Annotated in this window: 55 protein-coding genes and 1 tRNA gene (2 of these 56 cut by a window edge); 22 read left to right on the top strand and 34 right to left on the bottom strand. The window is 71.3% G+C overall.

Translation table 11 applies throughout. The features are described from left to right. Positions 1 to 44, bottom strand: partial view of an HNH endonuclease gene (locus NAG42_RS32935; protein WP_250035842.1) — the 5' portion only. Its footprint begins 505 nt before the window's first position; only the first 44 of its 549 coding nucleotides appear in the window; its start codon is at positions 42 to 44; the stop codon falls past the left edge of the window. Between the two features lie 211 nt (positions 45 to 255). On the opposite strand from NAG42_RS32935, the gene NAG42_RS32930 reads away from it, so the two are divergent. The 4 genes from NAG42_RS32930 to NAG42_RS32915 all read left to right on the top strand — a co-directional run bounded on the left by NAG42_RS32930 (position 256) and on the right by NAG42_RS32915 (position 4,695). Then, on the top strand, positions 256 to 1,329 hold the full coding sequence (locus tag NAG42_RS32930) for a mechanosensitive ion channel family protein (RefSeq protein ID WP_438872485.1): 1,074 nt from the start codon (positions 256 to 258) through the stop codon (positions 1,327 to 1,329). A gap of 209 nt (positions 1,330 to 1,538) precedes the next feature. After that, on the top strand, positions 1,539 to 2,906 hold the full coding sequence (locus tag NAG42_RS32925) for an MFS transporter (RefSeq protein WP_250035841.1): 1,368 nt from the start codon (positions 1,539 to 1,541) through the stop codon (positions 2,904 to 2,906). A 41-nt stretch (positions 2,907 to 2,947) separates the two neighbouring features. Next, entirely contained in the window at positions 2,948 to 3,349 is a 402-nt protein-coding gene (locus NAG42_RS32920; protein WP_250035840.1) for a globin, read from the top strand. 89 nt (positions 3,350 to 3,438) lie between these two features. Beyond that, entirely contained in the window at positions 3,439 to 4,695 is a 1,257-nt protein-coding gene (locus NAG42_RS32915) for a PKD domain containing protein (protein WP_250035839.1), read from the top strand. On the opposite strand, the gene NAG42_RS32910 is transcribed toward NAG42_RS32915, so the two are convergent. The 5 genes from NAG42_RS32910 to NAG42_RS32890 form a co-directional block, all read right to left on the bottom strand. Then, positions 4,692 to 5,273: a type III secretion system chaperone family protein gene (locus NAG42_RS32910; RefSeq protein WP_250035838.1), complete on the bottom strand. Its 582-nt coding sequence runs from the start codon at positions 5,271 to 5,273 to the stop codon at positions 4,692 to 4,694. The genes NAG42_RS32915 and NAG42_RS32910 overlap by 4 nt on opposite strands. Before the next feature lie 132 nt (positions 5,274 to 5,405). Further along, complete coding sequence (locus tag NAG42_RS32905) at positions 5,406 to 6,065, bottom strand: DUF8185 domain-containing protein (RefSeq protein ID WP_250035837.1); 660 nt, start codon at positions 6,063 to 6,065, stop codon at positions 5,406 to 5,408. After that, positions 6,062 to 6,466 (bottom strand): acyl-CoA thioesterase, encoded by a 405-nt coding sequence (locus NAG42_RS32900; RefSeq protein ID WP_250035836.1) that lies wholly within the window; start codon positions 6,464 to 6,466, stop codon positions 6,062 to 6,064. Before NAG42_RS32900 ends, NAG42_RS32905 begins: the two co-directional genes overlap by 4 nt. 33 nt (positions 6,467 to 6,499) lie before the next feature. Then, complete coding sequence (ettA, locus tag NAG42_RS32895) at positions 6,500 to 8,176, bottom strand: energy-dependent translational throttle protein EttA (protein ID WP_250035835.1); 1,677 nt, start codon at positions 8,174 to 8,176, stop codon at positions 6,500 to 6,502. 134 nt (positions 8,177 to 8,310) lie between these two features. Further along, positions 8,311 to 8,790, bottom strand: a complete 480-nt coding sequence (locus tag NAG42_RS32890; RefSeq protein WP_250035834.1) for a hypothetical protein — start codon at positions 8,788 to 8,790, stop codon at positions 8,311 to 8,313. 196 nt (positions 8,791 to 8,986) lie between these two features. On the opposite strand from NAG42_RS32890, the gene NAG42_RS32885 reads away from it, so the two are divergent. Then, entirely contained in the window at positions 8,987 to 10,429 is a 1,443-nt protein-coding gene (locus NAG42_RS32885) for an alpha,alpha-trehalose-phosphate synthase (UDP-forming) (RefSeq protein ID WP_250035833.1), read from the top strand. On the opposite strand, the gene NAG42_RS32880 is transcribed toward NAG42_RS32885, so the two are convergent. From NAG42_RS32880 to cobC, 4 genes are read right to left on the bottom strand one after another with little or no spacing between them, the layout of a single operon-like run. After that, positions 10,417 to 10,794 carry a VOC family protein gene (locus NAG42_RS32880; RefSeq protein WP_250035832.1) on the bottom strand — a complete coding sequence of 126 codons (378 nt, stop codon included), beginning with the start codon at positions 10,792 to 10,794 and terminating at the stop codon, positions 10,417 to 10,419. The two genes, NAG42_RS32885 and NAG42_RS32880, sit on opposite strands and share 13 nt — an antisense overlap. 30 nt (positions 10,795 to 10,824) lie before the next feature. Further along, complete coding sequence (cobA, locus tag NAG42_RS32875) at positions 10,825 to 12,012, bottom strand: uroporphyrinogen-III C-methyltransferase (protein ID WP_250035831.1); 1,188 nt, start codon at positions 12,010 to 12,012, stop codon at positions 10,825 to 10,827. After that, entirely contained in the window at positions 12,009 to 13,067 is a 1,059-nt protein-coding gene (gene cobT, locus NAG42_RS32870) for a nicotinate-nucleotide--dimethylbenzimidazole phosphoribosyltransferase (protein WP_308201218.1), read from the bottom strand. The genes cobA and cobT overlap by 4 nt, the downstream gene beginning before the upstream one ends. Then, positions 13,064 to 14,116 (bottom strand): Rv2231c family histidinol phosphate aminotransferase CobC, encoded by a 1,053-nt coding sequence (gene cobC / locus NAG42_RS32865; RefSeq protein ID WP_250035829.1) that lies wholly within the window; start codon positions 14,114 to 14,116, stop codon positions 13,064 to 13,066. The genes cobT and cobC overlap by 4 nt, the downstream gene beginning before the upstream one ends. A 65-nt stretch (positions 14,117 to 14,181) precedes the next feature. Between cobC and NAG42_RS32860 the strand changes: the two genes are divergently transcribed. After that, positions 14,182 to 16,401, top strand: a complete 2,220-nt coding sequence (locus NAG42_RS32860) for a transglycosylase domain-containing protein (RefSeq protein ID WP_250035828.1) — start codon at positions 14,182 to 14,184, stop codon at positions 16,399 to 16,401. Here NAG42_RS32860 and NAG42_RS32855 read toward each other — a convergent pair. Continuing rightward, positions 16,398 to 17,009, bottom strand: coding sequence for a TIGR03086 family metal-binding protein (locus NAG42_RS32855; RefSeq protein WP_250035827.1), 612 nt, complete (start codon positions 17,007 to 17,009; stop codon positions 16,398 to 16,400). The two genes, NAG42_RS32860 and NAG42_RS32855, sit on opposite strands and share 4 nt — an antisense overlap. 177 nt (positions 17,010 to 17,186) lie before the next feature. After that, positions 17,187 to 18,656, bottom strand: coding sequence for a cobyrinic acid a,c-diamide synthase CobB (locus NAG42_RS32850; RefSeq protein ID WP_250035826.1), 1,470 nt, complete (start codon positions 18,654 to 18,656; stop codon positions 17,187 to 17,189). Positions 18,657 to 18,877: 221 nt separating this feature from the next. On the opposite strand from NAG42_RS32850, the gene NAG42_RS32845 reads away from it, so the two are divergent. Then, positions 18,878 to 19,870, top strand: a complete 993-nt coding sequence (locus NAG42_RS32845) for an SURF1 family cytochrome oxidase biogenesis protein (protein WP_250035825.1) — start codon at positions 18,878 to 18,880, stop codon at positions 19,868 to 19,870. A 92-nt stretch (positions 19,871 to 19,962) separates the two neighbouring features. On the opposite strand, the gene NAG42_RS32840 is transcribed toward NAG42_RS32845, so the two are convergent. From NAG42_RS32840 to NAG42_RS32795, 10 genes are all read right to left on the bottom strand, one after another. After that, a complete protein-coding gene (locus NAG42_RS32840) occupies positions 19,963 to 21,537 on the bottom strand; it encodes an ATP-dependent DNA ligase (protein WP_250035824.1) in 1,575 nt (524 codons plus the stop codon). A 39-nt stretch (positions 21,538 to 21,576) separates the two neighbouring features. Next, on the bottom strand, positions 21,577 to 21,873 hold the full coding sequence (locus tag NAG42_RS32835; RefSeq protein WP_438872484.1) for a hypothetical protein: 297 nt from the start codon (positions 21,871 to 21,873) through the stop codon (positions 21,577 to 21,579). 79 nt (positions 21,874 to 21,952) lie between these two features. Then, the gene (locus NAG42_RS32830) at positions 21,953 to 23,431 is read right to left on the bottom strand and encodes an FAD-dependent monooxygenase (RefSeq protein WP_250035823.1); all 1,479 of its coding nucleotides are present in this window, start codon (positions 23,429 to 23,431) and stop codon (positions 21,953 to 21,955) included. A gap of 10 nt (positions 23,432 to 23,441) precedes the next feature. Continuing rightward, positions 23,442 to 24,800 (bottom strand): dipeptidase, encoded by a 1,359-nt coding sequence (locus NAG42_RS32825; RefSeq protein WP_250035822.1) that lies wholly within the window; start codon positions 24,798 to 24,800, stop codon positions 23,442 to 23,444. Between the two features lie 21 nt (positions 24,801 to 24,821). Further along, a complete protein-coding gene (locus NAG42_RS32820; protein WP_250035821.1) occupies positions 24,822 to 25,886 on the bottom strand; it encodes a M48 family metallopeptidase in 1,065 nt (354 codons plus the stop codon). Continuing rightward, a complete protein-coding gene (locus tag NAG42_RS32815; protein WP_250035820.1) occupies positions 25,883 to 26,479 on the bottom strand; it encodes a uridine kinase family protein in 597 nt (198 codons plus the stop codon). Before NAG42_RS32815 ends, NAG42_RS32820 begins: the two co-directional genes overlap by 4 nt. Next, positions 26,472 to 28,043, bottom strand: a complete 1,572-nt coding sequence (locus tag NAG42_RS32810) for a cobyric acid synthase (protein WP_250035819.1) — start codon at positions 28,041 to 28,043, stop codon at positions 26,472 to 26,474. The genes NAG42_RS32815 and NAG42_RS32810 overlap by 8 nt, the downstream gene beginning before the upstream one ends. After that, positions 28,040 to 29,077: a cobalamin biosynthesis protein gene (locus NAG42_RS32805; protein WP_250035818.1), complete on the bottom strand. Its 1,038-nt coding sequence runs from the start codon at positions 29,075 to 29,077 to the stop codon at positions 28,040 to 28,042. The genes NAG42_RS32810 and NAG42_RS32805 overlap by 4 nt, the downstream gene beginning before the upstream one ends. A 39-nt stretch (positions 29,078 to 29,116) precedes the next feature. Further along, a complete protein-coding gene (locus NAG42_RS32800) occupies positions 29,117 to 29,578 on the bottom strand; it encodes a hypothetical protein (RefSeq protein ID WP_250035817.1) in 462 nt (153 codons plus the stop codon). A gap of 178 nt (positions 29,579 to 29,756) precedes the next feature. Next, positions 29,757 to 30,425, bottom strand: a complete 669-nt coding sequence (locus tag NAG42_RS32795) for a single-stranded DNA-binding protein (protein WP_250035816.1) — start codon at positions 30,423 to 30,425, stop codon at positions 29,757 to 29,759. 172 nt (positions 30,426 to 30,597) lie between these two features. Here NAG42_RS32795 and NAG42_RS32790 point away from each other — a divergent pair, with 172 nt between their 5' ends. Both NAG42_RS32790 and NAG42_RS32785 read left to right on the top strand, forming a co-directional pair. Further along, positions 30,598 to 31,596: an alpha/beta hydrolase gene (locus tag NAG42_RS32790; RefSeq protein WP_250035814.1), complete on the top strand. Its 999-nt coding sequence runs from the start codon at positions 30,598 to 30,600 to the stop codon at positions 31,594 to 31,596. Between the two features lie 104 nt (positions 31,597 to 31,700). Next, a tRNA-Arg gene (locus NAG42_RS32785) sits at positions 31,701 to 31,773 on the top strand. A gap of 190 nt (positions 31,774 to 31,963) precedes the next feature. Here NAG42_RS32785 and NAG42_RS32780 read toward each other — a convergent pair. Beyond that, positions 31,964 to 32,410: a protein kinase family protein gene (locus NAG42_RS32780; RefSeq protein WP_250035813.1), complete on the bottom strand. Its 447-nt coding sequence runs from the start codon at positions 32,408 to 32,410 to the stop codon at positions 31,964 to 31,966. A 28-nt stretch (positions 32,411 to 32,438) separates the two neighbouring features. Here NAG42_RS32780 and NAG42_RS32775 point away from each other — a divergent pair, with 28 nt between their 5' ends. The 3 genes from NAG42_RS32775 (at position 32,439) to NAG42_RS32765 (ending at position 33,941) form a co-directional block, all read left to right on the top strand. Beyond that, positions 32,439 to 33,002, top strand: coding sequence for an NUDIX hydrolase (locus tag NAG42_RS32775; protein WP_250035812.1), 564 nt, complete (start codon positions 32,439 to 32,441; stop codon positions 33,000 to 33,002). Between the two features lie 319 nt (positions 33,003 to 33,321). Further along, on the top strand, positions 33,322 to 33,594 hold the full coding sequence (locus tag NAG42_RS32770) for a helix-turn-helix domain-containing protein (RefSeq protein ID WP_284046175.1): 273 nt from the start codon (positions 33,322 to 33,324) through the stop codon (positions 33,592 to 33,594). Between the two features lie 8 nt (positions 33,595 to 33,602). Then, complete coding sequence (locus NAG42_RS32765; protein ID WP_250035810.1) at positions 33,603 to 33,941, top strand: PPC domain-containing DNA-binding protein; 339 nt, start codon at positions 33,603 to 33,605, stop codon at positions 33,939 to 33,941. 212 nt (positions 33,942 to 34,153) lie between these two features. Here the strand turns inward: NAG42_RS32765 and NAG42_RS32760 are convergent, their stop codons facing one another. Next, a complete protein-coding gene (locus NAG42_RS32760; protein WP_250035809.1) occupies positions 34,154 to 34,942 on the bottom strand; it encodes an SDR family NAD(P)-dependent oxidoreductase in 789 nt (262 codons plus the stop codon). A 116-nt stretch (positions 34,943 to 35,058) separates the two neighbouring features. On the opposite strand from NAG42_RS32760, the gene NAG42_RS32755 reads away from it, so the two are divergent. The 5 genes from NAG42_RS32755 (at position 35,059) to ptsP (ending at position 39,972) form a co-directional block, all read left to right on the top strand. Beyond that, positions 35,059 to 35,607: a TetR/AcrR family transcriptional regulator gene (locus NAG42_RS32755; protein ID WP_250035808.1), complete on the top strand. Its 549-nt coding sequence runs from the start codon at positions 35,059 to 35,061 to the stop codon at positions 35,605 to 35,607. A 127-nt stretch (positions 35,608 to 35,734) separates the two neighbouring features. Continuing rightward, positions 35,735 to 35,998: a hypothetical protein gene (locus NAG42_RS32750; protein WP_250035807.1), complete on the top strand. Its 264-nt coding sequence runs from the start codon at positions 35,735 to 35,737 to the stop codon at positions 35,996 to 35,998. A gap of 35 nt (positions 35,999 to 36,033) precedes the next feature. Then, positions 36,034 to 37,035 carry a dihydroxyacetone kinase subunit DhaK gene (gene dhaK, locus NAG42_RS32745; RefSeq protein WP_250035806.1) on the top strand — a complete coding sequence of 334 codons (1,002 nt, stop codon included), beginning with the start codon at positions 36,034 to 36,036 and terminating at the stop codon, positions 37,033 to 37,035. Positions 37,036 to 37,039: 4 nt separating this feature from the next. Then, the gene (dhaL, locus tag NAG42_RS32740) at positions 37,040 to 37,633 is read left to right on the top strand and encodes a dihydroxyacetone kinase subunit DhaL (RefSeq protein ID WP_250035805.1); all 594 of its coding nucleotides are present in this window, start codon (positions 37,040 to 37,042) and stop codon (positions 37,631 to 37,633) included. Continuing rightward, positions 37,633 to 39,972, top strand: coding sequence for a phosphoenolpyruvate--protein phosphotransferase (gene ptsP, locus NAG42_RS32735; protein WP_250035804.1), 2,340 nt, complete (start codon positions 37,633 to 37,635; stop codon positions 39,970 to 39,972). The genes dhaL and ptsP overlap by 1 nt, the downstream gene beginning before the upstream one ends. A gap of 72 nt (positions 39,973 to 40,044) precedes the next feature. On the opposite strand, the gene NAG42_RS32730 is transcribed toward ptsP, so the two are convergent. From NAG42_RS32730 to NAG42_RS32710, 5 genes are read right to left on the bottom strand one after another with little or no spacing between them, the layout of a single operon-like run. After that, complete coding sequence (locus NAG42_RS32730; protein WP_250035803.1) at positions 40,045 to 41,037, bottom strand: branched-chain amino acid ABC transporter permease; 993 nt, start codon at positions 41,035 to 41,037, stop codon at positions 40,045 to 40,047. Next, positions 41,034 to 41,900 (bottom strand): branched-chain amino acid ABC transporter permease, encoded by an 867-nt coding sequence (locus NAG42_RS32725; protein ID WP_250035802.1) that lies wholly within the window; start codon positions 41,898 to 41,900, stop codon positions 41,034 to 41,036. Before NAG42_RS32725 ends, NAG42_RS32730 begins: the two co-directional genes overlap by 4 nt. Next, positions 41,900 to 42,592, bottom strand: coding sequence for an ABC transporter ATP-binding protein (locus NAG42_RS32720; RefSeq protein ID WP_250035801.1), 693 nt, complete (start codon positions 42,590 to 42,592; stop codon positions 41,900 to 41,902). The genes NAG42_RS32725 and NAG42_RS32720 overlap by 1 nt, the downstream gene beginning before the upstream one ends. After that, a complete protein-coding gene (locus NAG42_RS32715; RefSeq protein ID WP_250035800.1) occupies positions 42,589 to 43,335 on the bottom strand; it encodes an ABC transporter ATP-binding protein in 747 nt (248 codons plus the stop codon). The genes NAG42_RS32720 and NAG42_RS32715 overlap by 4 nt, the downstream gene beginning before the upstream one ends. Continuing rightward, on the bottom strand, positions 43,332 to 44,504 hold the full coding sequence (locus NAG42_RS32710; protein WP_250035799.1) for a substrate-binding domain-containing protein: 1,173 nt from the start codon (positions 44,502 to 44,504) through the stop codon (positions 43,332 to 43,334). Before NAG42_RS32710 ends, NAG42_RS32715 begins: the two co-directional genes overlap by 4 nt. A gap of 152 nt (positions 44,505 to 44,656) precedes the next feature. On the opposite strand from NAG42_RS32710, the gene NAG42_RS32705 reads away from it, so the two are divergent. The 5 genes from NAG42_RS32705 (at position 44,657) to NAG42_RS32685 (ending at position 50,865) form a co-directional block, all read left to right on the top strand. Further along, complete coding sequence (locus NAG42_RS32705; RefSeq protein ID WP_250035797.1) at positions 44,657 to 45,424, top strand: 3-hydroxybutyrate dehydrogenase; 768 nt, start codon at positions 44,657 to 44,659, stop codon at positions 45,422 to 45,424. 1 nt (position 45,425) lies between these two features. Further along, complete coding sequence (locus tag NAG42_RS32700; protein WP_250035796.1) at positions 45,426 to 47,339, top strand: helix-turn-helix domain-containing protein; 1,914 nt, start codon at positions 45,426 to 45,428, stop codon at positions 47,337 to 47,339. After that, positions 47,336 to 48,217, top strand: a complete 882-nt coding sequence (locus NAG42_RS32695) for an alpha/beta hydrolase (RefSeq protein WP_250035795.1) — start codon at positions 47,336 to 47,338, stop codon at positions 48,215 to 48,217. The genes NAG42_RS32700 and NAG42_RS32695 overlap by 4 nt, the downstream gene beginning before the upstream one ends. A 91-nt stretch (positions 48,218 to 48,308) precedes the next feature. After that, positions 48,309 to 49,481: an extracellular catalytic domain type 1 short-chain-length polyhydroxyalkanoate depolymerase gene (locus tag NAG42_RS32690; RefSeq protein WP_250035794.1), complete on the top strand. Its 1,173-nt coding sequence runs from the start codon at positions 48,309 to 48,311 to the stop codon at positions 49,479 to 49,481. Positions 49,482 to 49,491: 10 nt separating this feature from the next. Next, positions 49,492 to 50,865 (top strand): MFS transporter, encoded by a 1,374-nt coding sequence (locus tag NAG42_RS32685; protein WP_250035793.1) that lies wholly within the window; start codon positions 49,492 to 49,494, stop codon positions 50,863 to 50,865. A gap of 33 nt (positions 50,866 to 50,898) precedes the next feature. Here NAG42_RS32685 and NAG42_RS32680 read toward each other — a convergent pair whose 3' ends face one another. The 5 genes from NAG42_RS32680 to NAG42_RS32660 form a co-directional block, all read right to left on the bottom strand. Then, positions 50,899 to 51,567 (bottom strand): DUF998 domain-containing protein, encoded by a 669-nt coding sequence (locus tag NAG42_RS32680; protein WP_250035792.1) that lies wholly within the window; start codon positions 51,565 to 51,567, stop codon positions 50,899 to 50,901. Positions 51,568 to 51,586: 19 nt separating this feature from the next. After that, a complete protein-coding gene (locus NAG42_RS32675) occupies positions 51,587 to 53,887 on the bottom strand; it encodes a hypothetical protein (protein WP_250035791.1) in 2,301 nt (766 codons plus the stop codon). Between the two features lie 110 nt (positions 53,888 to 53,997). Beyond that, positions 53,998 to 55,182, bottom strand: coding sequence for an ABC transporter permease (locus NAG42_RS32670; RefSeq protein ID WP_250035790.1), 1,185 nt, complete (start codon positions 55,180 to 55,182; stop codon positions 53,998 to 54,000). After that, positions 55,183 to 55,842, bottom strand: coding sequence for an ABC transporter ATP-binding protein (locus NAG42_RS32665; RefSeq protein ID WP_250035789.1), 660 nt, complete (start codon positions 55,840 to 55,842; stop codon positions 55,183 to 55,185). Continuing rightward, positions 55,839 to 56,708, bottom strand: the 3' portion of a protein-coding gene (locus tag NAG42_RS32660; protein WP_250035788.1) for a peptidoglycan-binding protein. 183 nt of this gene lie beyond the right edge of the window; 870 of the gene's 1,053 nt are visible here — the last part of the coding sequence; its start codon lies beyond the right edge, outside the window; its stop codon occupies positions 55,839 to 55,841. Before NAG42_RS32660 ends, NAG42_RS32665 begins: the two co-directional genes overlap by 4 nt.

Here is a 56,708-nt window from a genome sequence, read left to right as displayed (position 1 = left end):
AGAACCAACGCGGATGAGCCAACTGTAGGTCGTATGTCAGGCATCGCGATCACCCTCCGGTGTCAGCGCTAGTCACCGCTCCTGAAATTGCCGTAGCTGGGTAGGGGCGTCGGCGACGACGCCTCGTGGGCCAATAGTCCCTGATGAATAACCAAATTGCGAGCACAATCCGTGGCTGAACGGTAAACGTCTGAGGTCACCGCGCTGTGTGGTGCCTGGGAGGTGACCCAGCCGCGCCCGGTACGGTGGCTACCCGTGTTGTTCCTAGCCCCCAGTCCCAGTCCGTCCCCGTCGACCGACATCTTCACGACCCCGGACGTGTCGGCGATCTGCAACACCGACGTGGTGTGCAGCCGGGTCTACGAGTGGACGAACAATCAGTGGCTGGCCAACAGCAGCTACGTGATCATCGTGAAGCCGCTGCGGATCCTCGGCATCATCCTGGTCGCGATGATCATCCGGTGGCTGCTGCACCGGGCGATCGACCGGCTGACCCACAGCACCAGCCGCGCCTCGATGCCCGCGCTGCTGCGCCCGCTCAAGGAGCGGGTCGCCACCACCACCGCCGAGGACGGCCAGTTCATCCCGGAGCGGCGGCGCCAGCGGGCCGAGGCGATCGGGTCGGTGCTGCGCAGCTTCGTCAGCGCGGTGGTCTACACCATGGGTGCCCTGCTGGTCTTCGGTGAGCTCGGCTTCAACCTGGGCCCGCTGCTGGCCAGTGCCGGCATCGTCGGCGTGGCGCTCGGCTTCGGCGCCCAGAGCCTGGTCAAGGATCTGATAGCCGGCCTGTTCATGCTGCTCGAGGACCAGTACGGCGTCGGCGACACGGTCGACGTGGGCGAGGCGACCGGTGTGGTCGAGACCGTGGGCCTGCGCATCACCACGATCCGCGACGCGCGCGGCGTGCTGTGGTACATCCGCAACGGCGAGATCGTCCGGGTCGGCAACAAGAGCCAGGGCTGGGCCATGGTGGTGATCGACATCCCGATCGGCTTCGTCAACTCCGAGCAGGCGATCGCGGTGCTGCGCGAGGCGTCCGCCGCCGTGGCCGACGAGCCCGAGCACCAGACCGAGTTCCTGGAGCCGCCGGACGTGGTCGGCGTCGAGCAGCTGACCGTCGACGGGGCGGTGATCCGGACGATCGCCAAGACCACGGCCGACGGTCAGGTGACCGTCCAGCGGGAGCTCCGGCGGGCCCTCACCGAGGCGCTGGAGGCCTCCGGACTGTCCGAACGCATCGCCGCTTCTCGATTGATGCCGCGGGGCGCCGTGCCGCCGCCTTACCTGCAGGGAGGGCGGGACGACGAGCAGCCGGGCGGAGCGACCTGAGCGCGGATCAGCCCGTCCGGGGGAGGTCCGGCCTCGGCCGAACGGCCGACATATCACCCGTACGCACTAGCATCGACTCGGACGATCGGGCAGAATCCGCTTGAGCATCTGCACATGCGGCATCACGTTCGCGTCCGGCGCCAACCCGCGCGGGCGCGCCCGGGTGACCGCCGTGATCCGGCGGAACGCCGACATCGATGGAGGACCTGGTGTCCGGAGACCCGGATTCGCGGACGGCACGCCATGCCGCTGCGACTACGGAGGGTGATCAAAGGATCACTTTCCGTGACCTGTTCGCCATTCGCGAATTCCGGGCGCTCTACTTCTCGCTGATCTTCAACTGGGTCGGTGACTACCTCGCACGGGCCGCCATCACCGTCCTGGTCTACGAGCAGAGCAAGTCCGTGCTGCTTTCGGCGGCCGCCTTCGCGGTCTCCTTCCTGCCCTGGGTGATCGGCGGCACGCTGCTCGCGGCGCTGGCCGAGCGCTATCCGTACCGCCGGGTCCTGATCACCGCGGACGTCTACCGCATGGTGCTCATCTCGCTGCTGCTCATCCCGCACGTGCCGATCCCGGTCATGCTGCTGATCATCTTTTTGGCCAGCCTCGGCACCCCACCCACTCAGGCCGCTCGCTCGGCGCTCCAGCCGCTGGTGGTGGGCCGCGACAAACTGCCCATCGCGGTCGCCACCAACGCGACCAGCGTGCAGGCGGCCCAGGTCTTCGGCTATCTGGCCGGGGCCGCCCTGGCCACCGCCATCAGCCCGCGGGTGGCCCTGTTCATCGACGTGGTCACCTTCGCCGTCTCGGCGATCCTGGTCGTCGCGTTCGTCCGGCCCCGGCCGCCCGCGCACGACCGGGCCGAGCGGCGCCACCTGCTGCGCGAGTCGGGCGAGGGCTTCCGCCTGGTGTTCGGCACGGTCACACTGCGGTCGATCGCGATCATGATGTTCGTCCTGACCATGTTCGCGGTCGTGCCCGAGGGCCTGGCCGCGGCCTGGGCCGCCGAGAGCAGCGCCGACGAGGCCACCCGGGGGCTCAACCAGGGCCTGATCATGGCGGCCGGGCCGATCGGGTTCGTGGTCGGCGGCCTGCTGATCAGCCGGCTCGCCGGGCCCGCGCTGCGCGACCGGCTGGTGCGGCCGCTGGCCGTGCTGTCGGCGCTCGCACTGGTGCCGGCCCTGACCGCCCCGCCGGCCCCGATCGTCGCCATCCTGGTCGCGCTCTCGGGGATCGCCCAGGGCGGCGTCGCGCCCACCCTGAACGGCAAGTTCGTGCTGATCCTGCCGCACGGCTACCGGGCCCGGGCGTACGGCGTGATGCAGACCGGCCTCCAGCTCAGCCAGTTCACCGCGGTGATGGTCACCGGTCTGCTGGCCGACCAATTCTGGCTGCCGATGGTGGTCGGCCTGTGGAGCATCGGGGGCGCGGCCGCGATGGCCCTGCTGGCCTACCGGTGGCCCAGCCCGGGCACCTTCGCCGCTGCCATCGAGGGTCAGCTCACTTCGCCGATGTCGGCGCCGGCCCCGCTGCGGGCTCCCGTGGCGACGACCAGCGTCACACCCGAGCGGCCCTGACCACAGCGGTCGACCCGGCCGCCGGCTGGCAGGATGGACGGGTGAGCGCACCCATCCCCCAAGAAGCCAGCTTCTTCGACGCCGTCGGCGGCGAGCCCACGTTCCGGCGCCTCGTCGACCGCTTCTACCAGGGCGTCGCCGACGATCCGCTGCTCCGGCCGATGTATCCGGAAGAGGACCTCGGCCCCGCCGCCGACCGGCTGGCGCTCTTCCTGATGCAGTACTGGGGCGGTCCGAATACGTATTCGTCGAGCCGGGGGCACCCGCGGCTGCGCATGCGGCACGCACCCTTCGTGGTGGATGTGGCCGCCCGTGACGCCTGGCTCAAGCACATGCGCGACGCGGTCGACTCGCTGGAGCTCCCGCGGCCTCAGCACGACCAGTTGTGGGACTACCTGGAGCGGGCGGCGTATTTCATGGTCAACAAGATGGAAAATCCCTGATCGTTTCCGGCGCGGCTGCCGGGTCGTTGAGTGGGTGACGAACCCGCCGATCACCTGTTAATTCGGGTATAACGACCAGGAGCTCCGCCATGCGCCGCCGCCTGCTCGCCGCCGCCACCGTTGTTGCCGCCGCCGTGGCGTGCGCGCACCCGGCCGCGGCCGACATGGCCCACTCCACCGTGGTGTCCCCCAACCCCGTCGACTTCACGCCGCACGTGCTGGACGGCACCGTCTGGTCGATGGCCGTGGTCGGCGACACCGTCGTCGTCGGCGGCGCCTTCACCAAGGTCGCCGACGCCGGCCGCCGGACCACCTTCGCGCGCAAGAACATCTTCGCGTACGGCCTGCGCGACGGCGCGGTGCGCACCTTCGCCCCGCAGGTCGACGGCGCGGTCTACTCGCTCGCGTCCGGCTCCGACGGCACGGTTTATGCCGGTGGCGCCTTCAAGACGGTCAACGGCACCACCCAGCGTGGGCTTACCAAGCTCACCCTGGGCGGCCAGCGGGTCAGCGCCTTCGGCGCCAGGATCGCGTGGGGGGACGTGCGGGCGCTGCAGGCTCGCGGTTCCCGGCTGTACGCGTCGGGCACGTTCCAGGCGATCAACGGGGTGAACCGGGCCGGCCTGGCCCGGCTGAGCGCGACCACCGGCGCGGTCGACACCGGGTTCGACACCAAGCTGAGCGCGCCCGGCCTGACCCGCACCCGGGTCGAGCACTTCGACATCTCACCCGACGGGCGCAAGCTGGTCGCGGTCGGGGCGCTGCTGCGGGCGAGCGGGTACGACCGCACCCAGATCGCCATGTTCGACGTGGCCGGGCCGTCGGCGCTGCTGACGAGCTGGTACACCGACGCCTACAAGCCGCAGTGCATGAAGGGCTTCGACACCTACCTGCGGCAGGTGAAGTTCTCGCCCGACGGCTCGTACTTCGTGGTCGCCGCGACCGGGCGCGCGTCCTCGCCGGACCGGCTCTGCGACTCGGCGGCCCGCTTCGAGGTGGCCGGTTCCGGCCGGCACAACCCGACCTGGGTGCAGCGGACCGGCGGGGACTCGCTCTACGCGGTGGCGGTGACCGGCTCCGCGGTCTACCTCGGCGGGCACCAGCGTTACTTCGACAACCCGCACGGCACCGACGCCAAGGGACCGGGGCCGGGCGCAGTGTCGCGAGTGGGCATCGGCGCGGTCAGCCCGAGCACCGGGCGCGCGCTGTCGTGGAACCCGACCCGCAAGCGTGGCGTGGGTGTCCGCGTCTTCGTCGCCACGCCGGAGGGTCTGCTGGTCGGCTCGGACACCGACCAGCTGGGGCGCGAATACCACGGGCGGATCGGCATGTTCCCGCTCCGTTAGAGCAACGCGCCCTCGTCGTGCAGCCAGTCGACGAACGAGGTGGCCACGGCGGCGCCGCAGTCGAGCAGCTCGACCAGCAGGGCGTCGTGGGTGCCGGCGGCCAGGGGGATCTGGAGCTCGGCATAGATCGGGAGTTGGTTCCGCTCGGTGGGGTCGCCCACATACGCCTTGCAGAAGCGGCGGGTGTGGTTCCACTCGTTGACCACGCGGTAGGCGCGGTCGGCCCAGTCGGGCGGGACCGTCGAGTGCGGGCGGGCCCGCATGACGAGGATCTCGTCGTCGGGGCCCTCGAGGGTGAACAGCACCGCGTGCCGCTCCCACATCGCCAGGAGGCTCCCGCCGCCGTCGGCCAGGAACCGGATGTCGAGCAGATCGAGCGCCTTGCCGATGCGCGTGAGCGTCACCGGAGCGACGACCTCGGGCTCCTCGGTAGCAGTGGACTCCACCGGAACCGGAAGCCGGCTCGGCTCGCGCTGCGCGGGAACGCCGACACGCACTGTGCCGTGCGCCGCCGCATCGTCGTCGGCCTCCGTCGCGTTACCTGCGGCCGAGCCCGGACGCCATGACCACCACGGCATCGTTGTGCACCTCACTCCCCAGCGAACCCACTTGCCGGACGTAGCGAGTGGATCCGAGGGCCGACGGTACCCGTACCGGTCGCGGAGGTCATCCCCCCAACCGGAGGGCGGGACCGGTTGTACGACCATGCATCACCCTTTCGGGTGACCACCTATAGGCATAACGGTCAATTTCTTGACCGCCTGTAGCCACGCCACTCCATATGGTGCCGAAAGGCCCACCCAGCTGCCTGCCACCCGCACGCGCGTATCCGGGGTGGCGGCCTCGCCCGGACCCAGGAAACCCATCCGGGAAATCGCCTGGACGAGTCGCTGGGAGACCTCCACCGAGCGGCCGCCGGGCGCGGTGACGACGAGGGCCACGTGATCGAGCAGAGCGTCCCGGACGGCCCGCTGGCCCACCGAGCGGCCGGCCAGACCGCCCGCCGAGACCTCGCGCAGGGTGCCGGCCGCGGCGTCGGCCAGCCGGCTCAACTCGGCGCCGGAGACCGACTCGACCGTCTCCCCGGCCGGCGGCGGCAACGGCCACCGCCAGTCGGCGTCGCGCCGGGTCGGCAGCTCGGCCCCACCCCCGGCCAGCACGGCGAGCAACTCACCGGCCGCGACCGTGGCGTCGCCGGGCCCGGGTCCGGCCACCTCTCGGGTGACCAGCACGTCCCACGGCAGCTTGCCCCAGAGGGCGACCCGCCCGCCGGTGGTGCGCAGCCGCACCGGAGCGGCCGGGTCGAGCCGGGTGAGCCGGGCCAGGAAGGCGCCGGCGTCGGGAACCCCGAGCAGCCCGTGCGGGCTCATGACACGAGGTAGGGCCGGAGGAACTCGCGCTCGGCCTCGCTGAGCCGGCGTGGGTGGCCGTTGGCCAGGTTGTACGGCACACAGACCGACTGGGCCCGGCTGGCCAGCACACCGTCGTCGAACAGCTCGTAGGAGACGGTGAACGCCGCCGCGCGCTGCTCGGAGATCCACATCTCGATGCGCACCGGATCTCCATAGTCGACCGGGCGCAGGTAGTCGACCTCGTGGCGGGCGATCACGATGCCCTCCTCGAAGGAGCCGAGCCCATGCTCGCGCGCGCCGACGAAGAACATGGCAACGCGCGCCTCCTCGTAGAGAGTGAGGAAGCGCGCGTTGTTGACGTGCCCGTACGCGTCCATGTCGGACCAGCGCACGGGCACATCGTGGATGAACCGCTTCATCGCGTTTCTTCCGGCTTTCCGCCGCCGGCCGGCTCAGTCACGAGTGAGCTTGCGGTAGGTGACACGGTGCGGACGGGCCGCGTCGGCGCCGAGACGGTCGATCTTGTTCTTCTCGTACGCCTCGAAGTTGCCCTCGAACCAGAACCACTTGTCGGGCTCCTCGTCGGTGCCCTCCCACGCCAGCATGTGGGTGGCCACCCGGTCGAGGAACATCCGGTCGTGGGAGATGACCACGGCGCAGCCCGGGAACTCGAGCAGCGCGTTCTCCAGGCTGCCCAGGGTCTCGACGTCGAGGTCGTTGGTCGGCTCGTCGAGCAGGATCACGTTGCCGCCGATCTTCAGCGTCAGCGCGAGGTTGAGCCGGTTGCGCTCGCCACCGGAGAGCACCTTGACCGGCTTCTGCTGGTCGGGACCCTTGAAGCCGAACGCCGCCACGTACGCCCGGGAGGGCATTTCGACCTTGCCGACCATCAGGTGGTCGAGACCGTCGGAGACGACCTCCCACACCGTCTGGGTGCCCTGCAGACCCTCGCGGCTCTGGTCCACGTACGACAGCTGGACCGTCTCGCCGACCCGGACCGTGCCCTCGTCCGGCTTCTCGAGCCCGACGATGGTCTTGAAGAGCGTGGTCTTGCCGACACCGTTGGGCCCGATGATGCCGACGATCCCGTTACGCGGCAGCGAGAACGACAGGTGGTCGATCAACGTCCGGCCGTCGAAGCCCTTGGTCAGGTCCTTGGTCTCGATGACCGTGCTGCCCAGACGCGGGCCCGGCGGGATCTGGATCTCCTCGAAGTCCAGCTTCCGGGTCTTCTCGGCCTCGGTGGCCATCTCGTCGTACCGGTCGAGACGGGCCTTGCTCTTGGTCTGGCGGGCCTTGGCGTTGGACCGCACCCACTCGAGCTCCTCGGTGAGGCGCCGCTTGAGCTTGGCGTCCTTACGACCCTCGACCGCCAGGCGCTGCGCCTTCTTGTCCAGGTAGGTCGAGTAGTTGCCCTCGTAGGGGTACGTCCGGCCGCGGTCCAGCTCGAGGATCCAGTTGGCCACGTTGTCCAGGAAGTACCGGTCGTGCGTGATGGCGATGACAGTGCCGGCGTACTTGGCCAGGTGCTGCTCCAGCCAGCTCACGCTCTCGGCGTCCAGGTGGTTGGTGGGCTCGTCGAGCAGCAGCAGGTCGGGCGCCTCGAGCAGCAGCTTGCACAGCGCGACCCGGCGGCGCTCACCACCGGAGAGCTGGGTGACGTCGGCGTCCGGCGGCGGGCAGCGCAGCGCGTCCATCGCCAGCTCGAGCTGGGAGTCGAGATCCCAGGCGTTGACGTTGTCGAGCTGCTCCTGGAGCTTGCCCATCTCGTCCATGAGCTCGTCGGTGTAGTCGGTCGCCATCTCTTCGGCGATCTTGTTGAACCGGTCGAGCTTGGCCTTGGTCTCGGCGACCGCTTCCTCGATGTTGCCGAGGACGGTCTTCTCCTCGTTCAGCGGCGGCTCCTGGGCCAGCATGCCGACGGTGTGGCCGGGCATCAGCCGGGCCTCGCCGTTGCTGAGCGTCTCGACGCCGGCCATGACCTTGAGGAGCGTGGACTTTCCGGCACCGTTGGGGCCGACGACGCCGATCTTGGCGCCCGGCAGGAAGTTCAGCGTCACGTTGTCGAGCACGACCTTGTCGCCGTGCGCCTTGCGCGCCTTTTCCAGGACGTAAATGAACTGGGCCACGCTGCGCCCTACCTCCGTGATCGTGATTTTCAAGCCGGACGAGCGCCGGATGAGTTGCAGAATGCAGGGGCAATCTTTCCAGGTCGCCCACGTGCCGCTGTTAACAACCCCGGCCCGGCCCCGCCGATTCCCGGTCAGTCGATGCGACGGACCTCGTCGCGCTGCGGCTCGGTGCCCTTCTTGGCATAGGTCAGCGAGAACGTGGTCGGGGAGATCGCGAAGACGTTTCCGTCCGGCGCCTCGACCTTGTAGCTGTCCTTCCCAACCCTCTCCACGCCCGGCAGGAAGAGGCCGTTCGTGCCCTGGACGAGCGGTTTGCCGACGTTGGTCCAGCTTTGGTAATAGAGTCCGCCCTGCGCGTCGGTGCAGATCCACCAGGTGCTGTTGGTGCGGTCGGCGTAGACCTTGAGGATCTGCCACAGCTCCGAGGTGTGGCCGGTCTCCTTCGCCTTCCGCCGGGCGGCGTCGGGGCACCACGGGCCGGGCGGCGTGAAACCGGGCTCGGACGACTCGGTGGGCTCGGTGGCCGACTCCGATCCGGCACCGCTCGCGCGATCCTCGTCGCGCTGACGCTCACCGAGGACGAAACCGCCCGCCAGGCCCAGAATCGTCAAGAAAACCGTGGCAATCACCACAGGGAAGAAGATCGGCCGCCGGGGCGGGGAAAGATCAGCGGACGGTGTCACGGGCCCAGGATGGCACCCGGCCGCCAGCGCAGTCCACGACGGCGGCACAGACTGGGCACGCCTCGTGCTGCTACGCACAGTAGGCTCACAGTGGGAACAGAAACGACCCGGAGGTGCACTCAGCGTGGCCGAACGAAGTTCCTTCGTCGTTGTCGCCAATCGTCTGCCCGTGGACGAAATCACCACCCCGGACGGGGAGCGCCAGTGGCGCACGAGTCCGGGTGGCCTGGTCACCGCGCTGCATCCGGTGCTGACCGAGCACGGGGGCACGTGGATCGGCTGGGCCGGGGGCAATGGTGAGGCACCCGAGCCGTTCGATCTCGAGGGCATCCACATCCACCCGGTGCCGCTGAGCGCCGAGGAGCTGGAGCGCTACTACGAGGGCCAGTCCAACGCGACGATCTGGCCGCTCTATCACGACGCCGTCGAGACACCGGTGTACAAGCGGCGCTGGCGCGAGGCCTATCGCACGGTCAACCAGCGCTTCGCGCAGGCCGCGGCCGAGGTGGCCGACGACGGCGCCACCGTCTGGGTGCAGGACTACCAGCTTCAGCTCGTGCCGGCCATGCTGCGCGAGCTGCGCCCCGACCTCAAGATCGGGTTCTTCCTGCACATCCCGTTCCCGCCGATCGAGCTGTTCATGCAGATGCCGTTCCGGGCCGAGGTGCTCCGCGGCCTGCTCGGGGCCGATCTGGTGGGCTTCCAGCAGCGACTGGCCGCGCAGAATTTCGTACGCCTGGCCCGGCACCTCCTCGGCCTGCGCTACGAGGGTCAGTCGATCCAGGTCGACGGGCGCAAGGTCAAGGCGGGCGCGTTCCCGATCAGCATCGACACGCGCGAGATGGAACGACTCGCGGCCGACCCCAAGGTGCAGGCCCGGGCCAAGGAGATCCGGGCCGAGCTCGGTGACCCCAAGACGATCATCCTGGGCGTCGACCGGCTCGACTACACCAAGGGCATCGAGCTGCGGCTCAAGGCGTTCCGCGAGCTGCTGGCCGACGGCAAGCTCAAGGTCGGTGACGCGGTGATGGTGCAGGTGGCCACGCCGAGCCGCGAGCGCGTCGAGCACTACCAGTCGCTGCGGGTCAAGGTCGAGCGCGAGGTCGGGCGGATCAACGGCGAGTTCGGCCGGGTCGGCGTGCCGGCCGTGCACTACCTGCACCAGTCCTACAGCAAGCAGGAGCTGGCCGCGATGTATGTGGCGGCCGACGTCATGATGGTGACCCCGCTGCGCGACGGCATGAACCTGGTCGCCAAGGAGTACGTCGCCTGCCGCGCCGACACCGGCGGCGCGCTGGTGCTCAGCGAGTTCGCGGGGGCGGCGACCGAGATGCGCCAGTCGTTCCTGTGCAACCCGCACGACCCCGACGGGGTGAAGGACGCGCTGCTGCGGGCCGTCGCGGCCGAGCCGGCCGAGCTCAAGCGGCGGATGCGGGTGATGCAGCGGCACCTGCGCACGCACGACGTGGCGCAGTGGGCCCGGACGTTCCTGGACGCGCTCGAGGTGGCGGCCGAGGGCCGCGAGCCCGAGACCGGCCCGGAGGAGCCGGACGCTCAGTCGACGTAGAGGCAGAACGGGTGACCGGCCGGGTCGAGAAAGACCCGGACGTTCTCCTGCGGCTGGAAGTCGGCGAGCGTGGCACCGGCCTTCGTGGCGTGCTCGCACGCCGCTTCCAGATCCTCGACCCGGATGTCCAGATGCATGCTCATCTGCGGCTGCCCGGCCTGGGCGGGCCAGACCGGCCGGGCATAGAGCTTCTCGCTCTGGAAGGACAGCCCGGCACCACCCCCGGGGGCGCCCAGCACCACCCAGTCGTCCTCGTCCTGGGTCGCGCTCCACCCGAGGAGCCGTTGATAGAAGCCGGCCAGCTCGCGCGCGTCGGGCGCATCCAACACCGTTGCAGTCAGCGTGATCTGTGGCCGTCCGTCCATACCGAACGACCTACCCACACAGTGATGCTTCTATACCGCTGCGTCGACGACCTCTCCGATCACCACGACGGCCGGCGGGCGGATGCCGGCCTCGGCCGCGGCCACGGTGACCTCGCCCAAGGTGCTGCGCAGCGAGCGCTGGTGGCTGGTCGAGCCCTCCTGCACGACGGCGGCCGGAGTGTCGGCGGCGCGGCCCTCGGCGATCAGCCGGGCGGTGATCTTCCCCAGATTCTTCAGACCCATGAGGACCACCACCGTGCCGCGCAGGTGAGCCAGCGCCGCCCAGTCGACCAGCGAATCCGGGTGATCCGGCGGGATGTGCCCGCTGACGACGGTGAACTCGTGCGCGACACCGCGGTGGGTGACCGGGATGCCGGCCAGCGCGGGCGCGGCGATCGAGCTGGTCACACCGGGCACCACGAACACCGGGACGCCGGCCTGGGCGCAGGCGATCGCCTCCTCGCCGCCCCGGCCGAAGACGAACGGGTCGCCGCCCTTGAGCCGGACGACGAACTTCCCCTCGAGCGCCCGCTCGACGAGGATCCGGTTGATCTCCTCCTGAGCCGCGGCCGGTCCGTACGGGATCTTGGCGGCGTCGACGAACTCGACCTCGGGCCGCAGCTCACCCAGCAGCATGCCCGGCACCAGCCGGTCGGCGACCACCACGTCGGCCGCGGCCAGCAGGCGGCGGCCCTTCACGGTGATGAGCTCGGGGTCGCCCGGGCCGGCGCCGACCAGGGCCACGCCTTTGTGCTCGGGCGCGACCGGCGGGCTGCTCTCGAGAGCGTGCGCGACGAGGTCACGGACGGCCATGGCCCGCCGCCGATCGCCGCCGTCGGTGACCGCGACGGTGACCTGGCCGTGCCGGGTCACCGCGGGGGTCCAGGCGGTGGCCGCCTCCCGGTCGTCGGCCCGCACACAGAAGACCCGGCGCTCCTCGGCGGCCGCGCTGACCTGCGCGGCCGCGACCGGGTCGTCGATCGCGACGTGCACCAGCCAGGCACCATCGACGTCGGCCGGGGTGAACCGGCGGGCGCTCCAGCCGGCCCGGCCGGCGTCGACCTGGCCCCGCAGAGCCGGGGTCAGCTCGGGTGACACGATCTCGACCACCGCTCCCGCGGCGAGCAGGGCGGGGACCCGGCGGGTGGCCACCGCACCACCGCCGACCACCAGCACCCGGCGGCCGGTCAGCTTGAGTCCGAGGGGATAGACGCTCACTTCTCCGACACTCCCGCGGAATCGAAGGTGGCCACCTCGTGCAGCACCCGGACGGCGGCCGTGACGACCGGCAGCGCGAGTGCGGCGCCGCTGCCCTCGCCCAGACGCATGCCCAGGTCGAGCAGGGGTTCGAGGCCCAGGTGGGCGAGCGCGACGGTGGCGCCGGGCTCGGCCGAGCGGTGCCCGGCGACCATCGCGGCCACGGCGTCGGGGGCGAACGCGGCGGCGGCCAGGGCGGCCGACGCGGCGATCACGCCGTCGATGATCACCGGCACCCGGTGCGCGGCCGCACCGAGGATGAAGCCGGTCAGGGCCGCGTGCTCGAGCCCGCCGACGGCGGCCAGCACACCGAGCGGATCGGCCGGGTCGGGCCGGTGCAGCTCGAGAGCGCGCCGGACCACCGCGACCTTGTGCTCGAGCGTCGCGTCGTCGATGCCGGTGCCGCGCCCGGTGGCCAGCACCGGATCGGTGCCGGTGAAGACCGCGATCAGGGCGGCCGCGGGGGTGGTGTTGGCGATTCCCATGTCCCCGGTGAGCAGGCACTTGGCGCCCGAGGTGACCAATGCGCGGGCGACGCCGAGACCGACCTCGACGGCGGCCCGGGCCTCGTCACGGGTGAGCGCCGGCCCCACGGACAGGTCGCGGGTGCCGCGGCGCACATTGGCGTCGAGCAGGGTGGCGCCGCCGTGCAGCGGGATGGCCACGCCGACGTCGATCACCATCACGTCGGCCCCGGCCTGGCGCGCGAACGCGTTGACGACCGCGCCGCCGGCCACGAAGTTGGCCACCATCTGCGCGGTCACCTCCTGCGGCCACGGGGTGACGCCCTGGGCGTGCACGCCGTGGTCACCGGCGAAGACGGCGACCGTGGCCGGCTCCGGAAACGGCGGTGGGCAGACTCCGGCCAGGCCGGCCAGGCGTACGGAAAGCTCCTCGAGCGTGCCCAGGGAGCCGGCCGGCTTGGTCAGCCGGGCCTGCAGATCGCGGGCGGCGGCCATGGCCGCCTCGTCGGCGGGCCGGACGGCGGCGATCGTCGCCTCCAGGTCGGCGGTCACGGGCGCTCCTTGAGTACGGCGGTCAGAACGTCGGCGAATGCGTCGGTAGTGGCAGTGTCGCGCACCGCGATGCGCAGCCAATCGGCGCCCAGCCCGGGAAAGGTGTCCCCCCGGCGTACGGCATAACCGCGTTCCCGCAGCTCGAGGCGCACTTTGTCGGCCCCGGGCAGCCGTACGGCGACAAACGCGCTCGCCGGATCACCGGCCACCGTGAGCTTCGGCACGTGCCGGAGCCGGGTCACCAGGTGGGCCCGGTCGGCCGCCAGACGGGCGGCGATCCCGCGTTCGGCCGCGACCGCCCCGGGCGAGGCGCACGCGGTCGCGGCGACCAGCGCCGGCGTCGACACCGCCCACAACGGTTGCGCGGCGGCGAGCCGGGGCAGCAGCGCCGCCGGGCCGAGCAGATAGCCGATGCGAAGGCCGGCCAGCCCCCACGTCTTGGTCAGGCTGCGCAGCACGACCAGACCGGGCAGGTCACCGCGGCCGGCCAGGGACTCCGGCTCGCCGGGCACACCCGCGCGGTACGTCGTGTCGGAGAACGCCTCGTCGACGACCAGGACGCGGCCGGGGCGGGCCAGCGCGGCGATCCGCGCCGCCGGGTGCAGCACCGAGGTCGGGTTGGTGGGGTTGCCGACGAAGACCAGGTCGGCGTCGTCCGGCACGAGCGCCGGATCGAGCCGGAATCCGTCCTGCTCGCGCAGCAGCACCCGATCGACGACGTGGCCGGCGTTGGTCAGGGCGGCCTCGGGCTCGGTGAACTGCGGGTGCACGACGACCGGGCGGCGGGCGCCACGCAGCGCCTGGGCGAGCACCACGAAGGCCTGAGCGGCACCCGCGGTCAGCAGGACCTCGGCCGGCTCCCGGCCGTGCCGGGCGGCCACGGCGGCGGTGGCCGCGGTGGGGTCGGGATAGGCGGCCAGATCGTCGAGGGAGGCTCGCAGGGGCTCGGCGAGCCAGGCCGGCATCGGAGCGCGGCGTACGTTGACCGCCAGATCGACCAGCCCGGCGCCCACCTCCGTGTCGCCGTGGTGGCCGAGGTCGATCGTCATGAGATCAGGATGCCTGACCCGGTGCTCGTCTCACTTTCGGCTGATTCGATCGGCCCTGGGAGCTTTTGTCATACCTTCATATGGTGGCAGCCGGAAAAGTCGCACCCCTCGTCCGCGCCGGGTTGATCGCGGGTCTCGTGATCGCCGGTCTCGCCTATCCCCTCGCCGCCGTCGCCGGTCTCGGTGTCAAGGCGGGCACCGAAGCTCTTCAGGCCATGCCGGAAGAGTTGATCGAGGTGCCGAGCGCCCAGACCACGTACGTCTACGCCAACGACGGCAAGACTCTGCTGACGATGTTCTATGAGGAACACCGCCGGCCGATCAGCATCAAGGACATGTCGCCGTTCGTCACCCAGGCGATCGTGGCTTCCGAGGACACCCGCTTCTACGAGCACAACGGCGTCGACGCCAAGGGCGTGGCCCGCGCGTTCGTCGCCAACCAGCAGGCCGGCGGCGTCTCCCAGGGCGCGTCGACCTTGACCATGCAGTACGTCCGGATGGCGTTGCGCGACAGTGCGAAGACGCCGAAGGAAGCACTCGAGGCGACCGAGCAGACGACCTCGCGCAAGCTGCGGGAGATGCGGCTCGCCATCGAACTCGAGAAGCGCCTGACCAAACCGGAGATCCTCGAGCGCTACCTGAACGCGGCCTACTACGGCCACCGGGCCTACGGGATCTTCGCCGCGGCCCAGGTCTTCTTCTCCAAAACCCCCGACAAGCTCAACCTGACCGAAGCGGCCCTGCTCGCCGGGCTGGTCAAGGCGCCCTCGGCGTACGACCCGGCCAGCAACGACCGCAAGGCCGCCACCGACCGGCGCAACTACGTGATCGACCAGATGCTCAAGATGAAGTCGATCACCCCGCTCCAGGCGACCGAGGCCAAGCGCCAGGCGATCAAGCTCAAGCTCAGCTCGCCGGCCAACGACTGCATCGGCGTCACCGACAAGCACAACGACTGGGGCTTCTTCTGCGACTACCTGCGGTCGTGGTGGAAGGAGCAGCCGGCCTTCGGCCCCGACCCGCAGGAGCGCGAGGCGAATCTGCGGCGCGGCGGCTACCGGGTGATCACCTCGCTCGACCCGAAGATCCAGTCCTCGGCGATGAAGCACATCCTGGACAAGGAGAAGCGGCGCAGCCGGATCGCGCACGGCCAGGTGATCATCGAGCCCGGCACCGGGCGGGTGCTCAGCCTGGCGGTGAACCGGCGCTACTCCCTCGACCAGAGTGGCAACGCGAAGCACAGCCGGTTCAAGGGCGTCAAGGGCAACTACCCGAACACGGTGAACCCGTTGCTGGGCGGGGGCACGATGGCCGGATACCAGGCCGGGTCGACCTTCAAGATCTTCACGATGCTGGCCGCGCTGGACGAGGGGATGCCCCTGAGCACCTCGTTCTACAGCCCGCCGCGGTTCTACTCGAAATACATCACCGCGCCCGGGCCGGCGACCTGCGGCGTGCACTGGTGCCCGAAGAACTCGACACCCTCGATGACCGGCCGGCAGACCATGTGGAGCGGCTTCGGCAAGTCGGTGAACACCTATTTCGTGCAGCTCGAGCAGAAGGTCGGCGCGGACAAGGCGGTGCGGATGGCCGAGCGGCTCGGGCTGCGGTGGCGCACCGAGGTCGACCGCATGCTGGCCTCTCCCGAGCACGCCTCCGGGTGGGGGGCCTTCACGCTCGGGGTCAGCGATGTGACGCCGGTCGAGATGGCCAACGTCTTCGCCACGCTGGCGGCCGACGGCACCTATTGCCAGCCGTTGCCGGTACAGGCGATCAAGACCCGGGACGGGACGGACGCCACCTACAAGGGCAAGGCGATCGCCACGCCGCGCTGCCACCGGGCGGTCAGCGCCGACGTGGCCCGGGCGGCGACGGACGCGGCCCGGTGCGTCACCGGATACGGCGCCGCGCGGGGCGGTTGCGGCGGCTGGGGCACCTCCGAGATGGTCTATGCGACCTTGAAGCGGCCGGTCGCGGGCAAGAGCGGCACCACCGACAGCAACAAGTCGGCCTGGTTCTGCGGCTTCACCCCGCAGCTGGCAGCGGCCGCCTTCGTGGCCGACCCGGACAACCCGGAGATGAACGTCGGCTCCAACCGGTCGACAACCTCGAAGTTCACCGTGGCCGAGACCCTCAAGGACGCACTGAAGGGTCAGCCGAAGGCGAAATTCACCCCGCCCTCGGACGACCTCATCTCCCGCGGAGGCGACCGGGACCGCGACCGGGACGAGGGCCGCGAGCGCGATCGGGACAACGACGACGACGGGGACGACGAGCAGGACTAGGCGGCGGCCCGTCGCCGGCGCGGCGGGCGCCACTTGGCGTCGCGACCGGTGAGGGCGAGCGCCTGGTCGAGCAGGGTGGCCTCGTCGTCGATCGGCACGACCGGACCGAACAGGCCGGGCGTGCCCTCGTCGGAGCCCTGCGCCAGGAACTCGATGAGTGGCTCGAGCGTGCGCGGGTCGACGAAGTATTCCTGACCGGTGGCCCGGGCCAGATCCCAGCTGTGCATGATCAGCTCATTCATCGCCACGTGGCCCAGCGCGGCGGCCGGCATGGTGACGCCGCCGGCCTGGGACGTGCCCGTCCAGGCGGCCGGATCCTTCCAGGAATTGGCCAGGTCCTCCAGCAGGACCGGCAGGCGGCTGCGCCAGTGGCGGGTCAGATGCTGGGCCGAGGGCTCGGGCGCGGAGGAGGTGGCGGGACCGTCGACGCGTTTGTGGGCGGCCTGGGTGAAGGCCACGGACAGGCCCATCAGATGGTCGAGGAGGGTGGCGACGCTCCACCCGGGGCAGGGTGTGGGATTGGCCAGCTCACCGTCGTCGACGCCGAGCAGCAAGGCCCGCAGAACCCGCACCGGCGAGTCGAAATCCAGAGGAACACGATCGGCCACGGCCATCCTCCTTCACGTCGTGCTTGTTAACCCCACGTTACGGCTGGGGTGCGACAGTTTCCCGCACGGTGAAGGGCGTTTTCACGGATGCTTCCCGGAGTCAGGCATTCCGACATTTCGATCTTGCTTCGGGACGCAATCCGGCTTGACGATCGTCGTCCCGACGTGTCCGCGCCGTCAGGACGTGGTGATGTCCACGGTGTCGTTCAGGTTGATCGCGAGCGGCGCCGGAGCGTGCGGCTGAGCCTGCGGCGACGTGGGGCGCAGCGGGATCGGGGGCAGCAGCGGGGCTGGACCGGCGATCGCGGCCGACACGACCCGCTGGGCGATCTCGGGGGCGGCGGCCCAGTGCAGACCCAGTTGCGAGGCGTGGACCTGACGCCAGACGAAGCCCTCCGGGTTGCCGCCCGACCAGGTCCAGGCGGGCACGGCACCGGCACGCGGCGTGACGATGGCCCGGTGCTGTTTGTAGCCGGTGATGCGGGCCCCGGCCGGTGCCAGCGGTGAGGTGGCCGGCGCGGTGGCCTCGCGATAGCCGGCGACGGTCGGCTCGCCGGTCACGGCCGTGGCGTCGAGTACCCCGCACATCGGACGACCGTCGAGATCGCGGCCGAGCCACGGCAGCGCCACCCCCTCGGCGATCACCGGCCAGCCGTCCGCCGCGAACTGGGCGACCGAGGTGCACAGCCGGCGGTTGGCCGACAGCTCCTCGGCATACCCCTCGGGCAGGCCGGACCCGACGACCAGCGCCCGGGTGCCGGCCGGCAGGCACTCGTCGCGCAGCGGGTCGACGACCGCTACGTCGGCGCCGGCCGCGGTGAGCAGCTCGGCCGTCTCGACGTACGTGTAAGGAGCGCCCGGCCCGCCGGCCAGCGCGACCACCGGCCGCTGGTCGAACGCCTCGCCACCGGCCGCCTCGGCCGGGGTCCACAGCGGGCCCGGCAGCGCGGGCGCGGAAGCGGCCAGGGCCACGATCCGGTCGAGGTCGAGACCGCCGGCCACCGCCTCACCCAACCGGCGCACCGCGCGGATCGCCTCGACCGTACGGTGCGCGACCGGCACCGGACCGTGTGCGCGAGCGGGCAGGACGTTGGGCAGGTCACCGCGGCGCAGCGCGCCCAGCACGGGCATGCCGATGTCGTCGAGCGCGGTGCGCAGCATCTGCTCGTGCCGCGGCGAGGCGACCCGGTTGAGGATGACCCCGCCCAGGTGCACCATCTCGTCGAACATGCGGAAGCCGTGCACCAGGGCGGCCAGCGAGTGACCCATCGAGGCGACGTCGACCACCAGGACGACCGGCGCGCGCAGCACGGCGGCGACGGCCGACGTGCCGTCGATCTCGGGCTGACCGGTGAGCGAGTCGAAGAGACCCATCGCCCCCTCGATCACCGACAGCTGCGTGCCGGTCGCACCGTGCTGGAAGAGCGGGGCGATGCGCTGCGCGCCGACCAGCCGGGGGTCGAGGTTGCGGCCGGGACGGCCGGCGGCCAGACCGAGGTACGCGGCGTCGGTGTGATCGGGGCCGACCTTGAAACCGGCCACCGGGAGGCCGCGGGCCGCACAGGCTGACAGCAGGCCGACCGCGATCGCGGTCTTGCCGTGCCCCGAGGCGGGGGCGCTGACGACCAGGCGGGGCTGGGCGCTCATCGTGGATCTCCCGGGCCTTTCCTCGACCGGCCTGGGTGTCTCCCCCGCCGCCGGCATCGCTTGTGTGGCTGTGGTGTGTCTGGTGTCTCGCGGACCTGCCGGCACGGTGTCCCGTCGGCCGGGCGGTCCGGCGTTTCCCCCGGCCGGCCGGATCCGGTGGTCGGAGAGGGACAGTACCCGGCTGCGGTCGGCGCCGGCCGGGCGACGGGTAGCCTCGTTGCGTGTACCGCTTCCTGCTGAGTCCGCGCTGGCTGGCCGCGGCCGCGCTGGCGGTGGCCGCCGCGGTGGTCATGGTGATGCTCGGCAACTGGCAGCTGAGGCGTTACGAGGAACGCAGCGCGATCAACGATCGCATCGACGCCGCTGACTCGATAGCGGCCGTCCCGCTGACCTCGGCCCTGATCCGGCCGACAGCGCCGGGCGCGGCCGGAGCGGCTCCGGGCAAGGATTTGGCCTGGACAAAAGTGACGGTTTCCGGTCGATACGACCCGTCGCACGAGATTCAGGCCCGGGGCCGCACGGTCGACGGCGAGGTGGGCTTCGAGATCGTCACGCCGCTCGTGCTGACCGACGGCACGGCGGTGCTGGTCGACCGGGGCTGGGTGCCGGCGCCGCCCGGCGGGGCCCTGGCCGCGCCGGTGGTGCCGCCCGCGCCCAGCGGTGACGTGACAGTGGTCGGCCAGGTGCACCTGTCGGAAAGCCGACCCGTGGCGGTCGAGCGCCGGGACGGCCGGCTGGACACGCGGCGGATCTCACTGTCCCGGCTCGCGCCCGAGATGCCCTACCCCGTGTACGGGGCCTATGTGCTGCTGACCGAGCAGACGCCGGCCAACGACGAGGCCTTCACGCGCATCCCGATCGACCACGAGGACGCGTGGCAGAACGGCGGCTATGCCGTGCAGTGGTGGCTCTTCGCCGCCATGGCGCTGGCTGCCTACGTCTATTACGCCCGCAAAGAGGCCCACGGCCCCGAGCCGGCCGGTGACCGCTCGGCCGCCCAGCCCCGCACGCCGCGCGGCGGCGATCGGGTCGACGAGGCCGACCGCCGACGCGACGCACGCGGCGACCGGGTCGAGGAAGCCGACCGCCGACGCGACGCACCCGGCGACCGGGTCGAGGAAGCCGACCGCAAGCGGGCCGCCGCGGCCGCCACCCAAGGTGACCGGGTCACGGATGCCGACCGTGCCCGCGAGGGCAGCCAGTCGCTGGACTGATCACGGATGGCGCGCCTGGGTGGCGAACGTGCCTCAGCAGCCGGCATCGGTTGCCCGTTCTTCCCCACGACCGGCCTCACCCCGCCGGTGAGCTAGTCGGGGCGGGGGAAGCTGCCGATCGCACGGACCATGTCGATGGTGTCGGCCTCGGCGGCGGGCTTGTCGTCGCGGTAGCGGAGCACGCGCGCGAAGCGCAGGGCAACCCCGCCCGGATATCGCGGCGAGGTCTGCACCCCGTCGAAGGCGATCTCGACAACCTGCTCGGGCCGCACCCGCACGACCCAGCCGTCGTCGCCGGTGGCCAGCTGCTGGAAGCGCTCGGTCTGCCAGCGCAGCAGTTCGTCGGTGAGGCCCTTGAACGTCTTGCCGAGCATCACGAACCCGCCCGTCTCGGGGTCGCGGGCGCCCAGATGCAGGTTGGACAGCCAGCCCTTGCGACGGCCGTGCCCCCACTCGACGGCCAGGACCACCAGGTCGAGGGTGTGCCGCGGTTTGACCTTGACCCAGGCCGACCCGCGCCGGCCGACGTCGTAGGGCGCCTCGCTCGCTTTGATGACGACGCCCTCCTGACCCGCGGCGAGCGCAGCAGCGAAGGCGGCCGCGGCCTCCTCCTCGCTGGTCACCGACGTGCGGCCGACCAACAGCTCGGCCGGGAGGGCCTCGGCCAGCGCCTGCCACCGCACCCGGCCCGGCTCGTCGAGCAGGTCGGCGCCGTCGAGGTGGAGGATGTCGAAGAAGAACGGCACCAGAGCGAGCCGATCTGCTCCCTCAGCACCGGTGGCGGCGCCGCGGTTGGCGGCGCCGCGGTTGGCGGCGCCGCGGGTGGCGGCGCGGCTCGACGTCTCCTGGAAGGGGCGGGGCCGGCCCGAGGCGTCCAGGGTCATCGCCTCGCCGTCGAGCACGACCTCGCGCAGCGGCAGTTTGCGGACCGCCTCGACCACCTCGGGCATGCGGGCGGTGATGTCGTCGAGGCTGCGGGTGAAGACCCGCACGTCGTCACCGGAGCGATGCACCTGGATGCGGATGCCGTCGAGCTTCACGTCGACCGTCGCCGGCGTGCCGGTGGCCAGGAGCGCCGCGCCCACGTCGGGAGCGCTCTGGGCCAGCATCGGCGTGAGCGGGGTGCCCACCCGCAAGGTGATCTCGGCCAGGGCGACCGCCCCGCCGGTGAGCGCGGCCACCGCGACCTGCTTGAGATCGCCCGAGAGCAGCAGCGCCCGCCGGACAGCGGTCAGCGGGACCTCGGCCGCCTTGGCGATGGCGTCGGCCAGCAACCCGGCCTGGGCCCCCTGGCGCAGCTCGCCGCTGAACAGCCCGACCAGCAGCCGCTGCTCATCGGCGGTGGCCGCCCCGAACAGCGCGGCCACCAGCTCTCGCCGCTTGGCCTGTGACCCCGACCCGGCGACCGCCGAGATCTCGGCGATGAGAGCATCGACCGCCCCCACGGTGAGACTCGCCTGCTCGGCCGGCGGCGGTCGATCGCGCAGGCTCGCATAGCCCACCCCGGTCTGTCGCTGCCGCAGCTCACCGGCCAGATAACCCGAGCCGGCGGCGATCTCCTCCCGGTCGAGCCGCCGCAGGGCGTCGGCCACCAGCTCCACCTTGGCCTTGCGCCCCGAGGTCGCGGCCACGGCCGCCGAGGTCGCCGCCAGCTCTACGAATCGCACACCCTCATCCTGGCAGTACCCCCTGACAATTTCGGGACGTCAGGCGGCCCGGGGCTCCTCGATGCGGAAGCCACGGGCCCGCACGGCCTCGGCCACGCGCGTCACCTGGGCGTCGATCGCGCACAGGGTGGCCGAGAGCTCCTCCAGATGATCGGTCAGGGAGCCGTCGTCCCAGCCGGCGACATCGACCTGGTCCATCGCGAGCACCGCGGACCGCAACCGGGCGATGGACTCCAACCGGTCACGGACGTGAAGACGATCGATCGCGTCGCGCGGCCCGACGGGCATCGGCCGCACCATCAGAGACACCGAAGCAGGCACCTTGTTCGAACGCATGTTCGATATCCTAACAGGACGAGATCACCGCCCGCACCGGTTTGCTCTGCGTGACGAGCGCCCTGAGACCCTGCGTGAGTCAGCTCCGCATCAGGGCCTGGAAGACGCCCGCCGCCTCGGCAACCGCCGCCTCAGCAGCGACGAAGCCGTCGGGGCGGACCAGATAGAGCTTCCCCGGCTGCAGGCCGGTGCCGGGCGCGGGCGGGAAGACGTGCAGCGGCAGGCCGAGGTCCGGCACGTCGGCGGTTGTCACTCCGCCGTACGCGTGAACCTGCCACCGCAGATCGCGCAACGCCTCGAAATTGCCGCCGGTCCAGGGCAGTCGCCGGCCGATGACCGGATCCCGGCGGCCGCCCGAGGCCGCCTTCGCGTTCGGCGTCATCCAATAGTGGATGCGGGTCTGGGACACGTACTGGAAGAGGCGCCCGCCGCCGGACAGCCGGGGCACCAGGCGCACACCGAGCGGCGCCGCCACCGGCACGACGAAGCGACGCAGCATCCGCGCGATCGGCCGCTGCGAGGTGATCGCGCCGAAGACCCGGTCGGTCGTGGCGACCAGCGTCTGCGCCACCGGGCGGCGCTCGGCCTCGTAGCGGTCGAGCCAGGCGTCCTTGCGGCGCCCCTGCAGCACGTCGGCCAGCTTGAAGGCCAGGTTGTGGGCGTCCTGCATGCCGGTGTTCATGCCCTGGCCGCCGACCGGGGAGTGCACGTGGGCGGCGTCCCCGGCCAGGAAGAACGGCCCGTCGCGGAACGTCGCGGCCACCCGGTGGTGCACCTTGTAGGTGGCGAACCAGCGCGAGTCGCCGTACGTGACCGCGAACTCCTTGATCCGCGGGCGCACGTCCTCCTCGGTCAGCTTGGCGTCGCCGTCCTCGTCGCGCACCAGGCCGAGCAGGCGCCAGGCGTGGCGGCCGCGCATCGGGAAGGCGAGCAGGAAGTCGGAGCCGCCGGGCCGTACGTTGATCGCGTTCTCGACCAGGCCGGCCACCCCGACCGCGTCGATCACGTAGAACCGGTGCGGGTTGGTGACGCCCTCGTACGCGATCCGCCGGCCCTTGCGGACGGCCGAGTTCGAGCCGTCGCAGCCGACGCAGAAGCGGGCCCGCACCGTGTCGTTGCCGGCCTTCGCCTCGACGCCGTCCTCGACCTGCCGGACCACCGTGACCGGTGTCTCCCAGCGAACGTCGGCGCCGAGCTTCTGCAGGTTCGCGTAGAGGATCTCCTCGTTGCGGCTCTGCTCGAGAACCTCCAGGTACGGGTAGGGCGTGCGGTTCGCGCCGAGCGGGCCGAGCTGGATCCGGCCGAACGACCGGTCGTAGAAGCCGGGAGCGACCGCGTCGGCCCGCCCCGCGGCTTCCAGCACCTGATCGGCGAGGCCGAGCTGGTCGTAGATCTCGAGGCTGCGCGCCTGGACGACGAGGGCGCGCGACTCGCGGGTCGGGCCTTCCTTGCCGTCGGTGACGATCACGTCGACCCCGAGTCTGGTCAGCCAGTTGGCGAGCATCAGTCCGGTCGGACCGGCACCCACCACCAGCACGTCACACGACAGCTCGGCCATCGGCCGCCCCCTACTTCGTCGTCGGAACCGTCTCCGCCACGTTCTTGAGGAGCAGGGCCTCGGCCACGCAGACGCGCTCGAACTCGCCGAGGTGCAGGCTCTCGTCGGGGGCGTGGGCCGCCGAATACGGGTCCTCGACACCGGTGACGAGGATCGCGGCCTGCGGGAACAGCTGCTGGAACGTCGCGATGAACGGGATCGAGCCGCCGACGCCCATGTCGACCGGGGCGGTGCCGTCCCACGCCGAGCGGAAGGCGGAGCGCGCGGCCTCGTACGCCGGGCCGGTCGCGTCGATCACGCAGGGCTCGCCGTCGGCCTCCAGCGTCACCTCGATGTGCGCACCCCAGGGCACGTGCTTCTCGAGGTGGGCGCGCACCGCGGCGTAGGCCGACTTGGGGTCGTCGCCCGGCGCCAGTCGTACGGAGATCTTGGCCTTGGCCGACGGCTGCAGAGCGTTGGCCGCCTCGAACGTGCGGGGCGCGTCGATGCCCAGGACCGAGATCGAGGGCTTGGTCCAGATCCGGTCGGTGATCGAGCCCTTGCCCACCAGCTCGACGCCGTCGAGCAGGCCCGCCTCATGCCGGAAGCGGTCGGCCGGGTAGTCGACGCTCGCGCCCTCACGGCCGACCAGCCCGTCGACCGCGACCTCGCCGCTCTCGTCGTGCAGGGTCGCCAGCAGGCGGGCCAGCGTGGTCAGCGCGTCGGGCACGGGGCCGCCGAACATGCCGCTGTGCACCGCGCTCTTGAGCACCTTGACCTCGGCGAAGAGGTTGACCACGCCGCGCAGCGAGGTGGTCAGGGCGGGCTGCCCGATGTCCCAGTTGCCGGAGTCGGCGATCACGATCACGTCGGACCGCAGCTCCTCCAGGAACTCCTCGATGATCGCGTCGAGCGAGTCGGACCCGAACTCCTCCTCGCCCTCGACGAAGACGACCACCCCGACCGGCAGCTGGTCGCCGAACGCGCGCAGCGCGGCGACGTGGGCCATCACGCCCGCCTTGTCGTCGGCGGCACCGCGACCGTAGAGACGGCCGTCACGCTCGACCGGCTCGAACGGGTCGCTGGTCCAGAGCGACGGGTCACCGGCGGGCTGGACGTCGTGGTGGGCGTAGAGCAGCACGGTCGGCGCGCCCTCGGGAGCGGCCTTGCGACCGATCACGGCGGGCTGGCCGCCCCGCACCACAACCTGCGTGTCGAGGCCGCAGCCCCGCAACAGCTCGGCCACGGCCTCGGCCGACCGCTCGACGTGGGAGTGGTCGAAGCCCTCGAAGGCGATGCCCGGAATGCGGACGAGCCGCTCCAGGTCGGCACGGACTCCGGGCATCTCCCGCTCGACGGCTGCGCGCAGATCGGTCTCACTCAAGCTCATGTGAGTGATCCTAAGGTTCGTTCAGCCCTCTTCGCCGTCTCGCCGGCCGCGGCGTGACGCATCGCCCATCCACCCACGGGCGCCCCGCACAGCCGATCCGGCCAGGTCACCGGCACCGTCGCCGAGCTTGCGGAGCAGACCGACGAGCGGATCCTGCGAATTGCTGAAAGTTTCCCGGTACGAGTTGGCGGCGGCCTTCACGTCGTCGGCCACCGAGGCGTCGCCATCCGAGTCGCGGCGCGGGTAGTCGCCACCGAGGATCTCCGCATACGCCCCCGAGTCGACCCATTTGCGCAGCTCGGACGCCCGGGCCACGGGGACCGGGTGGGTGCTGCCCAGGGTCATGCCGATCTTGTGGATGCTGTCGCGCAGGTCGCCGCCGCTCTCGTACTCGGCGGCCTGCTCGAGGAACGCGGCCGTGTCGATCTGCGACAGGTCGCCGCCGCCGGCCAGTTTCATCAGCAGCCGCAGCGAGGCGGCCGGATCCTGCCCGGCCAGCAGCCCGGCCCGGTCGGCCGACAACTCGGCCTTGCGCCACCACTCGAGCATCGCCGTGATGATCGCCCGCAGCGCGATGGCGCCGACCGGCAACCAGCTCAGGCTGGCCGCCCAGCGGGTCAGGATCATCAGGATGGTCTTGTAGACGGCGTGGCCGCTGCGGACGTGGCCGATCTCGTGGCCCAGCATCGCGCGCAGCTCGTCGTCGTCCAGCTTCTCGACGGCGCCGGTGGTGACCACGATGAACGGCTTGTCGAGGCCGATCGCCGAGCCGTTGATGATCGGGTCCTGCGAGACGTACAGCTCGGGCAGCTCGACCACGTCGAGCGTGGCCGCGGCCTCGGTGAAGCGCTGATAGACGCGGGGGTACTGCCGGTGGTCGACCCGGATGGCGCCGGCCAGGAACTGCAGGCGGAAGCCGCGCTCGTTCCACATGCCGAAGAACGCCTTGACCACGTCGTCGAAGCCGCGCAGCTCCCGCAGGGCGGTCAGCGCGCCCCGGTCGGCCGGGTGCTCCCAGGCCCGCGAGCTGATGCCGGTGAGGGTGATCCGCCGGCGTACCGGGCGGTTCTCGTCGTCGGTAGTCATGATCGCCACCCTTTGATCGATAGGGCGGACGGTGCTGCGCCGTCGACGATCAGATCCGCGTGCGCGGCCGTCTCATCCACGGCGAAGTGCCGGTCCTCGGCGGCCCGCCAGCGCTCAAGGTACTTCCGATACGCAAGGCTGTCGTCCCCGTCCCGGCTGATAGCGCGCTCCCAGCGAAGTTCGCCCGGCGCGTCGACAAAGACAGCCAGGGTCAACTCGGGACGAATCTCGCGCCGGGCGGCGCTCACCCCTTCCAGGAGTACGACCGGAAGGGGTGCCACCGTCAGCTGCGGGCCGGCGAAATCGTGGTGGTCCCAGTCGTAGCGCCGGTAGGTGGCGGTTTCGCCGTTCCGCAGCGGGGTGAGCACGTGCTTCTCCAGCCGCGCCCAGAACGTGAACTGGTCGTCCCAGCCGCTGAGCAGGTCGTCGGTGTGCACGACGGGGGCGTCACCGAGCGCGGCGGCCAGGCGGTCGGCGAAGCGGGTCTTGCCGGCGCCGCTGGGCCCGTCGACGGCGACCAGGCGGACGGCGCCGAGGCGAGGCGGCCGCCCCCGGACGTACGCGGCCAGGTCGTCGAGGCTGGGCTCAGGCACTTTGTGGTGCTCCGGGTGTTTGCGGTGCTCCGGGTGTTCGCGGTGCTCCGGGCGGGAGGAACGGCACCGCGGGCGGCGGGCCGCTCTCGATCAGCCGCCAGAGCGCCTCCGTGTCGAGATGCTCCTCGACGAGATCGCCCAGCACGTCGAGCGCGCGATCCCGGACACCGGCGAAGTGCGTCCCGGGGGCGACGGTGAAGCCGTGGCGGCCGGCCTGGCGGGCGGCCTCGGTCAGGAAGCGGCGGCGGAACTCGTCGGATTCGAAGGCGCCGTGCCAGTGCGTTCCCCATACGTTGCCGCTGATCGCCCCCTCGGGTTGCCCGTCGGCGTACCGGAGGAAGGGGCTCGGCGGCTGGTTGGTGACGACGCCGTGGTGGATCTCGTAGCCGGTGACGGGCGCGCCGAAGGCTTCGCCGGTGGGCCGGGCGAGCGTCTTGCGCGGCTGGAAAGCGATCCCCACCGGCAGAAGGCCCAGACCTCGTACGGTTCCGCGGCGGCTCTCGACCTCGTCGGTGATCGACTGGGCAAGCATCTGGAAGCCGCCGCAGAGGCCGAGCACCGGCTTGCCCTGCGCGGCATGCGCCTCGATGGCGCCGGCCAGCCCGGTCTCGCGCAGCCAGGCGAGGTCGCTGACGGTGGCCTTCGACCCGGGGATGACCACCAGATCGGCGTCGAGGATCTCGGCCGGCTCAACCGTGAGAAGCACCCGGACACCCGGTTCGGCGGCGAGCGCCTCGGCGTCGGTCGCATTGGAGAGCCGCGGCAGGCGGACGACGGCGACGCGCAGCCACTCGGTGCCGTGTGGGCCCTGCGGGCGTCCCACGACATTCCCGTACGCCAGGGAGTCCTCACCGTCGAGCCAGACCTCACGGTGGAACGGCAGAACGCCGTACACCGGCCGGTGCGACACCGACGTGATCATGTCGAGCCCGGGCCGGAGCAGGCCCAGATCCCCGCGGAACTTGTTGATCACGAAGCCGGCGATCAACGCCTGATCCTCCGGGCTGAGCAGCGCGACCGTGCCGAAGAGGGCCGCGAAGACACCGCCCCGGTCGATGTCACCGACCACGATCGCCGGGAGGCCGGCCTGGCGGGCCAGGCCCAGGTTGACGAAGTCGCCGTCGCGCAGGTTGATCTCAGCCGGGCTGCCGGCGCCCTCGCAGATGACGGCGTCGTACTCCGCGCGGAGCTCGGCCAGGGCGGCGTGGGCGGTCTCGGCGAGGCGGGGCCGCAGCGACCGGTAGTTGCCGGCCGTGACGGTGTCGACGGCCTCACCGAGCAGGACCACCTGGCTGGAGAAGTCGCTGCCCGGCTTGAGCAGAACGGGGTTGAACCGCAGATCGGGTGCGATGCCGCAGGCAGCCGCCTGCATCGCCTGGGCGCGGCCGATCTCGCCGCCGCGGCCGTCCGGCCCGACGACGACCACCGAGTTGTTGGACATGTTCTGCGCCTTGAACGGAGCGACCTTGACGCCCCGGCGGTGCAGCCAACGGCAGATCCCCGCCGTGAGGACACTCTTCCCGGCGTCCGACGTGGTCCCGGCCACGAGAAGCCCGCCGCTCACCGTCCCCTCCGCCCGGTCACTGAGCTTTGCCGCGGCGCACTTCCGACCGCCCCGGCGCCTCTCAGCAGCGCCGATCCGACAGCGCCTCTCAGCAGCGCCGTTCCGACGGCGAGGCCGGCGGCGGCGAGCCCGACAGCGCCGGACACCCGTGCGGCGCGGCGCAGGTGCACGGCCGACGGGCGGGGGCCGTCGCCGAGGAACGGCCTGGTCTCGCTGCGTCCGAAATAGACGTTGCGACCCCCGAGCCGTACGCCCAGAGCCCCCGCCATGGCCGACTCGCACTGGCCCGCGTTGGGCGACGGGTGATCGTTGCGGTCCCGGCGCCAGACCCGCAACGTCTCCTTCGGGTTGCCGCCCGCGACCGGTGCCGCCGCGATCGTCAGCACACCGGTCAACCGGGCCGGCAGCAGATTGAGCGCGTCGTCGAGCCGGGCCGACGCCATCCCGAACCGCGCATATCGCGGCGACCGGTGCCCCACCATCGCGTCGAGCGTGTTGGCCGCCCGGTAGGCCAGCAGCCCCGGCAGCCCGAGCAGGCCACCCCAGACGAGCGGTGCGACCACCGCATCGGACGTGTTCTCGGCGACGGACTCGACCGTCGCCCGGGCCAGCTCGGACTCGTCGAGCCGGGACGGGTCCCGCCCGCAGAGGTGGTTGAGCCGCCCGCGCGCCGAGCCGAGATCGTGGTCGTCGAGGTGTCCCGCCATGATCCGCGACTCCCGCCGAAGGGTCCGCCCGCCGAGCACCGTCCAGGTGACCCCGGCGACCAGAGCGGCCCGGGCGATCGGCAGCCTCCGCGTGGCCGCCGCAGCCGCCACCCCGGCCAGGGCCGGCACTCCCACCGCGACCGCCGTGAAGGCCACCCCCGCGCGCCGGTTGGGTGCGTAGATCCGCCGCTCGAGCGCTCCCGCCACCGTCCCGAACCCGGCGACCGGGTGGAACCGCCGCGGATCCCCGAACACCGCGTCGAGCAGATAGCCCGCCGCCAGCCCGACCGCGTCAGCCGTGCCCGCCCGGTTCGCCTCCCCCGCCACGCCTTGGTCCTTTCCGCCTTCAACCGGTCAATCTGACGATCATGAACGTAGGTCGCACACCCAGACCGGGATTTCCCGCACGTCAGGCTCCGGCCCGTCCGGGATGGGCACCGGGTCGAACTCGCCCCAGACGATCGCGCCGGGCGCACGATCCTCGAGGAACTCGACGACGATCTCCCGCAGGTCGTCCGTCGTCCGGTACTTCTCGGTGAACGGCAGTTCGTCCCGCCCGCACGACCTGGTGGAACAGCGCAGCTGCCCCGCCTGCAGGTCGTGCCACACATAGAACGTCGCCGGCCCCACGTGCGACATCGCAGCGACCTGCCCCCGCAGCAGGTCGATCGTTTCTTCGAAGACGGCGACCACCTCTTCGGCCGTCAGGCCCATGCGCTCGTGCGGCGGAGCGCCGAACCAGCTGGTGTTGGCTCTCTCGGTGTCCTGGTCGTGCGGCGCGAGCACAAGTGTCTCGCCCGCGATCGCGCGGATCTCCTTCAACAGCACGCGACCAGTCTGCCGGTCGGCCCCCACCCGCGCCCAACCGGGCAGGTCGGCCGGGTGGCCCGATCGCCCGGGACGATCGGACCACCCCATTCGGGGGCAGTGTCAGCCGTCCGGCGACCCGGGCCGGTGCCGGCTCAGCGAGCCGACAGCGGCTGACCTGCCCTCCTGCGCCGGTGGATCAGGCGGCGACGGGCTCCTTTCGCGCGGTCCGGCGCGAGCGCCGGGCGGGTGCGGGCTCGGCGGCGGCGATCTTCTCGACCTCGAGAGCGATCTCCTCGTCGGATGCCTCCTCCTTGTGGTCGGACCGCGACGCCGCCTCATCCGACGGCGCCGCCTCAGGGAACAGCGGGCCGTCCTCGTCGGGAACGCCGTCGCCGAAGATGGCGGGGGCGTCCTCGACCGCGACCGGCGCCGACTGCTCGCCGCCGATGAAGAAGCGCTCGTCGGTGTCCTCGATCGTGCTCACGCCCTGGGCCGAACCACGCGGGTTGCGCACGAACCGGGACCGGCCGCGGGCGAGGTCGTGACCGATCGAGAGCGCCTCCATCTCGTACGAGATCCGGTCGTTGCCCTCACTGTCCTTCCAGTCGCGGGTGAAGAGCCGTCCGTAGACGATGACGGGGTCGCCGACGGCGATCGACGCGGTCACGCCCTCGGCCAGCCGGCGCCACGCGGTCACCCGCACCCGCAGGCTCCGGCCGTCGACCCAGGTGTTGGTCTCCCGGTCGAACTTGCGGGCGTTGGAGGCGACCCGGAAGTTGGCCACCATCGAGCCGGACCCCTCCAGGCGGCGCCATTCCGGGGCGACCAGCACGTTGCCCACGACGACGAGGTTGGTGTCGAACACTTGTGTCCTCCAGTTGTGTTGCGGTGAGGTGGGCAGCTTCTCGCTCGGGCCGTACGGCTCGGGGATCTTGAGCGGTGGTCTGTGGACAAGCACTGGGTCTGTGGAAATCGGCCACAAGGGCCGGGGTTTCTGATATCGCGCGTCGACGCGTACTGGTGGGTAGCCTGGGCCCGTGGAGATCGACGTACTCGGACCGCCCTACGAACGGCACACGATCGACCTGGGTCGCGACGACGAAGGTGAAGTGGTGGCCACGCTCGTGCGACGGCGGGCCGACCGCCCCAGCCGCCGGGCCGTGCTGTACGTGCACGGCTTCGTGGACTATTTCTTCCAGACCCACCTGGCCGATTTCTTCGTCGAGCGCGGCTGGGATTTCTACGCGCTCGATCTGCGCAAATACGGCCGCAGCCTGCTCCCCCACCAGACGCCGAATTTCGCGCGCAGCCTCACCGACTACTTCCCCGAGCTCGACGAGTCGGCGCGCATCATCCGCGAGCAGGACGGCCACGACCAGATGCTGGTGGCCGGCCACTCGACCGGCGGTCTGATCACGTCGCTGTGGTCACACACCCGGCAGAAGCAAGGCATCGTCGACGGACTATTCCTGAACAGCCCGTTCTTCGATTTCAACGTGCCCTGGCTGCTGAAGAAGCCCATCATGGCGGCGACGATCGCGGCCACCCGGCGTACGCCGTACCGGAAGATCCCGATGTCGTCGCTGGGCCTTTACGGCCAGAGCCTGCACAGTGACCACAATGGCGAGTGGTCCTACGATCTGGCGTGGAAGCCGGTGTTCGGTTTCCCGGTGACCTCGGGCTGGCTGGAGGCCATTCGGCGTGGTCAGCGTCGGCTGCGGGCCGGCTTGGGCATCGACGCGCCGGTGATGGTCGCGTGTTCGACGCGGACGTTCCGGGGCCGCGCGTGGCACGAGGATCTCCGCGTCTCCGACTCCGTGCTGGATGTCGAGCACATCGTGCGCTGGGCGCCGCGTCTCGGCCCGCGGGTCACGATCGCCCGGTTCGACGGCGGCATGCACGATCTCACGCTCTCCGGCAAAGAGGTACGCACCGAAGTCTTCCGCGAGTTGGGCCGCTGGACCGACGCTTTCATGCCGCCGGTCGGGACGCCCGAGGTCTCGGTCCCGCCGGCCCCGGAGGACAACTCAAGGTAGCTGCGCAGTCTTGTTGACAACCTGCCAACGTAGCCGTTCGGTCCCCCACCTACCGACGGCTGGTTACCCCCGCGTCGCCACCGGCAAGTTAAGCTGTGCCCCTCGCGCTCGTAGCTCAGCGGATAGAGCAACGGACTTCTAATCCGTCGGTCGCAGGTTCGAATCCTGCCGGGCGCGCTTGAGCGTCCCTGGGGCCCGAGCCCCAGACCCCACGCCGTGGGGGCAAGCCCCCCGGATCCCCCCATCGCCATGGTGCCGGCCTGATTACGACCGGCGCCCGGTCGGGGCCGAGCTGGGCCGCACGCGTAGGCGTTATGAGCCGTCGAAGAGCAGGAAGGCCCGTCCGGCCAACCCGGGTGTGCCTTCGTCACATGCGGCTGACGCGGTGCGCCTTCCATCGGTCCGCGGCGATCACCATGCGTCGGGTCCAGGCGTCGGGTTGCGCTCCGGCGATTTGGTTCCACATACGGACGTTGGCTGCGGCGAATGCGGCGAGCCCAGCGCTGGTAGCCGCTTGCCAGGCGGGAATCCGTTGTGCCCAGCGCTCGGCTTCGACCGGTGCATGGCCGGCGCTGATAAGCCAGATCGTCCAGTACGCCGCGTCCAGCCAGGCGGCTCCTCGGGTGGCCCAGCCCCAGTCGACCATGCAGGCGACGCCGTCGGCGACGATGACGTTGGCGTTGTTCAGGTCGGTGTGGAGCAGAGAATGCCCAGCGAAGTGATGCAGTTCGTCGGGTGCGGCGTAGTGCTCAAGCCGTAGCGACGCCTCGCGGAGGGTGACATCTGGGCAAGGAATTTCACCGAGGCGTGTCATCCGCTCGACGTGACTAAAGTTTCGACGCATGAGCACGGAGCCGAAGCGAGCCAGCGAGTGGACGATCCACGGGGAGCGCGTTCTGGACGACACCCGGCGCGCGGTTCTGAGCATCGCCGACGTGGAGCTCCCGGACGGCGTCCGTTTCGAGCAGTACGTGCTCCGGATCCCGGGCGCGGCGATGGTCATCGTTCTCGACGATGAGGAGCGCGTCCTCATGATGTGGCGCCATCGCTTCATCGTGGATCGATGGGTCTGGGAGCTGCCGGGAGGCTACCTCGACCCCGCCGAGGACCCCATGACCTGCGCCACCCGCGAGGTGGAAGAGGAAACCGGCTGGCGTCCGCGCAGCATGGAAAAGCTCGTCACGTTCCAGCCGATGGTCGGAACGATCGAGCAGGAGAACGTCGTCTTCCTGGCCCGAGGAGCCGACTTCACGGGGTCGGCACCTGATGTCAACGAAGCTGAGCGCATCGGCTGGATTCCGTTGACTGACATTCAGCAGCACATGGACGACGGCTCCATCGTTGGTGCCGGTTCGGTGTCAGGCTTGCTTGCGGTTCAACTCCTCAAGGCCCAAGGCAAGCTCTAGCTTGCCCGGAGCATCGGGCGCACTCGGTCAGTGAACTGACTGACCGGCGCCAACCCGACGTGTTGCCCGAGCCGGTTCGCTAAATCTGCGAGATAGTCACGCGCCCGAACCGAGTGGAGCCCTTAGGCGACCGCGCAAGCAGCCTCATCGCCGCTCACCGCATGGCCCTGAGCTTCCAGTACAGCGGACTCCCTCTCGATAGCGGAGACACCAGCCTCTACCGCTGAACGTCCCGCTGCCCGGGCCAGATCGACCGCCTCGGCCGGGGCTCGCCTGTAGGCGGATTGATGGCTCATCGCTGCCAGAATCTCCGCGCCCAATGCGCGGTCGCCTCTCGTCAGCCCGCATGGCGAAGCGCACCGGCTACAGCCGTAACTACATCGGCAACGTAGAGACTGGCGTCAGAGCGGTCACCCCGGACGTCATCAGAGAGTACGAGAGCGTCCTGGGAGAGGACTTGAAGCGACGACAGCGACGGACAGATCAGACGGTCACCGAAGCCCTGATCTCGGCGCTCAGGTTGGAGCCCAGCCGAGAGAATCTACGGGCCATTGGAGCAACCCTCGCGGGCGTCAACCCACTCAAGATTTAGGAGTCCCCTTGCCCACCCATGTCATCCAGGTCAACAAGGACCAGGAAGTCCTCCGGACCGTTCAGGAGGGGGTCGACAAGCTCAGCCTCGGCAGCGCGGTCATCACGCTGATCGGAGCGGTCAACGAGGCAGTGGTCTCGGTCATGGCCAAGGACGACGAAAGCATCGACTACCTCCGTCGCTACTCGCAGCCGATGGAACTCTCCGGAACGGGCGAGGTAATCGAAGGAAAGGCCCACCTGCACGTCACGCTCGCGGGTGAGGACATCACGGCGGCCGGCCATCTGCACCGTGCCTTAGTCGGAGGCTTCTTTGTACGAGCCTACTTAACTGCCGTTGGCAATTAGAGAATTCGCGCAACGCACCTGGTCCGGAGCCTGGCCGGGCGGGGCACGCGCGATGCCCGTTCAACGGCCGGCATCCATGATCGCCGCGTATTGACCCGCGGGACCGGGTGTGGCGCTGAGAAGGCCGGGCGGTCGTGAGCGCCCGGCCTTCGAGCGAGAAGGACGTGCCGGCGAACCGGGCGATCCTCTCCAGGTGCGGGCTGCGGGGGACGTCAGACTGCTTTTACCGAGCCGGCGTCCACCGCCCAGATCTCGCCGATCGTGCTTGGCATGACCGGGGAGGCCAGCAGCAGCACCGCGCGTGCGATCTCGGCCGGGTCGATCAGGGTGCCGGTCAGCATGCCCCCGTTCGCCGGCATCGCGGCGAGCAGAACGGCGTGGTCGATGCCCATGGTCGTGGCGACTGTGGCGAGGTAGCCGTCCTTGCCCGCCATCAGGTCGGTGTGCGTGCCGCCGGGGGTGACGACGTTTACCCGGACCCCGTCGGCGGCGACCTTTTCGGCCAGACCCCGGGAGAACGTGTTGAGGGCGCCCTTGGCGCTGGTGTAGGCCAGCGGTGTGCCGAACGGGGCGCGGGCGCTGTTGGAACTGATGTTGACGATGGCTCCCCGCGAGCGGGTCAGTGCCGGTAGGGCGTGGCGGGTGGTCCGTACGGTCGCGAAGAGGTTCAGGGCGTAGACCTCGCTCCACAGGTCGTCATCGCCGTCGAGCGGGTCGGCCATGGCCTCGGCTGTCGTGGTGCCGCCACCAACGTTGTTGATCAGGATGTCGAGGCGAGGGTCGGCGGCGAGCACGGTCTCGACCATCCGCCGCGGACCGTCCGGGTCGGCGAGGTCGGCCGATACAAACGTGGCCGTGGTGGCGTCGAGCTCGGGGGTGCTGCGCCGGGACACGGCGGAGACCACGGCACCCTCGTCGAGGAAGGCGCGGACGACGGCGAGCCCGATGCCCTTGCTCGCGCCGGTCACGAGGACGCGCTTACCGGCAAGGTCCAGATTCATGGTGGTGCTCCTGTTCGGCTGGCTGATTCGGGCACATCAGATGCAACTCCACTGTCGCCGCTGTGTCAATAACTGAGTCAGTTGTGTCTCAGTTAGGGGTTCGGTATGGTGATGTCGTGAGGGCAGACGCGGAGCGCAGCACCGCGCGGATCCTGGAAGCCGCCGAGAGGGTTCTCGCCGAAGACGCAAGCGCCTCTCTGGAGAAGATCGCCGACGCCGCGGGACTTGCCCGCGCGACGGTCCACCGCCGCTTCGCGTCTCGCAAAGCGCTGATCGACGCCCTGTCCAAGCGGTTCAACGACCGCTATCGGCACGGCATCGACCAGGCCCGGGTAGGAACAGCGCCCCCGCTGGTCGCCCTGCACCGCCTGACGGAAAGCGCCTTCGAGGTCAAGGCGAGCTACCGCCTCGTCGTCGACCTCAACTATGGGCCCGATGACGACGTCCTGGCCGGCATCGATTTGCTCTTCGCGCGCCTGTACGAATCCGGCGTGATCACCGCCGCGCAGCCGGTCTGGTGCCGGAATGTCTACCTCGCACTGCTGCACGAGGTGTATCTACTGCCCGCGGACGCTGCGGAACTGGCCGACGGCGGCGACGAGGTGGGAGCCCGATCGGCGCTGCTGATCCGCAGCGTGCTCGGCGCCCTCGGCGGCAAACCGTAACCTCGTTCCTCATGCCGTTCAGTGACCAGGACCGAGAGCCGGCACTCCGGCGGGCCCTGGAGCTCTTCGGAACCGGTGAGGTTCCGGAGGAAAGGTCCACCTGCATGTCACGGTGGCGGGTGAGGGCGTGATCGGCGGAGCGATCATCCTGGTCGCCCTCGAGTTCTGGGCTTTCCGGCATGCCTATGCGACTCTGGCCGAGATCCACGGCTACGGCGCGGCGTTCGGACCTGTTTACACGGTCGCGTTCCTGCTGCTGTCGTTGCAGATGCTCCTCTGCTACCTCGAGGACTCACCGACCGTCCGCCTCGTCACCCAGCACGGCCGGACCGTCGCGACGCGGGAGATTGATCGTGGCTCTCGAAACCGCTGGGCGCGCGGCGTAGCTTGAGGTTGGCAGACGGTCACCAGCGGTGAGGAGCCACCATGAAGAAGCTCATCAACGATCCCGCGAATGTCATCAGTGACGCGCTCCTCGGGTTCGCCGCGGCGCACCCGGAGCTGCGCGTCGATCACGAGAACCGCATCGTCGTGCGCGGCGACGCACCTGTCCGGGGCAAGGTCGGGCTCGTCTCCGGTGGCGGGTCGGGGCACGAGCCGCTGCACGCCGGGTTCGTCGGGCCGGGCATGCTGGACGCGGCCTGTGCGGGTGAGGTCTTCACGTCGCCGGTGCCGGATCAGATGGTGGCGGCCACCCAGGCCGTCGACGGCGGCGCCGGGGTGCTGCACATCGTCAAGAACTACACCGGCGACATCATGAACTTCGAGCTGGCGGCCGAGATGGTCGCGGCCGACAGCGGCACCCAGGTCGTCTCGGTCGTGATCGACGACGACGTGGCGGTGCAGGACAGCCTCTACACGGCGGGACGCCGGGGCGTGGGGGCGACCGTGCTGGTCGAGAAGATCGCGGGGGCCGCGGCCGAGGAGGGGCGCCCGCTCGATCAGGTCGCCGAGGTGGCGCGCAAGGTCAACTCGTACGCCCGCAGTATGGGTCTCGCCCTCACCTCGTGCACCGTGCCGGCCGCCGGCAAGCCGACCTTCGACCTGCCGGAGGGTGAGATGGAGGTCGGCATCGGCATCCACGGGGAGCCGGGCCGCCGCCGGGTGCCGGTCGCGCCGGCCGCCGAGATCGCCGAGATGCTGGTCGGCCCGATCCTGTCCGACCTCGACTTCACCGGCGGCGACGGGGTGATCGCCTTTGTCAACGGGATGGGGGCGACGCCGCTGATCGAGCTGTATCTGATGTTCAACGAGGTGTCGCAGCTGCTGGCCAAGGCGGGCATCCCGGTCGCCCGGTCGCTCGTCGGGCCCTACATCACCAGCCTCGACATGGCCGGCTGCTCGGTCACCCTGCTCAAAGCCGACGACGAGCTCCTGCGGTTGTGGGACGCGCCGGTCCGTACGCCGGCGCTGCGCAAGGGGGTCTGAACCGGTGGACACCGAGGCTCTCACCGCGTGGATCCGCGAGTTCGCCCGTCTGATCGCGCTCAACAAGGCCGAGCTGACCGAGCTCGACTCGGCGATCGGCGACGGCGACCACGGCGCCAACATGGACCGTGGTCTGCAGGCGGTGGTGGCCGTGCTCGACGCCGAGCCTCAGGAGACGCCGTCGGCGCTGTTCAAGAAGGTCGGGATGACGCTGATCAGCAAGGTCGGCGGGGCCAGCGGGCCGCTCTACGGGACGGCGTTCCTGCGGATGGCGGCGGCCGCCGGCGAGCAGGCCGACCTGGCCAAGGTGCTGCGGGCGGGGCTCGACGGGGTGGTCGCCCGGGGCAAGGCCGGGCTGGGCGACAAGACGATGGTCGACGCGTTGTCGCCCGCGGTCGACGTGCTGGAGGCCGGCGGCACCATGCGGGCCGCGGCCGACGCCGCCGGGCGGGGGCGGGACGCGACGATCCCGCTGATCGCGCGGAAGGGCCGGGCCAGCTATCTCGGTGAGCGCAGCGCCGGGCACGCCGATCCGGGCGCGACCTCGGTGACGCTGCTGCTGACCGCGGCGGCGACGACGCTGGGCGACGCGGGCTGATGGTCGGCCTGGTGGTGGTGTGCCACAGCCGCCCCCTGGCCCGGGCCGCGGTCGCCCTGGCGTCCGAGATGACGGCGGGGCGGCCGGTGGCCGTCGAGGTCGCGGCGGGGCTGGACGACACGACGTTCGGCACCGACGCGGTCGCCATCAGCGAGGCCATCACGGCCGTGGACAGCGGTGACGGCGTCGTCGTGCTGATGGATCTGGGCAGCGCCGTGCTGTCGGCCGAACTCGCTCTCGAGATGGTCGACGAGCCCGATCGCGTCATCCTCTCCCCCGCGCCGCTGGTCGAGGGCTTGATCGCCGCCACCGTGGCCGCTGCTTCGGGCGCCGACCGGCACGAGGTCGCCGAGGAGGCGGTCAACGGCCTGGCCGGCAAGCAGTCGCACCTCGGGGTCGCGCCCACCACACCGGACGAATCGGACGCCAAGCCGGAGGCGACCGCCACGATCACCATCCACAATCCACACGGTCTGCATGCCCGCCCCGCGGCCAGCCTGGTCACCGAGGTCCGCGCCTTCGACGCCCGGGTCGAGCTGCGCAATGCGACCACCGGAGGGCCCTGGGTCCCGGCGTCCAGCCTCACCCGCGTCGCCACCCTGGGCGCTTCGCGAGATCACGAGCTGGACGTACGCGCGGAGGGCCGCGAAGCACGGGATGCGGTGAACCGCATTGTCGCCGTGGCCCGGCAGAACTTCGGCGAGCCTGCTCCCGAGGACGACGCACTCGCCGGGGGCGCTTCCCTCAGCCCGGACGACCCGACCGCGACCAGCCAAGCGACCCCCGGCCGAGGCGAAGCACCCAGAGGGGAAGCCGCCTCCCCCGGCATCGGCATCGGCCCAGCCCTGCGCGTGCGCGAAGCCCCGATCGAGCTCCCCCACACCCCGTCGCAGGGCCCGGCCATCGAGCGGCACCGCCTCGACCGGGCACTGGCGGCGGCCGGACAAGAGCTCGACCGTCTCCACAACCCCATCTTCGACGCCCACCGGATGCTGCTGGAGGACGACGATCTGCTCGACGACGTCCACACCCGCATCGACCGCGACGAGCCCGCCCCACAGGCCTGGCACGAGGCGACCGCCCGGGTGGCCGCCGAGTTCGACGACCTCACCGATCCCTATCTGCGCGGCCGCGCCGCCGACGTCCGAGCCGTGGCCCAGCAGGTCCTGCGCGCCCTGCTCGGCCTGCCCGCCCCGGCCCCGGACGGCGACGGCGTGCTGATCGCCGCCGACCTGACCCCGGCCGAGGCCGCCACCCTCGACCCGCACCGCATCGCCGGGGTGGTCCTGGCCGGCGGCAGCCTCACCTCGCACGCCGCGATCCTCACCCGCACCCGCGGCATCCCGGCCGTGGTCGGCGCCGGCCCCGGGATCCTCGACATCCCGGCCGGCACGCTGATCGCGATGGACGGCGGCACCGGCGAGGTCGTGGCCGCTCCGTCCGACGCCGTGCTCGCCACGTTCCGTTCGAGGGCACACCAGCAAGACCTACGCCGGACCGAAGCCCTCACCCGGGCCGCCGCCCCCGCCGTGACCAGCCGGGGTCTGACCATCGAGGTCGGCGCGAACATCGGCTCGGTCGGGGACGCGCGATCCGCCGCGGCCAACGGCGCCGACCTGGCCGGCCTGGTCCGCACGGAGTTCCTCTTCCTGGATCGCACCCAGGCGCCCGGTCTCGACGAGCAGGCCGACGTCTACCGCCGGATCGCCGAGGCCCTGGGCGGCCGCCGGATCACGCTGCGCACACTCGACGCGGGCAGCGACAAGCCCCTGCCCTACCTGCCGCCACCGGCCGAGGCCAACCCGTTCCTCGGCGTTCGCGGTCTGCGGCACTCGCTGGCCCACCCGGCCATGTTCGCCGAGCAGCTGCGGGCGATCGTCCAGGTGGCCCGGGAGACGCCGGTCAGCATCATGTTCCCGATGGTGACCACAGTGGACGAATTGCGGGCCGCGCGGGCGATGCTGGCCGAGGCCGGCGACGCCCCGGGACTGCGGGTCGGCATGATGGTCGAGGTGCCCGCGGCGGCGTTGCGGGCGGCCGAGTTCGTGCCCTACGTCGACTTCTTCAGCATCGGCACCAACGACCTGACCCAGTACACGCTGGCCGCCGAACGCGGCAACCCGGCTCTGCTGTCGCTCACGGCGGGACTCGATCCGGCAGTCGAGCGGCTTGTCGGCGAGGTGTGCCGGGCCGCGGGCGACCGGGTGCTAGTCGGAGTGTGCGGCGAGCTGGCGGGCGACGAGACCGTCGTGCCGAGGCTGCTCGCTTCCGGCGTACGGGAATTGAGCGTGGCCCCGGCACTGATCCCGCTGGTCAAACAAGCCGTCCGCGCCGTCTGAGCACCCGGGTCAAGCCAGCCGTCCGCGCCGTCTGAGCACCCGGGTCGCACAAAGCCGTCCGAGCAAAGGTGGTCACGCCAGCCGGCCGCGCCGTTTGAGTACGCCGGTCAGGCCGCCCGGCGCGAAATAGACGGCGAGCACGAAGAGCGTGCCGAGGATGAACAACGGCTGGCTCAGCGGCCCGGGCAGTGCGCCGCCGATCTGGGTCAGGCGCTGGTCGAGATAGGCGTAGACGACCCCACCGACCACCGCGCCCCACCGGGTGCCCGCCCCGCCCAGCACCGCCATGACGATCAGCGACAGCGTCAGGTCGGCCGAGGCCAGATGCGGCGACGCCCCACCGACGATCAGCGCGTGCACCGCGCCACCCAGCGCGGCCAGCGCACCCGCCAGCACAAACGTCCCCAGCTTCAACCGGTAGGCGGACAGCCCGAGCACCGACACCCGGCGCTCGTCGTCGCGCAGCCCGGTCAGCACCCGTCCCAGCGGCGCCCGGTCGATGCCGTGCACCACCACGACCACGACGAGCAGGAACGCGAGCGCCACCCAATACAGGTTGGCCGTGTCGGCCACCCCGACCAGCGACGCCGGCAGCCCCGCACTGTCCAGCGGCAGCCCCTCCTCGCCGCCGGTGAGCCCGCCCGGGTCGCGGTTGACGACGATCCACCCGACCTGGGCGAAGGCCAGCGTCACCATGGCGAAGGCGATTCCCGTCGTCCGCAGGGCGACCGCACCCAGCAGGGCGGCGAGGACCGCCACGGCCGGCACGGTCACCGCCACCGCCGCCCACAGTGGCCAGTGGGCGTGGCTGACCAGGATGTCCGTGCCATAGGCGCCGGCCGCGATGTAGAGCGCGTGCCCGAACGACAGCAGCCCGGCCCGCCCGAAGAGCAGGTCGTAGCCGAGCGCCAGCCCGCCGAAGACCAGGCACAGCGCGAGCATCTGCAACGTGCCGGGCGAGTTGAGCGGGCTCTCGAAGACGCCCGGCACCGGCAGGGTCGAGTAGGGCAGGACGATCAGCACCACCAGCACGAGCAGTGGCAGGCTCTTGCGGACGTGACTCATGCGGTGACCGCCGTTCGAGCGAGACCGGACGGTCGCAGCAACAGCACGAGGGCGAGCAACGCGACCACGCTGACGTCCCCGGCCCCGGCCGCCCCGTAGTAGTTGACGAACTGCTGGAGCAATCCGACCACCACCGCCGCCACGGCCGAGCCGGTGACCGAGCCCAGCCCGCCGATCACGACCACGATGAAGGCGAAGATCAGCAGCGAGGCGCCCTGACCGGGGGAGACCGACCCGAAGTACATGCCGCCGAGCACCCCGGCCGTGCCTGCCAGCGCCCCGCCGATCGTGAAGACCAGGGTGAACGCGCGGCGCACGTCGATGCCGAGGGCGCTGACCATGTCCCGGTTCTCCACCCCGGCCCGGATGATCAGCCCGTACCGGGTCCGGTGCAGGAAGGTCAGCAGGGCCAGCAGGACCACCACGGCCGTGCCGATCAGCAGGAAGCGGTCGTCGGGCACCTGGGCCGAGCCGATCGTGGTGACCTCGGACGCCCAGGCCGGGCGGGGAAACGTCCGCGGGTCGGCGCCCCACACCGATTGCAGCAGCGCCACCCCGGCCAGCGACAGGCCGACCGTGACCAGCACCTGCTCGGTCGGTCGTTTGTAGAGCGGGCGGATCAGCACCACCTCGACCAGCGCCCCGGTGGCCGCGCCGGCCGCGATGCCCACCGGCACGGCGACGGCCAGCCCCCAGTGCGGCTCCGCCCACCAGGTCGCGTACGCCCCGACCGACAGGAACAGCCCGTGCGCGAAGTTCAGCACCCCGGCCAGCCCGAAGACGAGCGACAGCCCCGAGGCGATCAGGAAATACAGCGCGGCCAGGCCGAGCCCGGTCAGCGTCAGCAGGATCACCGTGGACATCAGGCTCTCCCCACGCCGAGCAGGGTCCGGGTGCGCCCGGCGTCGCCCAGGAGGTCGCTCGCGGCCCCGGTCCAGGCGACCTGCCCGGCCTCCAGCACCACCGCCCCGGCGGCCAGCCGCCGCACCACGGCCAGGTTCTGCTCGACCAGCAGGATCGGCACCTGCTCGGCCACCCGGGACAGCACGGCGGCCACCGCCGACACGACCGCCGGGGCCAGCCCCTTGGTGGGTTCGTCGACCAGCAGCAGCCGGTTGCGGTTGAGCAGCACCCGGGCGATCGCGACCATCTGCTGCTGACCGCCCGAGAGCGTGCCCGCGCGCTGGCCGGCCCGGGCCCGCAGCTCGGGGAAGAGCTCGTGCACGGTGTCGTAGTCGGGGTCGGCGCCGCGGACGGCCAGGCGCAGGTTCTCGGCGACGGTGAGGCCGCCGAACACGCAGCGGTCCTCCGGCACGTAACCCAGCCCGGAGCGCACCAGCTTGTGCGTGGGCCGGCCGAGCACCGGGTCGCCGCCGAACTCGACCGAGCCGGTGGCCGGGACCTCGCCCAGGACAGCGCGCAGGGTGGTGGTCTTGCCGACGCCGTTGCGGCCGAGCAGGGCGGTGACCCCGGACGGCGGCACGTCGAAGGTGACGCCCTGCAGGATGTGCGAGCCGCCCAGGCGTACGGAAAGGTCTCGGACCCGCAGGATCACAGCGCCTCCCCGAGGTAGGCCTCTTGCACGGTGGAGTCGGCCATGACCTCGGCCGGGGTGCCGCAAGCGAGCAGGGCGCCGTGGTGCAGCACGGCGACCCGGTCGGCCAGCTCGAGCACGACGTCCATGTGGTGCTCGACCATCAGCACGCTGCGCCCGGCGTCCTCGGTGAGTGCCTTGACCACCTTGACCAGCGCCGGCACGTCCTCGGCGCTGACCCCGGCCATCGGCTCGTCGAGCAGCAGCAGGCGCGGCGAACCGGCCAGCACCAGCGCGATCTCGAGCTTGCGTTTCTCGCCGTGGGCCAGCTCGCCGGCCGTTCGCGCGGCCCGGTCGTCCAGCCCGACCTGGGTCAGAATCCGCTCGGCCGTCCCGGTGACCGCCCGGTCGGCCCGGCTGCGCCACGGCCGGGTGGCGCCGCCCTCGCGGGCCCGGACGGCCAGCTCGACGTTCTCGAGCACGGTCAGCGAGCCGAAGACGGCCGAGGTCTGGAACGTGCGGCCGAGACCGCGCCGCGCCCGCTGGTGCGGCTTGGCCCCGGTGACGTCGTCGCCGCCCAGCACGACCCGGCCCGCGGTCGGCCGGCGCAGACCGCTGACCAGGTTGAACAGGGAGGTCTTGCCGGCGCCGTTGGGACCGATCAGGGCCACGAACTCGCCCGGCTCGACCGCCAGCGTCACGTCGTCGACGATCGGGACGGCGCCGACGTGCCACGACACCTTGTCGACCAGCAGAGCGGTCATGCCGGGGGCGCCGTGTCGGTGGCGCTGATCGTGGCCACCGGGGTGGCGTCGGCGCCGGTCAGCTTGGCCTGGAACATCGGCTGGAGCAGGGCGTGATCCCCGGCCCGGACGGTCATCGTGCCCTTGACCGACTCGAAGCTGTAGCCCTCCAGCGCGGTGACCATCTTTTCGACGTCGGTGCCGCCCTGGTCGAGGGCGTGCACGATCATCTGCGCGGCGGCGAAGCCGTCCGGGTGGAAGAGGTCGGTCTTGCCCCCGGGCACGGCCTCGGCCAGGGCCTGCTCGGCCGCGTTCTTGGTGGCGCCGTCGAAGTAGTGGGCCAGCAGGTGCAGCTTCGCGCCGCCGGCGCCGAAGGACGGCCAGGTGGCCCGGATGTCGAGACCGGTGACCACGGTGGTCGACGACAGCACGCCCTGCTGGTCGAGTGCCTGCCACATCGCGCCGGCCGTGCTGCCGGCCCAGGCGACGAAGACGAGATCGGGGCGGGCCGCCTTGACCTGGCCGGCGAACGGGGTGAAGTCGGTGGCGGTCGCGGGCACGGCGATGTCCGAGACGGTCACCCCGTTGCCGCCGAGCACCGCCTTGACCGCGGCGACGTTCGACTTGCCGAAGGCCGAGTCGGGCGCGAAGACCAGCACCTTGCGGCCGTCGCCGAGATAGGCCTTGGCCGTCTGCACGTCCTGGAAGGACTGGCGGCCCGACCGGAACGTGTAGCGGTTCACGCCGGTGATGGCGTCGGCCGCCGCCGGGCCCGAGACGAACAGCACCTTGTTGGTGGCAGCGAGCGGGGCGACCTGCAGCGCGACGCCGGACGAGGTGGAGCCGGCCAGCACCTGGTAGCCCCGGCCGATCAGGTCCTTGGCCGCCGAGACCGCCTTGACCGGGTCACCGGCGTCGTCGGCATAGGTGACCGTGACCTCGCGGCCACCCACCTTGCCGCTGCCGCCGGTGGCGTAGGCCAGGCCGGCCTTGAAGCCGTCCACGTACTGCTGGCCGTAGCTGGCCAGCGGGCCGCTCTGCGAGTACACGACCCCGACGTTCAGCGGGGACGAGGCGTCACCGCCGGTCGCCGCATCCTGCGGGCTGCCGCACCCGGCCGCGGCGACGGCCACGGCGGTCAGGAGGCCACCGGCGAGCAACGCCCGCCGGGATGTCGCCGGTCCACTCATGGGAAGCCTTCCAATGCATCGATGGTGTGCGTTGGCTCACGTTAAGACGGGCGGCGGGACGTATCCATGGGCGTCGAACCCATAGGCCGGGGTCGCACTATGTGGGCCGGATCCATGTGCGTTTCCGGCTTCGCGGCCTTAGGTTCAGCGCTATGACGACGACACAGGTGGTCGCACTCCAGTTGCACGGGCGCACCGCGCTGGTCACCGGGGCGGGCAGCGGCATCGGCCGGGCCTGCGCCATGCGGCTCGCCGCCGGTGGGGCGCACGTGCTGGTCGTGGACGTCGACGAACCGGCCGCCAAAGAGGTGGCGGCGGCCATCGGGGGCCGGGCGGTCACGGCCGACCTGGCCGATCCGGAGGCGGTCGACGCGCTCGACGCCGACGTCGACATCCTGGTCAACAACGCCGGCCTGCAGTTCGTCGCGCCGCTGCCCGACTTCCCGCCGGAGCGCTTCGCTCACCTGCAGAAGGTGATGGTCGAGGCGCCGTTCCGGCTGGTCCGCCGGGCCCTGCCGCACATGTACGAGCGGGGCTGGGGCCGGGTCGTCAACATCTCGTCGGTGCACGGGCTGATCGCCTCGCCGTTCAAGGCGGCCTACGTGACGGCCAAGCACGCGCTGGAGGGGCTGTCCAAAGTGGTGGCTCTGGAGGGCGCCGGGCGCGGGGTCACCTCCAACTGCGTCGACCCGGCGTTCGTCCGCACCCCGCTGGTCGACAAGCAGATCGCCGACCAGGCCGCGGTGCACGGCATCAGCGAGTCCGAGGTGATCGAAAAGATCATGCTGGAGCGGGCCGCCATCAAGCGCCTGATCGCGCCGGAGGAGGTGGCGGAGTTGGTGGCCTATCTGTGCACCCCGGCCGCCGACCTGATCACCGGCGCCTCCATCCCGCTGGACGGCGGCTGGACGGCCCACTGACATGCCCTCGGCTCTGGAGTTCCTCGACCTGCTGGCCCGCGAGGCGGCACCGGTCGAGTTCGAGCAGCCGTTGCTGGCCGCGCGGGCGGCCGGGGCGCCGGCGGCCGAGCTGGCCGAGCTGGAGCAGGTGAAGCTGCGCGCGTTACAGGTGCGGGCGCTGCTGGAACGTCGTCGGCGCCGGGAGGAGGAGCTGTCCGCCCTCTACGACACCGCGGGCGACCTGGCCGGGCTGCGCGGGCTGGACGCGGTGCTGCGGGCGATCGTGCACCGGGCCCGGACGCTGCTCAACGTCGACGTGTCGTATCTGACGCTGGACGATCCGGAGCACGGCGACACGTACATGCGGATCACCGACGGCTCGGTGGCGGCCAGCTTCCAGCGGCTGCGGCTGCCGCCGGGGGCCGGGCTGGGCGGGCTCGTCGCGCTGACCGGCACCCCGTACGCGACGGCGAACTACCCGTCCGACCCGCGTTTCGAGCACACCACCGAGATCGACGGCGGGGTGGCCGACGAGGGGCTGGTGGCGATCCTCGGCGTACCGCTGCGGCTCGGGCCCAGCGTGATCGGCGTGCTGTTCGCGGCCAACCGCACCGAGCGGCCCTTCGCCCGCGAGGAGGTGGCGCTGCTGGTGTCGCTGGCCGCGCACGCGGCGGTCGCCATCGACGCCGCCCGGCTGCTCACCGAGACCCAGACCGCCCTGACCGAGCTGTCGGCGGCGAACCAGGTCATCCAGGCCCACAGCGAATCGGTCGAGCGCGCGGCCGCGGCCCACGACCGGATGACGGCGCTGGTGCTGCGTGGCGGCGGGGTCGACGACGTGGCGGGCGACCTGGTCGACGTGCTCGAGGGCGCGCTGCGGGTCTTCGACGCGCACGGCCGCGAGCTGGCCACGGCCAAGTCGGCCGCCGACCTGCCCTCGCTCGACGCCGGCGCGCTGGCCGAAGCGGTCGCGGCCTCCCGCGGGCAGGGCCGCAGTGTGCTGCGCGGCGACTACTACGTGGCGGCGGTCGTAGCCGGCGCCGACAACCTGGGTGCGCTGGTCTTCCACCCAGCGCGGCCGCTGGCCGAGGCCGACCAGCGCACCCTGGAACGGGCGGCGCAGATCACCGCCCTGCTGCTGCTCTTCCGGCAGACGGTGGCCGAGGCCGAGGGACAGGTCCGCGGCGAGTTGCTCGACGACCTGATCAGCCGCCCGGTCCGCGACCCCGACGCCGTACGCTCCCGGGCCCGGCGCATCGGCGTCGACCTGGACGCCCCGCACGTCGTGGTGGTCGCCGACGACGCCCGGCCCGGCCCGCGGCAGCAGGCCACGTCGTGGGCCCGCGGATTCGCCACCGCCCAGGGCGGCCTGGCGATGACCCGCGACGGGCGGATCACCCTGCTGGTGCCGGGCGACGACCCCGGCCGGGCGGCCCGGCTGGTGTCCAAAGAGGCCGGTCGCGCGCTCGGCCGGCCGGTGACCGCCGGCGCGGCGGGGCCGGCGGCGGGCCCGGCCGGGGTGGCCGCCGCCCACCGGGAGGCCGACCGATGCGTCCGGGCCCTGGTCGCGCTGGGCCGGGCCGGAGCCGGCGCCGGAACGGGCGAGCTGGGCTACGTCGGCCTGCTGCTGGCCGAACGGCACGACGTCGGCGGGTTCCTGCAGGACGTGCTGGGCCCGGTGCTCGACTACGACCGGCGGCGGGGCACCGCGCTGGTGCAGACCCTCGACGCGTATTTCGCCGCCGCGGGCAGCCTGGCCCGGGCCGCCGAGACCCTGCACGTGCACGTCAACACGGTCAGCCAACGGCTCGACCGCGTCGCCCAGCTGCTGGGCGGCGACTGGCACGACCCGGACCGCTCGCTCGACCTCAGGCTGGCCCTGCGGTTGCACCGGCTGCGCGACGGCGTCGGAGCGAACCCGGAGGAGACAGAGTGAGTGATCCGCAGGAGTTCGGCGTCGCCGTCGAGGGCGGCGAGCTGCGGGTGTGCCTGTGGCCCGGCACCGGTCCGGTGGTGCTGGCCGCGCACGGCATCACGGCCAACGCGCTGGCCTTCACCCGCCTGGCCCGGGAGCTCGGCGGGCGGGTGCGCCTGGCGGCACCCGACCTGCGGGGCCGTGCCCGCAGCAATGCGCTGCCGGGACCGTACGGGATGGCGGCGCACGCGGCCGACCTGATCGCCGTGGCCGGTCACCTCGGCGTCCCGCGGGTCACGCTGGTGGGCCACTCGATGGGTGGTTTCGTGGTGGCGTCGACCGCGGCCGCCTATCCGGACCGGGTCGCCGGCGCGCTGCTGGTCGACGGCGGAGTCGTCCTGCCCGTGCCGCCCGAGGCCGACGTCGACGCGGTGCTGCAGGCTGTCATCGGGCCGGCGATGCAACGGCTCGGCATGACGTTTCCGAGCGTGGAGGCGTACGTCGGCTTCTTCCGAGCCCATCCGGCACTGAAGGACGGGTGGAGCGCGGACATCGAGGCGTACGTGGTCCGGGACTTCGTCGGCGGGGGGTCGTCGTGCTCGCTGGAGGCAGTGCGCGCGGATGCGACCGACACGCTCCTCCGCACGGACACTGTGGACGCGGTGCGCCGGCTGACCTGCCCGGCCCGGCTGATGTGGGCCGATCGCGGCCTGCAGAACGAAAAGCAGGGCCTGTACGACCCGGGACGGCTGGCGGCGGCCGGGCTCGACCCCACGCGGATCGCCGTCGAGCACGTGGCCGGCGTCAACCACTACTCGATCCTCTTCGACGACGACGCGGTCGCCCGGGTGGCCGGCCGGATCCTCGAGATGGCCGGGGACCACACAGCCCGGCTCTGAGCTGTGGCCCGCGCGGCCATGGGAAACCTCCTGGTCCGCCGCATATCGTCACCTCACGATGTGTTCTGGATCACAGCTGAGGAGGTCGGTCATGCGGGTCCGGTTGTGGGCGGTGATCGCGGTGCTCGCCGCGATGGTGATCGGACTGGCGGCGGCGCCGGCCCGCGGTGCGGCCGGTCTGACGCAGGTGACCGGCTTCGGCAGCAATCCCGGGGCGCTGCGGATGTTCAGCTACGTGCCGGCCGGACTGCCGACGGGCCGGCCGCTCGTGGTGGCGTTGCACGGCTGCACGCAGAACGCCGCCGGTTACTACGCCGGTTCCGGCTGGGGCAAGTACGCCGACCTCTACCGGGCGGCGCTCGTGGTGCCCGAGCAGACGTCGGCCAACAACGCGCTGAGCTGCTTCAACTGGTTCACTGCGGGAGACATCGGCCGCGGGCAGGGTGAGGCGCTGTCGATCCGGCAGATGGTCGCGCACGCGGTGGCGACCTACGGGTCCGACCCGGCGCGGGTCTATGTGACCGGGTTGTCGGCGGGCGGCGCGATGACCGCGGTGATGCTGGCGGCCTACCCGGACGTGTTCGCGGGTGGGGCGGTGATCGCGGGGCTGCCGTACAACTGCGGCACGATCTGCCAGTACCAGGCGCAGTCGAAGACCCCGGCGCAGTGGGGTGACCTCGTGCGGGCGGCCTATCCCGGCTACAACGGGCCGCGGCCGCGGGTGGCGATCTGGCACGGCACCGCCGACAGCACCGTGGTGCCGGCCAACGCCACCGAGCTGCGGGACCAGTGGACGAACGTGCACGGGTTGTCCCCGGCTCCGACGGCTTCCACGACTCTTCCGGGCGGCACGGTCCAGGAGACCTACGGCTCAGCCGTGCAGCTCAACCGGGTGCCGGGGCTGGGACACGGCACGCCGGTGAACCCGGGTGGCGCGGAGGACCAGTGCGGGACCACCGGGGCGTACTTCCTGGCCTCGATCTGCTCGTCCTACTACATCGCCCGGTTCTGGGGTCTTGTCTCCGGCGGAGGCCCGACCACGCCACCGACGACCACCCCACCGACGACCCCGCCGACCACTCCGCCCGCGCAGCCCTGTGTGACCGCGACCAATTACGCCCACACCACGGCGGGCCGGGCGCATCGGTCGGGCGGATACACGTACGCGAACGGCTCCAACCAGGCCATGGGCCTGTGGAACGTCCTGATCACGACCGGCCTGCGCCGCACCGGCGAGAACTACTACGTGCTCTGCCAGTCCTGAGGAGACAGCCATGAAGACTCCCCTGGTCAAGGTCATCTTCGCGTCACTGATCGGCACCGCCGTCGAGTGGTACGACTTCTTCCTGTACGGCTCGGCGGCCGCGCTCGTGTTCGGCACGCTCTTCTTCCCCACGTCCGAGCCCGCGACCGGCACCCTGCTCGCCTTCGGCACGTACGCCCTGGGGTTCGTCGCCCGGCCCCTCGGCGGCATCGTCTTCGGGCACTTCGGTGACCGCGTCGGCCGCAAGAAGATGCTCGTCGTCTCGCTGATGATGATGGGCCTGGCCACCATCGCGATCGGGCTGCTCCCCACCTACGGCACGATCGGCGTGGCCGCGCCGATCCTGCTGCTGGTCTGCCGGCTGGCGCAGGGCTTCGCGGTCGGCGGCGAATGGGGCGGTGCGGTGCTGATGGCGGCCGAGCACGGCGACGACAGCCGGCGCGGATTCTGGTCGTCGTGGCCGCAGGCCGGTGTCGCGCTGGGCAACCTGCTCGCCACGGCGGTGCTGTGGGTGCTGGCCGCGGTGCAGTCCGAGGAGGCGTTCAACGCCTGGGGCTGGCGGATCCCGTTCCTGCTGAGCGCCGTCCTGGTGATGGTCGGGCTGTGGGTGCGGCTGTCGGTCGAGGAGTCGCCGCTGTTCCTGGCGGCCCGCTCGGCGATGCCCGCACGGCACCAGCCGCTGCTGGAAGTGGTGCGCCGCTACCCCCGCGAGGTGCTGCTGGCGATGGGCATGCGGCTGGCCGAGAACATCGCGTACTACCTGTTCACCGTCATCTCGATCACCTACCTGACGACGTTCGCCGGCACCTCGGCCGACCGCGGCATGATCCTCTCCGCGCTGGTGATCGGATCAGTGGTGCAGTTCTTCGTGATCCCACTGGTCGGCGCGCTGTCCGACCGGGTGGGCCGCCGCCCGCTCTACCTGGCCGGCGCGGTCGGGGTGGCGATCTGGTCGTTCGTCTTCTTCGGCCTGATCGGCAGCCGCTCGGAAGGCTGGATCATCGTCGCGGTGGTCGTGGGCCTGCTGCTCCACGCGCTGATGTACGCCCCACAGGCGGCGTTCTTCTCCGAGCTTTTCGGTACGTCAGTCAGGTATACGGGCGCGTCGGTCGGCTACCAGCTGGCCTCGATCTTCGCGGGCGCGCTGGCCCCGATCATCGCCCTCCGCCTGCTCGGCGACACCGACAACCCGAACACCACAGCGGTCGCCATCTACATGACCGTCGCCTCGGTGCTCACCATCGCCGCGGTGCTCGCCGCCCGCGAAACCGCCCGCACCTCCCTGACCCACGACCGAGTCCCCCCAACCCCCTCCACCACAAACGACGACCACCTCCCAGCGCCGTCCCCCTCGAACGACGACCAGCTCCCAGCAGCGCCCTGACCCTCGAACGACGGGCGGGTCGCAGCGGCGGCGTCATCCTCCAGCGATTGCCTGCTCCGGGCGCGGGCGGCGGACGTGGCGGCTGACCGCCCAGCCGGCGATGAGAAGCAGGGTCAGCACCTCGGCCAGTCCCAGGATCCGCTCGACCCCGCCCAGCGGGATGGCCCGCCACCAGCGGACCCCCGTCCAAGGCTCGGCCAGCACCGCCCACAGGATCGGCGTGAAACAGAGAAGCGAGACCATCCCACCGAACGCCACCCACCGGGCCGCGGCGTCACGCACCGAACGCGCCGCGGCCAGCAAGGCCGCCACCGGCAGACTGAGAAACGCGACAACGCTGGCCACCCGGTGAATGTCCCCGCCGATCGAAGGCCCAGCCGCCCAGTTGTGCTTCTCGAACCAGACCACCCCGACCAGCCCGGCCACCCACAATCCCAGCGCCACGGCCGCGCCCCCGCGCACCACACCGGCCCGCAGCGCCGCCACCAGCACGCCCACCGAGCCCGCAGCCAGCAACAACGTGGCCGCGTCGAACCACCACCCGTTTTCCAGCAGAGCGTATTGACTGATGGTCCGCCGCGCCCAGTCGACCTCGGCCGACGGTCCCACGAAGTGCAGCGCCGCATAGAACCCCAGCGACCCCACCACGCAAGCCACCCCGAGTCCCGCGGACACCACCACACCCTGAGCTCGACTCTCCATCCCACCCAGGGTGCCACCGCTAGCTGTGTTCTTCCTGCTCTTCCTCCTCCCCAGCGGCAGGCGGCACAGGCCGGCGGCGTCCGTTCCCGGCGGCGACCTCAGCGCGGGCCCGTTGCTGAGGGGCTGCCTCGCGCCGGGGCGAGAGAACCGGCACGGGCGGCTCGAACTGAGAGGCCTCGCTCTCACCCACCACAACTCCGCAGGCGATCACTGCTTTGCGAACCAGCCGGCCGACCTCGGCCGGATGCCGACCAAGACCGGCGCGGGCGACGGCCAGCGCACCGGCGGCGGTACGCAACGCCTCCGAACTCCACTCCCCGGGTGTTCTCGGCCGTCCGAAAAGAGCGGCGGTAAGGGCTGCGATGCGGACATAGGGATCGAGCGCGGCCGCCAACATCTGCGCCTCCGACGTCCGGTTGAGCACCACGGGCAGACGGCCGTCCCGGAGCGCGGCCGCCAGGACGTCGGTCAGCGGACCGGTGGTCTCGTCGAGCAGTTCCTGGAAGGCCAGGACGTCCTCGAGCTCGGTGTCGAGACCCGCATCCTGCAGACGCTGGATGGCGGCCTCCAGGACCTCGGCCAGATCATCGGCCAGAACGCTCGCGACCACCCGCCCGATCGGCAGATCGCTTCCGTGATCGCGCCGCACCTCCACGCAGTGGCGGGCCGAGCGGATCAGATCCCGGGCGTTACCTCCCGACCAGGCGTGGCAGAACATGACCGCGGTCAGCGTGACGTCGCTGTCCCGGTGTGCGATGAGGTCGCCGGCCTCCTGAAAAGTGAGGGCGGGCATCCGGATCACCGCGTCGAACGATGAGTCGAAGACATCACGCACCGGCACACCGCGGGCCGCGAAGCTGAGCAGAGCATCGCTGGAGACCGACACCAGAACGTGGGCTCCGTGCACGTGGAAAAGGTCCTTGACGCTGTTGATGGTCTGCACGGCGTCGTCCGGGTGGGCGGCCTTGTCGAGCTCGTCGACGCAGATCAGGACGGAGACCTCCGGAGGAGTCCTCAGCCCGAGGTCGGTGATGAACTGCCGGAGTACGCGGACCGCATCAAGGTCACCTCGGTCGCGTTCGGCCCGAGTGAGCTTGCTCTGACCCTCGAAGCCGAGTGCGTTGATCTTGAGTGAGGTCTTGGAGCTGCTTTCCAGCGTGGTCATCCACCGCAGCCAGGCGAGCTGTTGCTCGGCCAGGCCCCCGACTGTCGACGGACCGGCCACGAGCTGGGCTCGGTTGCTGAAGATGCGCCACACCTTCAGCCCGAGAAAGGTGGCGATGACCGTCAGCCCGAGCAGCGCGGCCAGGCCCGGATAGCCGAGCTGGAATCGGGCCAGCTGCTCGCCGGCGCCGGCTCGGTAGTCGTCGACGCCGCGCAGATCTTCCCGATCCCCGAGCCAGACGATGACGAGTCCGATAACCACGACGACGAGAGCCAGCCATCGCAAGGCGGGCGTCAGCATTCTCCGGGCGGCTGCGAGCGCGCGTCGATGCCAGCTCCCGCGGATCCGCGCACCGGGTTCGTTCTCGCGGGCCCAGCGAAGCGCCTCCTCGGCCAGCTCCCAGTGGATCAGGCGCACGAGCTGGTCGCCGCCGTGATGCGCGGAAGCGGGGACCCTGATGCCGATACAGGGAAAGTCGTTGCTGCGGCGCAGGCGCTGCATCAGTGTCGACTTGCCGGATCCGCGGGGGCCGGCCACGCCGACGGCTGAGGAGTCGTGGGAGACGAGGAAGTCGAGCACCCGGGTGTAACCAGTGGACGAAGCGGTCTCTTGCCCGTCCTGCTCCACCAGCGCCGGGGCGAACGCGGACGTGAAGTCGTCCGACCACCGCTTCGACTCGTCGGTGGCCTCCGCCTTGGCGAAGGTGACGGCCGCGACGAGTTGCCGTCGGATCTTCTCTCTCAGTCGGCTGATCGCCAGCTTCTTCGCCTGTCTCTCCCGCCATAACACCACCCCGAGAGCGATCGCGATCGCGGCCGCGACGACGGCCAGCAGAAAACTGGCGCCCGACCGGTCATCGGACGGTAGTGAATCGGGCTTCGCGATCAACAAGACGACATAGGCCGGCGCCGCCAAGCCGAAGCCGAGCAGGTATCCGATCCTCGAATCCCACAGGGTCGAGGGAAGCGCCCGAACATCTCGGATGTCGTCGGCGAGCGGTGCCAGCACCTCATCCCGCCGGTCGAGTGCCGACTGCAGCACGGCGGCGGCGAGTTTGGCATCGCCCGAGAGGAGCGGGTCGTCGTCGACGATGCCGCATGCCTGACGCTCGAGAGCGGCCGGCGAAGTGACCTTGTGTTCGTCGTTCCGCGTCATCCGGCAGCCTCTCTCAGGGTCAGGTGCCGGAGCAGTGTCGGCTGTGGAGGCGGGCCCGGCAATCGGGTCACCCGATCGGTGGTGCTGACCGGTCGGGTGACCCCGATTGCTCACGCGGCTACGAGCGCCTCCGTCGGGGCCAGGCGCGCGGCCCGGATCGCCGGGTAGAGACCGGCAATCGCACCGATCACCACCGTGGCCCCCACGCCGCCGGCCAGTGCCCACCACGGCACGACGGTCGGCCACGTCTGGGTGGTGGCGTACAGACCGGTGACCAGGTAGCCGAGCAGAACCCCGGCCGCGCCGCCGAGCAACGACAGCAGCAGCGACTCGGTTACGAACTGTGTGCGGATCTGACCCCGCGTCGCCCCGAGCGATCGCCGCAAACCGATCTCGGCCCGTCTCTCCAGCACCGAGATCACCATCGTGTTGGCCACGCCGATCCCGCCCACCAGCAACGCCACCGCGCCCAGCCCCAGCAGCAGAGCCGTGAAGGTCTTGTCGGTGGCCCGGCGGGCGGCGAGCGCGTCCGACGGCTGTGACACCTTCACCTCGTCCGGGCCCGACGGGTTGGCCGTCGCCGCCAGCACCGACCGGACGGCCGGGACCTGGGCCTCCGCCGATCGGGTGTAGACGGTTGTCGGGTGGCCGTCGAAGCCGAGATACGACCCGGCCGCCGCCCAGCCGACCAGGACCGCGGTGTCGAGTTCGGGGGCCAGCGCCACCGGCGCGAGCACCCCGGTCACCGTCCACCAGCGGCCGCCGAGATAGACCGCCGGCACGTCCCCCAGGCGCCGGGCCGCGGTCGCCCCCAGCACCACGGTCGGATAGGTCGGTTTCACCCAGCTGCCGTGCGAGAACGCAGCCCCCACAGTGGACAACAGGTCCGGCTGGGCGGCCAGCACCGCGAGTCCCCCGGTCTCCCCGGCCGGGATGCGATCCGTACGGTAAACCGCCGTCGACGCCACCACCCCGGTGGCCGTCGCCGACTGCACCGGGGCGATCCGCCCGATCATCGGCACCGCCGAATCGGGCAGCACCGCCTCCTCGCCGAACATCGTCTGCCCCGGCGTCACGGTCAGCAGGTTGGTGCCCAGCGCGTCCAGCGCCCGGTCGAGGTCGGCCCGGCTCGACGCCGAGATCCCGACCACCGCCGTCATCGCGGCGATGCCGATCGCTATGCCCAGCGCCGACAACACGGCCCGCAGCGGCCGCGACTGCAACCCGTACCCGCCGAGGCGCAGGAGATCGGCCGGCCGCAACCGGCCGGGCAGTGGTGTGGCGGGCGGAGCCATTCAGATCACCTGCCCGTCGCGCATCGGGATCCGCCGGGGCAGACTCTCCGCGATCTCCTGATCATGGGTGATCACCAGGACCGTCGTGCCCGCCGCGTTGAGCTCGCGCAGCAGTTCGACCACCTCGGCCCCGGAGACCGAGTCGAGGTTCCCGGTCGGCTCGTCGGCCAGCAGCACGGCCGGGTCCCCGGCGACCGCCCGCGCGATGGCGACCCGCTGACGCTCACCACCCGAGAGCTGATCCGGACGGTGGCCGAGCCGGTCACCCAGCCCGACCCGCACCAGCGCGGCCTCGGCGCGCCACTCGCGCTCCTTATGTCGTACGCCCGTGTAGAGCAACCCGTCGGCCACGTTGGCCAGCGCGCTGCGCCCCGGCGCCAGGTGGAACTGCTGGAACACGAAACCGATCCGCCCGGCCCGCAACGCCGACAGCTGCCGGTCGGTCAGCGTCGCCACGTCGTGCCCGTCGATCCGGACCGTGCCGTCGCTGGGCCGGTCCAGCGTGCCGATCAGGTGCAGCATCGTCGACTTGCCCGATCCGGACGGCCCGACGATCGCCACCAGCTCCCCGTAGGCGACGGTCAGGTCGACCGATCGCACCGCGGTGACCCCGCCGGGGTACGCCTTCGTGACCCCGGCCAGTTCGATGACCGCGCTCACGACGGCATCCCCACCTCGAGGCCGGCCCGGATGCCGCCACCCGACACCTCGACCCGTCCATCGGCGAACAGCCCGGTCCGGACGGCCACGATCCGCGTGCCCCCGGCCTCGACGATCTCCAGGCCGTACCCGCCCTCGGCCAGCGCGAGCAACGCCGCGACCGGCACGGTGAGCACGTCTTTGCGCTGCGAGGCGACGAAGCCGACACTGACCGCGGCCTCGCCGAGCCCCTTCGGTGTCCGGGCAAAGGCGACCGTCACCTCCAGCTTGGTGGTGTCCTGCTCGTTGCCCTGCCCCGGCTCGACGACCGTCTCGATACCGGTGATCCGGCCCTGGGTCGTACCGCCGTCCGGCAGCTCCACCTCGACCGCCGCGCCGCTGCGGGCCAGCCGCTGGTCGTCGACGTCGAGCGAGACGGTGGCGACCATCGAGGTGCCGGTCGTCCTGAGCAACTCCGTGCCGGGTTGCACGACGGCGCCCCGCTCGGCGGTGAGCGAGTCGACGCGGACCGGCCCTTCGGCGTACGCGATCTGGCCCGCCTCGATCCGGCCGGTCTCGGCCAGCCCGAGGTCGTCCTGCCAGTCCCGGACGGCAGCGGCGGTGGCCGCGGTGTATTCGTCGTCGACCGTGAACCCCGGGTAGCCGAGCGCCCGCAGGTTCTTCTCGAACTGCAGCACGTCGGCACCCTCCACGCCGGACCGCAGCGTCCGGTAGGCCGGCAGAGTCCCGTACAGAAGCGGAACCTGTTTGTTGTCGAGCCGATAGAGCGCCTTACCGCGGGTGATGACCACACCGCCGGCGGGCAGAGCGGTGACCGTGCCCGCAGCACGCGCCGCGACCGTGCTGGTGTCGCCGTGCCCGAGCGT

Source organism: Paractinoplanes maris (genome assembly GCF_023544465.1).
Taxonomy (GTDB): Bacteria; Actinomycetota; Actinomycetes; order Mycobacteriales; family Micromonosporaceae; genus Actinoplanes; species Actinoplanes maris.
This window is presented reverse-complemented; position numbering and strand designations above follow the sequence as displayed.

What these genes read in the sequence shown, in the direction of transcription:
- NAG42_RS32915 (WP_250035839.1), top strand. Translation starts at nt 3,439, where the DNA reads ATGCGCCGCCGCCTGCTCGCCGCCGCCACCGTTGTTGCCGCCGCCGTG.
- NAG42_RS32910 (WP_250035838.1), bottom strand. Translation starts at nt 5,273, where the DNA reads ATGCCGTGGTGGTCATGGCGTCCGGGCTCGGCCGCAGGTAACGCGACG.
- NAG42_RS32905 (WP_250035837.1), bottom strand. Translation starts at nt 6,065, where the DNA reads ATGAGCCCGCACGGGCTGCTCGGGGTTCCCGACGCCGGCGCCTTCCTG.
- NAG42_RS32900 (WP_250035836.1), bottom strand. Translation starts at nt 6,466, where the DNA reads ATGAAGCGGTTCATCCACGATGTGCCCGTGCGCTGGTCCGACATGGAC.
- NAG42_RS32880 (WP_250035832.1), bottom strand. Translation starts at nt 10,794, where the DNA reads ATGGACGGACGGCCACAGATCACGCTGACTGCAACGGTGTTGGATGCG.
- cobC (WP_250035829.1), bottom strand. Translation starts at nt 14,116, where the DNA reads ATGACGATCGACCTCGGCCACCACGGCGACACGGAGGTGGGCGCCGGG.
- NAG42_RS32850 (WP_250035826.1), bottom strand. Translation starts at nt 18,656, where the DNA reads ATGAGCGCCCAGCCCCGCCTGGTCGTCAGCGCCCCCGCCTCGGGGCAC.
- NAG42_RS32835 (WP_438872484.1), bottom strand. Translation starts at nt 21,873, where the DNA reads ATGCGTTCGAACAAGGTGCCTGCTTCGGTGTCTCTGATGGTGCGGCCG.
- NAG42_RS32830 (WP_250035823.1), bottom strand. Translation starts at nt 23,431, where the DNA reads ATGGCCGAGCTGTCGTGTGACGTGCTGGTGGTGGGTGCCGGTCCGACC.
- NAG42_RS32825 (WP_250035822.1), bottom strand. Translation starts at nt 24,800, where the DNA reads ATGAGCTTGAGTGAGACCGATCTGCGCGCAGCCGTCGAGCGGGAGATG.
- NAG42_RS32820 (WP_250035821.1), bottom strand. Translation starts at nt 25,886, where the DNA reads ATGACTACCGACGACGAGAACCGCCCGGTACGCCGGCGGATCACCCTC.
- NAG42_RS32780 (WP_250035813.1), bottom strand. Translation starts at nt 32,410, where the DNA reads ATGACACGCCTCGGTGAAATTCCTTGCCCAGATGTCACCCTCCGCGAG.
- NAG42_RS32775 (WP_250035812.1), top strand. Translation starts at nt 32,439, where the DNA reads ATGAGCACGGAGCCGAAGCGAGCCAGCGAGTGGACGATCCACGGGGAG.
- NAG42_RS32770 (WP_284046175.1), top strand. Translation starts at nt 33,322, where the DNA reads ATGCGCGGTCGCCTCTCGTCAGCCCGCATGGCGAAGCGCACCGGCTAC.
- NAG42_RS32760 (WP_250035809.1), bottom strand. Translation starts at nt 34,942, where the DNA reads ATGAATCTGGACCTTGCCGGTAAGCGCGTCCTCGTGACCGGCGCGAGC.
- dhaK (WP_250035806.1), top strand. Translation starts at nt 36,034, where the DNA reads ATGAAGAAGCTCATCAACGATCCCGCGAATGTCATCAGTGACGCGCTC.
- ptsP (WP_250035804.1), top strand. Translation starts at nt 37,633, where the DNA reads ATGGTCGGCCTGGTGGTGGTGTGCCACAGCCGCCCCCTGGCCCGGGCC.
- NAG42_RS32730 (WP_250035803.1), bottom strand. Translation starts at nt 41,037, where the DNA reads ATGAGTCACGTCCGCAAGAGCCTGCCACTGCTCGTGCTGGTGGTGCTG.
- NAG42_RS32725 (WP_250035802.1), bottom strand. Translation starts at nt 41,900, where the DNA reads ATGTCCACGGTGATCCTGCTGACGCTGACCGGGCTCGGCCTGGCCGCG.
- NAG42_RS32715 (WP_250035800.1), bottom strand. Translation starts at nt 43,335, where the DNA reads ATGACCGCTCTGCTGGTCGACAAGGTGTCGTGGCACGTCGGCGCCGTC.
- NAG42_RS32710 (WP_250035799.1), bottom strand. Translation starts at nt 44,504, where the DNA reads ATGAGTGGACCGGCGACATCCCGGCGGGCGTTGCTCGCCGGTGGCCTC.
- NAG42_RS32705 (WP_250035797.1), top strand. Translation starts at nt 44,657, where the DNA reads ATGACGACGACACAGGTGGTCGCACTCCAGTTGCACGGGCGCACCGCG.
- NAG42_RS32700 (WP_250035796.1), top strand. Translation starts at nt 45,426, where the DNA reads ATGCCCTCGGCTCTGGAGTTCCTCGACCTGCTGGCCCGCGAGGCGGCA.
- NAG42_RS32690 (WP_250035794.1), top strand. Translation starts at nt 48,309, where the DNA reads ATGCGGGTCCGGTTGTGGGCGGTGATCGCGGTGCTCGCCGCGATGGTG.
- NAG42_RS32685 (WP_250035793.1), top strand. Translation starts at nt 49,492, where the DNA reads ATGAAGACTCCCCTGGTCAAGGTCATCTTCGCGTCACTGATCGGCACC.
- NAG42_RS32680 (WP_250035792.1), bottom strand. Translation starts at nt 51,567, where the DNA reads ATGGAGAGTCGAGCTCAGGGTGTGGTGGTGTCCGCGGGACTCGGGGTG.
- NAG42_RS32675 (WP_250035791.1), bottom strand. Translation starts at nt 53,887, where the DNA reads ATGACGCGGAACGACGAACACAAGGTCACTTCGCCGGCCGCTCTCGAG.
- NAG42_RS32670 (WP_250035790.1), bottom strand. Translation starts at nt 55,182, where the DNA reads ATGGCTCCGCCCGCCACACCACTGCCCGGCCGGTTGCGGCCGGCCGAT.